Source organism: Lactobacillus sp. B4005, from assembly GCF_026536045.1.
GTDB classification, from domain to species: Bacteria; Bacillota; Bacilli; order Lactobacillales; family Lactobacillaceae; genus Lactobacillus; species Lactobacillus panisapium.
This window is the reverse complement of the sequence record NZ_JAFNOZ010000002.1, coordinates 265356-323026: the sequence shown is the minus strand read 5'-3', so window position 1 is coordinate 323026 and position 57671 is coordinate 265356. Positions and strand designations below refer to the sequence as shown.

Annotated in this window: 55 protein-coding genes, 1 tRNA gene and 1 riboswitch (2 of these 57 cut by a window edge); of the genes, 45 read left to right on the top strand and 11 right to left on the bottom strand. The window is 38.0% G+C overall.

The window, feature by feature from the left end:
- Together J3U73_RS05980 and J3U73_RS05975 are read left to right on the top strand one after the other, a co-directional pair.
- Nucleotides 1-907: the 3' portion of an ABC transporter permease gene (locus J3U73_RS05980; RefSeq protein WP_103752254.1), read on the top strand. 50 nt of this gene lie to the left of the window's left edge; 907 of the gene's 957 nt are visible here — the last part of the coding sequence; the start codon falls outside the window, past its left edge; it ends in the stop codon at nt 905-907.
- A gap of 13 nt (nt 908-920) precedes the next feature.
- The gene (locus J3U73_RS05975) at nt 921-1859 is read left to right on the top strand and encodes a nucleoside hydrolase (RefSeq protein WP_267392435.1); all 939 of its coding nucleotides are present in this window, start codon (nt 921-923) and stop codon (nt 1857-1859) included.
- Between the two features lie 69 nt (nt 1860-1928).
- Here the strand turns inward: J3U73_RS05975 and J3U73_RS05970 are convergent, their stop codons facing one another.
- Both J3U73_RS05970 and J3U73_RS05965 read right to left on the bottom strand, forming a co-directional pair.
- Nucleotides 1929-3245, bottom strand: a complete 1317-nt coding sequence (locus tag J3U73_RS05970) for a C1 family peptidase (protein WP_220268512.1) — start codon at nt 3243-3245, stop codon at nt 1929-1931.
- 144 nt (nt 3246-3389) lie between these two features.
- On the bottom strand, nt 3390-3818 hold the full coding sequence (locus J3U73_RS05965; protein ID WP_103752257.1) for an Hsp20/alpha crystallin family protein: 429 nt from the start codon (nt 3816-3818) through the stop codon (nt 3390-3392).
- Nucleotides 3819-4030: 212 nt separating this feature from the next.
- On the opposite strand from J3U73_RS05965, the gene greA reads away from it, so the two are divergent.
- From greA to J3U73_RS05950, 3 genes are all read left to right on the top strand, one after another.
- Nucleotides 4031-4492 carry a transcription elongation factor GreA gene (gene greA, locus J3U73_RS05960; RefSeq protein ID WP_103752258.1) on the top strand — a complete coding sequence of 154 codons (462 nt, stop codon included), beginning with the start codon at nt 4031-4033 and terminating at the stop codon, nt 4490-4492.
- A gap of 80 nt (nt 4493-4572) precedes the next feature.
- Nucleotides 4573-5886 (top strand): nucleotidyltransferase, encoded by a 1314-nt coding sequence (locus J3U73_RS05955; RefSeq protein ID WP_220234811.1) that lies wholly within the window; start codon nt 4573-4575, stop codon nt 5884-5886.
- Nucleotides 5887-6116: 230 nt separating this feature from the next.
- Nucleotides 6117-6779 carry a CPBP family intramembrane glutamic endopeptidase gene (locus tag J3U73_RS05950; protein ID WP_103752260.1) on the top strand — a complete coding sequence of 221 codons (663 nt, stop codon included), beginning with the start codon at nt 6117-6119 and terminating at the stop codon, nt 6777-6779.
- Nucleotides 6780-6831: 52 nt separating this feature from the next.
- On the opposite strand, the gene J3U73_RS05945 is transcribed toward J3U73_RS05950, so the two are convergent.
- Together J3U73_RS05945 and J3U73_RS05940 are read right to left on the bottom strand one after the other, a co-directional pair.
- Nucleotides 6832-6902, bottom strand: a tRNA-Gly gene (locus J3U73_RS05945).
- 98 nt (nt 6903-7000) lie between these two features.
- Entirely contained in the window at nt 7001-7606 is a 606-nt protein-coding gene (locus tag J3U73_RS05940; protein ID WP_220220175.1) for an SOS response-associated peptidase family protein, read from the bottom strand.
- Nucleotides 7607-7702: 96 nt separating this feature from the next.
- Here J3U73_RS05940 and trpS point away from each other — a divergent pair, with 96 nt between their 5' ends.
- The 14 genes from trpS to J3U73_RS05870 all read left to right on the top strand — a co-directional run bounded on the left by trpS (nt 7703) and on the right by J3U73_RS05870 (nt 23682).
- Nucleotides 7703-8722, top strand: coding sequence for a tryptophan--tRNA ligase (gene trpS, locus J3U73_RS05935; RefSeq protein ID WP_103752262.1), 1020 nt, complete (start codon nt 7703-7705; stop codon nt 8720-8722).
- Nucleotides 8723-8726: 4 nt separating this feature from the next.
- The gene (locus J3U73_RS05930) at nt 8727-9206 is read left to right on the top strand and encodes a deoxycytidylate deaminase (RefSeq protein ID WP_103752263.1); all 480 of its coding nucleotides are present in this window, start codon (nt 8727-8729) and stop codon (nt 9204-9206) included.
- Nucleotides 9136-9792, top strand: a complete 657-nt coding sequence (locus tag J3U73_RS05925) for a TPM domain-containing protein (protein ID WP_244986816.1) — start codon at nt 9136-9138, stop codon at nt 9790-9792. Before J3U73_RS05930 ends, J3U73_RS05925 begins: the two co-directional genes overlap by 71 nt.
- A gap of 63 nt (nt 9793-9855) precedes the next feature.
- Nucleotides 9856-10020, top strand: a riboswitch (M-box (ykoK) riboswitch).
- Nucleotides 10021-10107: 87 nt separating this feature from the next.
- Nucleotides 10108-12801, top strand: a complete 2694-nt coding sequence (gene mgtA / locus J3U73_RS05920; protein ID WP_416381479.1) for a magnesium-translocating P-type ATPase — start codon at nt 10108-10110, stop codon at nt 12799-12801.
- Nucleotides 12802-13120: 319 nt separating this feature from the next.
- Nucleotides 13121-15097 carry a methionine--tRNA ligase gene (gene metG / locus J3U73_RS05915; RefSeq protein WP_267409839.1) on the top strand — a complete coding sequence of 659 codons (1977 nt, stop codon included), beginning with the start codon at nt 13121-13123 and terminating at the stop codon, nt 15095-15097.
- On the top strand, nt 15097-15864 hold the full coding sequence (locus tag J3U73_RS05910) for a TatD family hydrolase (protein WP_103752265.1): 768 nt from the start codon (nt 15097-15099) through the stop codon (nt 15862-15864). Before metG ends, J3U73_RS05910 begins: the two co-directional genes overlap by 1 nt.
- A complete protein-coding gene (gene rnmV / locus J3U73_RS05905; protein WP_267409838.1) occupies nt 15851-16423 on the top strand; it encodes a ribonuclease M5 in 573 nt (190 codons plus the stop codon). Before J3U73_RS05910 ends, rnmV begins: the two co-directional genes overlap by 14 nt.
- Nucleotides 16416-17303, top strand: a complete 888-nt coding sequence (rsmA, locus tag J3U73_RS05900) for a 16S rRNA (adenine(1518)-N(6)/adenine(1519)-N(6))-dimethyltransferase RsmA (RefSeq protein WP_220232326.1) — start codon at nt 16416-16418, stop codon at nt 17301-17303. The genes rnmV and rsmA overlap by 8 nt, the downstream gene beginning before the upstream one ends.
- A gap of 85 nt (nt 17304-17388) precedes the next feature.
- Complete coding sequence (locus J3U73_RS05895) at nt 17389-17634, top strand: Veg family protein (RefSeq protein ID WP_103752268.1); 246 nt, start codon at nt 17389-17391, stop codon at nt 17632-17634.
- A gap of 119 nt (nt 17635-17753) precedes the next feature.
- Complete coding sequence (gene purR / locus J3U73_RS05890) at nt 17754-18584, top strand: pur operon repressor (RefSeq protein ID WP_103752269.1); 831 nt, start codon at nt 17754-17756, stop codon at nt 18582-18584.
- A 58-nt stretch (nt 18585-18642) separates the two neighbouring features.
- Nucleotides 18643-20028, top strand: a complete 1386-nt coding sequence (gene glmU, locus J3U73_RS05885; RefSeq protein ID WP_103752270.1) for a bifunctional UDP-N-acetylglucosamine diphosphorylase/glucosamine-1-phosphate N-acetyltransferase GlmU — start codon at nt 18643-18645, stop codon at nt 20026-20028.
- Between the two features lie 96 nt (nt 20029-20124).
- Entirely contained in the window at nt 20125-21468 is a 1344-nt protein-coding gene (locus tag J3U73_RS05880) for an MFS transporter (RefSeq protein WP_220220170.1), read from the top strand.
- A 181-nt stretch (nt 21469-21649) separates the two neighbouring features.
- A complete protein-coding gene (locus J3U73_RS05875) occupies nt 21650-23200 on the top strand; it encodes an SLAP domain-containing protein (RefSeq protein ID WP_220268503.1) in 1551 nt (516 codons plus the stop codon).
- Between the two features lie 89 nt (nt 23201-23289).
- Nucleotides 23290-23682: a nuclear transport factor 2 family protein gene (locus tag J3U73_RS05870; protein WP_220268502.1), complete on the top strand. Its 393-nt coding sequence runs from the start codon at nt 23290-23292 to the stop codon at nt 23680-23682.
- Nucleotides 23683-23828: 146 nt separating this feature from the next.
- Here the strand turns inward: J3U73_RS05870 and J3U73_RS05865 are convergent, their stop codons facing one another.
- From J3U73_RS05865 to J3U73_RS05850, 4 genes are read right to left on the bottom strand one after another with little or no spacing between them, the layout of a single operon-like run.
- Nucleotides 23829-24800 carry an aldo/keto reductase gene (locus tag J3U73_RS05865; protein ID WP_220268501.1) on the bottom strand — a complete coding sequence of 324 codons (972 nt, stop codon included), beginning with the start codon at nt 24798-24800 and terminating at the stop codon, nt 23829-23831.
- Nucleotides 24801-24813: 13 nt separating this feature from the next.
- Nucleotides 24814-25764, bottom strand: a complete 951-nt coding sequence (locus J3U73_RS05860) for a carbohydrate kinase family protein (RefSeq protein ID WP_267392425.1) — start codon at nt 25762-25764, stop codon at nt 24814-24816.
- Between the two features lie 9 nt (nt 25765-25773).
- Nucleotides 25774-26826 carry an NAD(P)-dependent alcohol dehydrogenase gene (locus tag J3U73_RS05855; RefSeq protein WP_220268499.1) on the bottom strand — a complete coding sequence of 351 codons (1053 nt, stop codon included), beginning with the start codon at nt 26824-26826 and terminating at the stop codon, nt 25774-25776.
- Nucleotides 26819-28327, bottom strand: a complete 1509-nt coding sequence (locus tag J3U73_RS05850; RefSeq protein ID WP_220268498.1) for an MFS transporter — start codon at nt 28325-28327, stop codon at nt 26819-26821. The genes J3U73_RS05855 and J3U73_RS05850 overlap by 8 nt, the downstream gene beginning before the upstream one ends.
- 165 nt (nt 28328-28492) lie before the next feature.
- Between J3U73_RS05850 and J3U73_RS05845 the strand changes: the two genes are divergently transcribed.
- The 20 genes from J3U73_RS05845 to J3U73_RS05750 all read left to right on the top strand — a co-directional run bounded on the left by J3U73_RS05845 (nt 28493) and on the right by J3U73_RS05750 (nt 51703).
- Nucleotides 28493-29854: an MFS transporter gene (locus tag J3U73_RS05845; RefSeq protein ID WP_267392424.1), complete on the top strand. Its 1362-nt coding sequence runs from the start codon at nt 28493-28495 to the stop codon at nt 29852-29854.
- Nucleotides 29832-30950, top strand: coding sequence for a zinc-binding dehydrogenase (locus J3U73_RS05840; protein WP_267409837.1), 1119 nt, complete (start codon nt 29832-29834; stop codon nt 30948-30950). The genes J3U73_RS05845 and J3U73_RS05840 overlap by 23 nt, the downstream gene beginning before the upstream one ends.
- A 20-nt stretch (nt 30951-30970) precedes the next feature.
- Complete coding sequence (locus J3U73_RS05835; RefSeq protein ID WP_220268495.1) at nt 30971-31825, top strand: class II fructose-bisphosphate aldolase; 855 nt, start codon at nt 30971-30973, stop codon at nt 31823-31825.
- Nucleotides 31826-31994: 169 nt separating this feature from the next.
- Nucleotides 31995-32741, top strand: a complete 747-nt coding sequence (locus J3U73_RS05830; protein WP_220268494.1) for a DeoR/GlpR family DNA-binding transcription regulator — start codon at nt 31995-31997, stop codon at nt 32739-32741.
- A 651-nt stretch (nt 32742-33392) separates the two neighbouring features.
- Nucleotides 33393-34757 carry a PTS sugar transporter subunit IIC gene (locus J3U73_RS05825; RefSeq protein WP_220232318.1) on the top strand — a complete coding sequence of 455 codons (1365 nt, stop codon included), beginning with the start codon at nt 33393-33395 and terminating at the stop codon, nt 34755-34757.
- 10 nt (nt 34758-34767) lie between these two features.
- Nucleotides 34768-35865, top strand: coding sequence for a DUF871 domain-containing protein (locus tag J3U73_RS05820; RefSeq protein ID WP_220268493.1), 1098 nt, complete (start codon nt 34768-34770; stop codon nt 35863-35865).
- Between the two features lie 142 nt (nt 35866-36007).
- On the top strand, nt 36008-37057 hold the full coding sequence (locus tag J3U73_RS05815; RefSeq protein WP_267409836.1) for a DUF871 domain-containing protein: 1050 nt from the start codon (nt 36008-36010) through the stop codon (nt 37055-37057).
- A gap of 243 nt (nt 37058-37300) precedes the next feature.
- Nucleotides 37301-37783, top strand: coding sequence for an isochorismatase family cysteine hydrolase (locus J3U73_RS05810; protein WP_220220165.1), 483 nt, complete (start codon nt 37301-37303; stop codon nt 37781-37783).
- Between the two features lie 204 nt (nt 37784-37987).
- Nucleotides 37988-39958, top strand: coding sequence for a glucose PTS transporter subunit IIA (locus J3U73_RS05805; RefSeq protein ID WP_267409835.1), 1971 nt, complete (start codon nt 37988-37990; stop codon nt 39956-39958).
- 15 nt (nt 39959-39973) lie between these two features.
- Complete coding sequence (gene murQ / locus J3U73_RS05800; RefSeq protein WP_267409834.1) at nt 39974-40873, top strand: N-acetylmuramic acid 6-phosphate etherase; 900 nt, start codon at nt 39974-39976, stop codon at nt 40871-40873.
- A gap of 296 nt (nt 40874-41169) precedes the next feature.
- Complete coding sequence (locus J3U73_RS05795; protein ID WP_220268490.1) at nt 41170-42147, top strand: ribose-phosphate diphosphokinase; 978 nt, start codon at nt 41170-41172, stop codon at nt 42145-42147.
- Nucleotides 42148-42311: 164 nt separating this feature from the next.
- Nucleotides 42312-43913, top strand: a complete 1602-nt coding sequence (locus J3U73_RS05790; protein ID WP_267409832.1) for an ATP-binding cassette domain-containing protein — start codon at nt 42312-42314, stop codon at nt 43911-43913.
- Nucleotides 43903-45498: an ATP-binding cassette domain-containing protein gene (locus tag J3U73_RS05785; RefSeq protein WP_267409831.1), complete on the top strand. Its 1596-nt coding sequence runs from the start codon at nt 43903-43905 to the stop codon at nt 45496-45498. Before J3U73_RS05790 ends, J3U73_RS05785 begins: the two co-directional genes overlap by 11 nt.
- A 214-nt stretch (nt 45499-45712) precedes the next feature.
- Nucleotides 45713-46741, top strand: coding sequence for an SIS domain-containing protein (locus J3U73_RS05780; RefSeq protein WP_267409830.1), 1029 nt, complete (start codon nt 45713-45715; stop codon nt 46739-46741).
- A 76-nt stretch (nt 46742-46817) separates the two neighbouring features.
- Nucleotides 46818-47882, top strand: coding sequence for an SIS domain-containing protein (locus tag J3U73_RS05775; RefSeq protein ID WP_220268487.1), 1065 nt, complete (start codon nt 46818-46820; stop codon nt 47880-47882).
- Between the two features lie 3 nt (nt 47883-47885).
- The gene (locus J3U73_RS05770) at nt 47886-48305 is read left to right on the top strand and encodes a PTS sugar transporter subunit IIA (protein WP_220220158.1); all 420 of its coding nucleotides are present in this window, start codon (nt 47886-47888) and stop codon (nt 48303-48305) included.
- A 24-nt stretch (nt 48306-48329) separates the two neighbouring features.
- Nucleotides 48330-48797, top strand: a complete 468-nt coding sequence (locus J3U73_RS05765; protein WP_220268485.1) for a PTS sugar transporter subunit IIB — start codon at nt 48330-48332, stop codon at nt 48795-48797.
- A 22-nt stretch (nt 48798-48819) separates the two neighbouring features.
- Nucleotides 48820-49623 (top strand): PTS mannose/fructose/sorbose/N-acetylgalactosamine transporter subunit IIC, encoded by an 804-nt coding sequence (locus J3U73_RS05760; protein WP_267409829.1) that lies wholly within the window; start codon nt 48820-48822, stop codon nt 49621-49623.
- The gene (locus J3U73_RS05755; protein ID WP_267409828.1) at nt 49613-50446 is read left to right on the top strand and encodes a PTS system mannose/fructose/sorbose family transporter subunit IID; all 834 of its coding nucleotides are present in this window, start codon (nt 49613-49615) and stop codon (nt 50444-50446) included. The genes J3U73_RS05760 and J3U73_RS05755 overlap by 11 nt, the downstream gene beginning before the upstream one ends.
- 90 nt (nt 50447-50536) lie before the next feature.
- A complete protein-coding gene (locus J3U73_RS05750; RefSeq protein ID WP_220268484.1) occupies nt 50537-51703 on the top strand; it encodes an MDR family MFS transporter in 1167 nt (388 codons plus the stop codon).
- A gap of 21 nt (nt 51704-51724) precedes the next feature.
- Here J3U73_RS05750 and J3U73_RS05745 read toward each other — a convergent pair whose 3' ends face one another.
- From J3U73_RS05745 to J3U73_RS05735, 3 genes are all read right to left on the bottom strand, one after another.
- Nucleotides 51725-52459 carry a GntR family transcriptional regulator gene (locus tag J3U73_RS05745; protein ID WP_220268483.1) on the bottom strand — a complete coding sequence of 245 codons (735 nt, stop codon included), beginning with the start codon at nt 52457-52459 and terminating at the stop codon, nt 51725-51727.
- A complete protein-coding gene (locus J3U73_RS05740) occupies nt 52452-53186 on the bottom strand; it encodes a GntR family transcriptional regulator (RefSeq protein WP_267392410.1) in 735 nt (244 codons plus the stop codon). The genes J3U73_RS05745 and J3U73_RS05740 overlap by 8 nt, the downstream gene beginning before the upstream one ends.
- Nucleotides 53187-53420: 234 nt before the next feature.
- Complete coding sequence (locus J3U73_RS05735; protein ID WP_267392409.1) at nt 53421-54131, bottom strand: GntR family transcriptional regulator; 711 nt, start codon at nt 54129-54131, stop codon at nt 53421-53423.
- A 309-nt stretch (nt 54132-54440) separates the two neighbouring features.
- On the opposite strand from J3U73_RS05735, the gene J3U73_RS05730 reads away from it, so the two are divergent.
- The 6 genes in view from J3U73_RS05730 to J3U73_RS05705 are tightly spaced (at most 20 nt apart) and all read left to right on the top strand, a layout consistent with a single transcriptional unit that may run on beyond the window.
- Complete coding sequence (locus tag J3U73_RS05730; protein WP_220268480.1) at nt 54441-54845, top strand: PTS sugar transporter subunit IIA; 405 nt, start codon at nt 54441-54443, stop codon at nt 54843-54845.
- Nucleotides 54842-55330, top strand: a complete 489-nt coding sequence (locus J3U73_RS05725) for a PTS sugar transporter subunit IIB (RefSeq protein ID WP_267392407.1) — start codon at nt 54842-54844, stop codon at nt 55328-55330. Before J3U73_RS05730 ends, J3U73_RS05725 begins: the two co-directional genes overlap by 4 nt.
- A 20-nt stretch (nt 55331-55350) precedes the next feature.
- Nucleotides 55351-56097, top strand: coding sequence for a PTS mannose/fructose/sorbose/N-acetylgalactosamine transporter subunit IIC (locus tag J3U73_RS05720; protein WP_220220148.1), 747 nt, complete (start codon nt 55351-55353; stop codon nt 56095-56097).
- Entirely contained in the window at nt 56097-56927 is an 831-nt protein-coding gene (locus J3U73_RS05715) for a PTS system mannose/fructose/sorbose family transporter subunit IID (RefSeq protein WP_220220147.1), read from the top strand. The genes J3U73_RS05720 and J3U73_RS05715 overlap by 1 nt, the downstream gene beginning before the upstream one ends.
- A gap of 14 nt (nt 56928-56941) precedes the next feature.
- Nucleotides 56942-57574: a hypothetical protein gene (locus J3U73_RS05710; RefSeq protein ID WP_267409827.1), complete on the top strand. Its 633-nt coding sequence runs from the start codon at nt 56942-56944 to the stop codon at nt 57572-57574.
- Between the two features lie 2 nt (nt 57575-57576).
- On the top strand, nt 57577-57671 hold the 5' end (the start) of the coding sequence (locus tag J3U73_RS05705) for an SIS domain-containing protein (RefSeq protein WP_267392403.1). The gene runs 1003 nt beyond the window's last position; only the first 95 of its 1098 coding nucleotides appear in the window; its start codon is at nt 57577-57579; the stop codon falls past the right edge of the window.

The following is a 57671-nucleotide window of genomic DNA, read 5'->3' as shown; positions in this document are numbered from 1 at the left end:
CTCAACGCCGCTAATCTTTACTTCACTAGGTGGCGTTTACAGTGAAAATTCTGGGATTACAAACGTTGGCCTTGAAGGAATTATGACCATGGGCGCTTTTGCCTCAGTAGTCTTTAACCTGACTTTTGCATCCACCTTTGGCAAAGCCACCCCTTGGCTAGGGTTAATTGTTGGTGGAATAGTCGGTTTAGTATTTTCACTGCTTCATGCGGTAGCAACAATTAACTTCCATGCGGATCATGTCATTAGTGGGACGGTTTTGAACTTGATGGCTCCACCACTCGGCGTCTTTCTCGTTAAAGCGATTTATGATAAAGGTCAAACCGAAAACATTACGCAAAGTTTTGGCTATTTCAGCTTTCCTGGCTTGGCCAATATTCCAGTAATTGGACCAATTTTCTTTAAAAACACTTCTGCACCTGCTTGGCTGGCAATTATTGTTTCTATTTTGTTATGGTGGATTTTATATAAAACCCGTTTTGGCTTGCGTTTACGTTCTTGTGGTGAGAATCCCCAAGCAGCTGATACAATGGGAATTAACGTTTACGCCATGAGATATGCGGGCGTTCTTATTTCTGGTTTCTTAGGAGGAATTGGTGGGGCAGTTTTTGCACAGGCCATTTCTGGTAATTTTTCCATCTCAACTATTGTGGGACAAGGTTTTATGGCGTTAGCCGCAATGATTTTTGGTAAATGGAATCCGCTTGGAGCAATGCTGGCATCATTATTCTTTGGCTTTGCGCAAAGTATTAGTATTATTGGTAACCAGCTGCCATTTTTCAATCATATCCCATCAGTTTATATGCAAATTGCACCGTATGTAATTACGATTGTCATTTTGGTATTATTCTTTGGTAAATCAGTTGCACCCGCAGCAGACGGACAAAATTATATTAAGTCAAAATAAGGAGAACAAATGAATGAAAGAAATTTATTTTAATCATGATGGTAATATCGACGATCTAGTGTCGTATTTGCTTTTCTTACTCGCACCCGATATTAAATTGCTTGGCGTCAGTGCAATTGATGCCGACGGTTATATTGACCCGTCTGTGGAAGTTTGCCGCAAAATGACGGATCGGTTTAATTTAAGAGGAGACCAATTAGCAATAGCAAAGTCCAATTCTCGGGCGGTCAATCAATTCCCGGCCGATTGGCGAACAGCGTCCTATTCTTTTAACTCCTTGCCGCTATTAAATGAGGCTGGCAAGATGACGACTAAAGAAGCTGATCAACCAGCTCATCTTGATATCGTAACTAAACTGGAGAATGCCCAAAAGCCAGTGACGCTGGTAATGACGGGCCCGCTGACCGACTTGGCACGTGCACTTGATGCCGCCCCAGCAATTGAAGATAAAATTGCCAAGCTTTACTGGATGGGTGGCTCGCTTGATGGTCATGGCAATGTGGTTCAAGTTAACGCTGATGGTACCCAAGAATGGAATGCCTTTTGGGATCCGTTTGCGGTTGAACGCGTTCTTAAGTCAAATATTGCAATGGAAGTTATCGGCCTTGAAAGTAGTGAGGAGTTGCCTTTAACGGACGAATTGAAGATGCACTGGGCAAGTTTACGCAAGTATCCTGCAATTGATTTAGTGGGGCAGGCTTATAGTCTCCTCGTTAATCCGCCAATTCAAACGATGCAACTCTACTTCTGGGATGTTCTAACGGCAATTAGTGCTCTTTATCCTGAAGTAGTTTTAGCTTCAGAAAAAAGGCGGGTTAAGGTAATTACAACCGGAACTGCAGCCGGGCGAATGGAAGATGATCCTAACGGCCGCGAGATTACCTTGGTAACTAAAGCTGACAAGAAGCTGTTTTTCAAGAAATTTGACGAAATTCTGATGCGGGCAGAATAAGTTTGATAATGATAAAAAAAGACGAAATTCGTTTAACGAGTTTCGTCTTTTAAGTTATATAAATTTAGTTTAGGCGATTGAATCCCATGCTGGCAGGTCAGTTACTGGACCTTCGGCTAAGGCAACTTGTTCAGAAGTTAGGTACTTTTTGTGGACAACTACTTCATAAACATATTCTTTAAACCATTTGTCGTTCATAACGAAGAAGCCTTTGTCACCGTTCTTTTCGCCCCAGGAGTTTTCGACTTTCCACTGGCGAATTTGGCCTTTATCTTCATCGACACCAACTAATACCATTGCATGGCTGGCGTAACCTGAACCGGTCCGTAGACGGTCAGCTTTTGACATGCTGAGATCGACGCCGTATAAGTCACTGTACTTGTACAAATCGCTGTCAAGATATCCTTGCTTGCGGTCGCTTTGAACAAGGACATCATTACCAAACCAAACAGCTTCACCATCTTTTAACTGGTTAACAGCGTAAGTTTCTAAGTATTCCATCGGTACATTCAAGAACTTAATTCTGCAGACGCCGCCAACATTATCAGCAAATGGAATGCCGTACAACTTGTTATATTCACGATCAGGAGCGTTAGTTAAAACAACGTAATCATTAAAGTCAACCTCGCCCATGTACTTGTGCAAAAATTCAAGTGGTGTCAAGTCTTTGTCCAAGTGGTACTTCTTGTCATCATCGCGGTATTCAAGGTCAAATTTCTTTGGTGGCTCACCGACTGCAATTGCCGTCATCTGGTAGACTTCACTTAAAAATTGCTCGCGTGCTTGCTCGACTTCTTCGTCTTTGCCTGCTTGCTTCAATTCCCGCAATACTAATGCATCTTTTCTCAATTTATCGCCTAAAGTCTTGCCAAACGCATCAGTGTTATTGGCGTTGAAACTTTCAGGCATGGCGTATGACGGAACGACACCATATTTTTCGATTAAAGCAGCACCCATATGAAAATGTCCGCCATCTTCGCCGGCCCCGCCTAAGATGGCTTCAACCGTCCGTGAATTTAATTTTTCATCAGCGGTAGCCAAAATGTTGTCATAAAAAGTGTTGGCACGTTCAATTTTGTCCCAGAAAAAATTATAACTTTGTGAAAAAGTAAAATTCTTGCAGTGATATTTTTTACCAAATTGATGACGCAGTATGTTCAGAGTGGCAAATTCCCAACAGCGGCCTGAATGAAGCTGATTAGTAACATTTTCAGTATCTAATTCTGTTGAAAAAACACGTGTTAGTTCATTTTGAACCCGCTCGTTATAAGCTGCCATCGAAACGCCGCTTTTTTGAGCAGCACGGGCAACAACCTGATTTTTGGGGTTGTCATTAAAATTGTTCGCAAACTTTTCAAGCTCTTGAACAGTGATTTTGTGTCCCATTAATAATTCTCCTTTTTTAATCTAATTTTAAATTACTTTATATTTTAAGCCAAAAGAAAAACGGGTTCAATAGCTGAACTCGTTTTAGAGAATTATTTGTATTGGCAACTTATCTTGAACTTCTTGCAATCTTTATTAAATAAGTTAATCAATTTGAATTGAATTATCACTTTGACCAGAACTTTGTTTTGGTAAAGTAATAGTCAATACACCATTATCATACTTTGCATGGATCTCACTTGCAACCACATTTGGTAATCTGAAGCTGCGAGAAATGTGACCTTCGCTTCTTTCACGGTGAATAAGACTATTATTCTTATCATTAGATAGGTCTTTGAATGATTTTCTAGAGCCTGATACGCTCAAAATGCCGTTATTGTAGTTTAAGTTAATATCGTTTTTATCCATTCCAGGCATGTCTACTTTGATAATGTATTCTTTATCATTTTCAACAACGTCTGATTGCATTAATTTGGCCATATCGCCATCGTCAAAAAATTTTCTTGGAAGATCAAACCAATCGTTCATCGCATCAAATAAGTCATTGTGCCGATTCATCATATCATTTGCCATAGTAAAAAGCTTCCTTTCAAATTTAATTAAGTTTTGTAATGGGATGTTTGCTATTTCCTCATTACAGTTATTATTATAGTACCTAGAAAATTAAAATTAAAGTATTTAGCACTCTTTATTTTCGAGTGCTAAAAATAAAAGCTGAAAACTATTGTGGCAGTAATAATAGCTTGTGGAAAATTTTTTTCTAACAAACAAAAGGAGTAAAAATATTGGTTTATTATCAGAAAATGACGCCGGAAGGTTACCAAAAAATTAAGAACGAAATAGCTGAATTGAAAAAGGATCGTCCGCGCAGAATTAAGATTTTGCAAGAGGCCCGGGCACTGGGTGACTTGTCGGAAAATACTGAATACACTGAGGCTAAGCGTGATCTGGGTCACTTACAAAGCCGCGTGCGGTACTTAGAAAAACAACTAAAATATGCTGATGTTGTTGATAAAACCGCTGATGGGAAGGTTGACCTTGGTAAGACAGTCACACTTAAATTTGATGATGATGACGAAACAGAGAAGTATAAAGTAGTTGGCCGGATGGAAGCAGATATTGCCGACGGAAAGGTTGCGTTTGATTCACCTCTTGGGCAAGCAATAATGAAAAAAGAGGTGAATACGACAGTTAGTGTAATGGCGCCTGCGGGAGAATATCACGTTACTATTATGGCAATTGACTAAATTTTGCACTTGATTAATCGAACTAGCGTTTGTATAATTAACTTTAGACGAACAAAGGTTTGTAACAAGGAGTGGAAAAAATGTATGATTATCGTTATGAACCCCACCGCGTAGTGTTTATGATTGATAATAAGTCATTTTTTGCAAGCTGTGAGGCGCTAGAACTAGGACTTAATCCCATGAAGGCTGTGCTGGCAGTGGTGTCCCATCAGCCTGATAGCAAGTATGGTTCAGGGTTAATTATGGCGGCTTCTCCTTTAGCAAAAGCAAAGTATGGTTTAACTAACGTGATGCGTGTGCGTGATTTGCCCACTAAAAAAGATGCACCTGATTTATTGCTGGTTGATCCGCACATGAATTTATATATTAAGCGCAGCATGCAAGTGCTGGATATATTTCGTGAGTATGCGGCGGATGAAGATATTCATGCGTATTCAATTGATGAGAGCATGATTGATATGACTAAATCTTGGCATTTGTTTGGGGATGATCCCTATTTAGTCGCACGTAAAATTCAGTGTGAGATTAGGGATAAGTTGGGCTTATACACTACCTGCGGAATTGGCGAAAATCCGCTTCTTGCCAAACTAGCAATGGATATTTCTGCTAAGCACCGCCATTCAATGATTGACTATTGGCATTATATTGATGTTCCCGATACAATTTGGCGAATTACTGATATGGAAGAAGTCTGGGGAATTGGCAAAAGAACAGCGCATCATCTGCGGCGTTTGCATATCAATAATATGTATGAATTAGCACATACCGATCCCGCAATTTTGAAGAAAGAATTTGGCGTAATTGGCGAACAATTATTTGCAATGAGCTGGGGTGTTGATCGCAGTATTATTAGCGAAAAGTTTTTTCCAAAAATGAAAAATTATGGTAACTCGCAAATTTTAACCAAGGATTATACTAATCAGCGTGAACTCGAAATTGTTTTGCGTGAAATTGGTGAGCAAGTCGCTGCCAGAATTCGTGCGCATAAGCTTCAAACCCAATGTGTTAGCTTGTATGTTGGTTTTTCGCAGTATAAACCGACAGGCGATCGAACAGGCTTCAATGTTCAGCGGAAAATTTCACCGACTAATGACAATGATTTACTCGTACAAGAAATACTGGCTTTGTTTCGCAAAAATTGGCGTGGTGAAACAGTTCGGGCACTGGGAGTCAGCTGCAGCAGGCTCATTCCGGATACTTGTCAGCAATTAACCTTTTTTATGCAGCCTTCTACCCAAATAAAGAAACGTAAAATTGATGAAACGATTGACCAAATAAGGCGAAAATATGGCTTTAAAAGTTTGGTTAAAGCTTCCAGTCTAATGGAAGGCGCTACGGCAATAAGACGTAGCAGCCTAGTGGGTGGTCATAATGGCGGAAACGCGTACGAATAATTTTGATAAAGTAGCCATGTATCGCTTAGCTGACTGTTACCAAAAGCATTTGCGCTTATTCAGTATTGCCGAGAAAAATCCTTTTTAAAATAAGCACTTAGGCTTGGTTTGAGTGCAAGATGCTAACAATAAAAAGCAAACTGAAAAATCTAAGCTGGCGTTTCATAAAATTAGCTTTTTTTGCTATAATATGGAATTTGTAAGGTACATATAGGATAGAGGTAATTTTAGTGAATACACCAGCATCAAGAGAGGGCAACCTTATACGCTACATCGTTTATTTTATTGGTTATTTAATGGTTGCTGGCGTAATCAAGTTAGTTGCTAAAAATTCGCCAATCCATATCTGGGATCTGATTTTATTTGCAACAATTTCTTTGATGATATTACTATTTTTTATTTATCGGTTTAACCGTGAACAGCGCTTTTTTGACCGAAGTTTTTCTGGCTCCTGGCTTAGCAATTTTGGTCTGATTATCAGCTTAACGATAGTTGTGACCGCCTTGCGAATTTGTACTGCCTGGTTGCAGTCTTATGGCAAAATTAAATTCTATGGTTTTCAAATTGCTTATTTGCAGCATGAATCTGTCGCGACCTATTGGTTCCTAGTGGTAGCAGTCGGCCTGGTTTTGCCAATTTTGCAGGAATTTTTGACAACTGGCTTTTTATTTAATTATGCTTTCCGTAGTAATACGGTGGCAACAGCCATTTTAGGAATTATTACTTCTGGTATCTTATTTAGTCTGCTTAACTGGCAAAGCTCTGTCCCCTTGCTGGTGGTTAATGCACTATTTGGGGCAATTTTTGCTTGGTCGTACTTATATACGCAAACAATGTGGATGCCAGTCTATTTAGCGGCATTAAATGGCGTTATTTTACTAATTATGACCTAATTTATGAACAACAAAAAAGGCAATGGTGTTTAAATCATTGCCTTTTAATTTAAGCGGATAGCGTGAATCGAACCCGCATCTTCAGCTTGGGAAGCTAACGTTCTACCATTAAACTATACCCGCATTACTGAATAAGTTTACCATTTTTTAGCGGTAAAACCAAGCTTTGTTTTTGGTCTAATGCAAGAAGTTAGCTTTAAGTGTAGTTGGGTAAGAAAAATTTACTTTCGGTTGGGTACTTTGGCGGAAGTTAAGCTTATTTGCTTGCGATCGACTAAGCTAGAAAAGTCCTGAAAAAGCCACTGGCGCAGTTCACTAGGTGCAATAATTAGTGGCATGCGGTCATGTACCGGTGCCATAACAGAATTTGGCTTAGTAGTTGCCATTGAAAAATAATCATTTTGATAAATCCCAGCGATTAAAGTTAATGGTTCATCTGGATTATGAAAGGTAAACCGTTCGTGATACTGGTGTTTGTTGGTGGCAGTGTAAGTTTTACGCCCAGATTCGAAGAACTGATTAGCAATGATGATGCACCTTGACTTAGCAAAGGAAGAATCCCACATCGACCGCTTTTTTTCGAAGAAGCGCTCAATGCGAGCGTTAAAAACAACCTTTTTGTGGTCAAATGGACTGGGATATCCCCAGGTTTTAGGAACCAGCTCCAAGCGATTATCTTGATAAAGCAGCACTGGCGCAATCCCTTTAGGAAAAACGCTACAGTTTTCAGGAAAGTCAAATGATGGTTCTTCTAAAGGTAAATGAAGGTCACTAACTAAATACTTTTTGGTATCTGCCAAACTTGGCAGTTGAAATTGATTGCACATTTTATCCTCCATATTTAATCATTGCTTAATTTTTGGTAGAATTAACTGTAATTATCACATTAAAGCAGGTTTTATTTTTAGGAAAGGTTAAAGACAATGAATAAAAAAGTTATCCTTACAGGTGACCGCCCAACGGGAAAGTTGCACGTAGGTCATTATATTGGTTCGTTGAAAAACCGCGTGCTGCTACAAAATTCAGGTGAGTATCATCCGTATATTATGATTGCCGATACGCAGGCGTTAACTGATAACGCTCGTGATCCTGAAAAAATTCGGGCTAGTCTAATCCAAGTTGCCCTAGATTATCTGGCTGTGGGGATTAATCCTGAAATTTCAACTATTTTTGTTCAGTCTCAGATTTCCGCCTTATTCGAGCTTACTGCTTATTATATGGACTTAGTGACTGTTAGTCGCCTAGAACGCAACCCAACAGTTAAGGCCGAAATTAAGCAAAAAGGCTTTAACGATTCAATTCCAGTCGGATTTTTGAATTATCCAGTTTCACAAGCAGCCGATATAACTGCTTTTAAAGCAACACTTGTACCGGTAGGAGACGACCAAGAACCAATGCTTGAACAGGCACGAGAAATTGTTCGCACCTTTAATCGGGTATATCACTGCAATGTTTTGGTTGAACCGGAAGGTTACTTTCCAGAAAAAGGCCAGGGTCGGTTGCCAGGGCTGGACGGCAATGCAAAAATGTCGAAATCTTTGGGTAATGCAATTTATTTATCGGATGACGCTGCAACAGTTCAGAAAAAAGTGATGTCGATGTATACTGATCCTGATCATATTCATGTCGAAGATCCAGGTAAGGTAGAAGGCAATACTGTATTTACTTATCTTGATATTTTTGATCCTGACAAGAATAAAGTAGCAGAATTGAAGGAAGAATACCAAAAAGGCGGCTTGGGTGACGTTAAAATTAAGCGCTATTTAAATACCGTTTTAGAAAATGAGTTGGAGCCAATTCGTCAGCGTCGCGCACGCTACGAACAAAATCAGGATGAAGTTTACGAAATGCTGATTGAAGGCTCGAAAAAAGCTAATGAGGTTGCCAATCAGACTTTGGATGAAGTTCGTGATGCAATCGGTTTGAATTACTTTAAGAGGTAAAAAAATGCACAACCGGATTCCTTGGAAGCAGTATTTTATGATGCAGGCACTGGTAATTGCCCAGCGCTCAACTTGTGACCGTGCTCTTGTTGGCAGTGTTTTGGTCAAGGATAATCGGATTATCGGGACGGGTTATAACGGTTCGGTTACTGGTGAGCCCCATTGCGATGATGTCGGTCACCAGCTCGTTGATGGGCACTGCGTAAGAACGATTCATTCCGAGATGAATTCACTGATTCAATGTGCGCGCAATGGTGTTTCAACTGATAACACAGAAATTTATGTAACACACTTTCCTTGCTATAATTGTGCTAAGGCTCTTGTTCAAGCGGGTATTAAACGAATCAATTATTATTTTGATTACCATGATAGTCCGCTGGCAATTGCACTATTTAAAGATTGTGGGGTTCCTTATGAACAAATTAAAATTGACCGTAAATATGTGGAGCAATTGGCACATAAATTGGAGGAAGCTGAGAACTAAGCTGACTTTGCTAACAGCTTTACTGGGCATTTTTTTCACGATGACTGCTTTTTCTAACCCATATGTTCATGATAATGGGCATTTATTAGAAAAGAAAACGAGTAAGCTGATTAAGGAAAAAAATGATCGCTACCTGCAAACAAGCGAGCAACCAGTAATCATTGTAAAAACGGTCAATCGGGTTGACCATTTAACACCCAAAAAGTTAAACAAATATAAGCGGACAGTTTTTATTGTTGTAGGTAGTGCCAACAAGAAACGTAATGTGCAAATCTATTCAAGTAAAGATTTGCACGGTGCTTTTACGGCTGACGTTAGGGGAACGATTATCCGCTCGCAGTCTAACCAATTGCGAAGTAATAACAAAAAAGAATTTAACCGTGGATTGCGCTTTGTCTTTCGTGCCTGTGCGACCACGATTGATCAGCGCTACCAGTACGCGTTAGATAAATATGATCTTTCAAGTGAAGAGCGTGCTCAACTGTCACATCCGCGTCGACTTGCCTTACCAATTGCGCTTTGTCTAGTTATAGTAATTGGCGGCTTAATGTACTTCTTTAGAAATAACCTGCATTTGAAAAAATAAGTAAAAAGGTTGACTTAATGCGCAGTTTTGTATTACACTCACAATGCAAATTAAATAAGTAAACAAATAAACTGTTAGGTGAGACTCCTACGTGAACATATGCTATCGCCCGGAAACATCCAGAGATGCCAACGAGTTAAATAGTTTCCGTCGACATAAGGCGGTAACCAGATAGCTAGCTATAGGCTTACGTTGCGTAGTGTTAAAACTGAACGACGAGTATAATGATACCTTGTTTAAAAGGGGGTCACCAGCGGCAGCTTAGGTGGGTCCCTTTTTAGTTTGTTTGCGTTTTTGGAAAAAGGGAGAGTGAGAATGATGCTGAGAAAACCAAGTGAGACAACCAGCAACAAAGATCTAGCATTGGTCAAAGCAATTGCTAATGAAGGCAGATCAGAGACCTTAGCAAGACTGCATGCTAGCAGTAATGGTTTATCCACAAGGCAGGCAGAAAAAAATCGCGCGGAATATGGGGCAAATACGATTGCGTCCAATAAGCATAATTCTAAGTTACGTTTCTTAGCGGAAGCATTTATTACGCCGTTTACATTAGTACTGCTGGTCTTAGCGACCCTGTCGCTATTTACGGATTACATCTTTGTTCCTGCTGGTGAAAAAGATTTAACAACTGTTGCCATTATGCTAATAATGGTATTCATTTCTGGGATTACAAGTTTTATTCAAAATGTCAGGTCTTCAAATGCGGTTGATTCATTATTGAAGATGGTTTCCGTAACAACTGACATTATCAGAGACGGTAAAGACCAGGAAATTGATACCAGTGAAGTGGTAGTAGGAGACGTCATTCGTCTGGCTGCTGGTGATATGGTGCCAGCAGATATGCGCTTGTTGTCAAGCAAAGACCTCTTTTGCTCTTCAAGTTCTCTTAACGGTGAATCTAATCCGGTTGAGAAAATTGCGACTAAAAAGCCCAAGATTGGTGCTGACCGTGACTATCTGGATTACCCTAATATTCTTTATGAGGGGACGACAATCGTTTCGGGTTCAGGCTTAGGTGTCGTGTTTGCGACAGGCGAACGAACCATGTTTGGTAAGCTTGCTCATGATATTTCACACCACGATGTTAAAAATACTGCCTTTGATGTTGGCATTAAAAATGTCTCCAAGCTGTTAATTATTATGACGGCAATTATTGCTCCGCTTGTTTTTATTATTAACGGTTTGACTAAGGGCGATTGGGTTAACGCACTGATTTTCTCAATTGCAACCGCTGTTGGTTTAACGCCAGAGATGCTGCCCGTTATTGTGACGACTAACCTTGTTAAGGGTTCAATCGAAATGTCGAAAAAGGGCACAATCGTCAAAAAGATGAATTCAATCCAAAACTTCGGTTCAGCTGATATCCTATGTACGGATAAAACTGGAACTTTGACGCAGGACAAAGTTGTTTTGGAGCGGCATTATGACTTAAATTTACACGAAAATTCCACTATTTTGGAACTGGGTTACCTCAATTCTTACTACCAAACGGGGATGAAAAATCTAATTGATAAGGCCATCATTGAAGCTGCTGGTGATGAGCTTGATATCAATGAAATTCAGCGTGATTATAACAAAATTGATGAGATTCCATTTGACTTCTCTCGTAGAAGAATGAGCGTTGTTGTGGAAAATTCTGACCGTGAGCACGGCGAACACCTACTTGTGACTAAAGGTGCGTCCGAGGAAATGATTGCTGTTTCCACTAAGATCGAGGTTGACGGACAGATTTTGCCATTAACACCTGAACGCAAGCAGAAAGTAATGGCAAAAGTCAATGACATGAATGATGACGGCTTACGGGTAATTATGCTTGCTTACAAGCGTAATCCTGCTCCAGTAGGCGAATTCTCGGTCAAAGATGAAAGCGACTTAATCCTTTGTGGTTTCTTAGCATTCCTTGATCCACCTAAGGAAAGTGCTAAAGATGCTTTGGCTAGACTTAAAAAGGATGGGATCACCGTTAAGATTTTAACTGGTGATAATGAAGCCGTTACAAGAACTGTGGGCCTGCAAGTTGGGCTCAATGTCGACACGGTTTATTCCGGTGCTGATTTAGAAGGCAAAAAGCCGGAAGAATTAGCTAAAATGGTAGAAGAATGCAATATCTTTGTTAAGTTATCGCCAGAAGATAAAACCAATATTATTAACTTGCTCAAGCAAAATGGTCATACCGTCGGTTATATGGGAGACGGTATCAATGACGCGCCAGCAATGAAGGCCGCTGATGTATCGATTTCTGTGGATACTGCGGTGGATATCGCTAAGGAATCCGCTGATATTATTTTGCTGCATAAAGACTTAAATGTGCTGGAAACCGGAGTAAGAATCGGGCGCAAAGTATTTGGCAACACGATGAAATACATTAAGATAACTTTATCTTCCAATTTCGGTAATATTTTATCAATCATGGTGGCTTCGTCATTCTTGCCATTTTTGCCAATGTTGCCATTACAGTTACTAGTTTTAGATTTGCTTTACGGCACAAGCTGCTTGTCGTTACCATTTGATGACATGTCAAATGAATTTTTAAGTGAGCCGCGTAGTTGGTCGACGAAAAAATTGCCTAAATTTATGTTTTATTTTGGGCCAACATCATCAATATTTGATATTTTGACTTTTGGCTTACTCTTCTTTGTGATTTGTCCACACCTTGTTGGTGGCAGCTATCAATCGCTTAATCCGGCACAGCAAGCTGCCTTTATTGCATTGTTCCACACTGGTTGGTTCATTGAATCATTGTGGACGCAAGAAATGGTTATTCATGCATTGCGGGACCCACGCTTGCCGTTTATTGGTCAACATGCTGCACCTGGCGTAACGCTAGCAACTTTTGGTGCCGGCGTCATTGGGACACTAATTCCGTTTTCATTTCTTGCAAATAAATTGGGCTTTGGCAAAATGCCCGTCAGCTTTATTTGGGTAGTTTTGGCAATTCTTGTTCTTTATATCCTGTTAACAACGATTGTTAAGCACTTCTACCTTAAAAACGAAAAGTTTTTAATCTAAAGCTATACTTACCTAAAAAAGTCTGCTAAAAAGTAGAAAAAAGCCTTTAGTTACAGGGGATTTAATATTCAGTCCTGTGTCTTAGTGGTAAAGAAGCGCACTTTTTAATTAAAGAATTTTCAGGTTATTTCTTAAAGCTGCGTCTTCCAAGCGCAGAGAGCTTGTTAGGACCAAGTACTAAGCAAAAGGGAAAAAAGCAGGCTATTTTAAGCAAATTACGTTATGAAATAGTAAAAAAGAGAACTCCGTAAGGAATTCTCTTTTTTATTGATGTAGTATAATATAATGAAATTAAACGAATCTTAAGGAGAAAATGAACATGGCTGATAAAAAAACTTTTTATATTACAACCCCAATCTACTATCCGTCTGGTCGTCTAACAATTGGTAATGCATACACAACAATTGCGGCTGATGTAATGGCACGCTACAAGCGTAGTCAGGGTTACGATACTTTCTTTTTAACCGGTACCGATGAACACGGCTTAAAAATTGAACAAAAAGCTGAAAAACAAGGTATTAAACCCCAAGAGTTTGTCGACAAGATGGTTAAAACATACAAAAAGTTATGGAAAAGCCTAGATATCTCATATGACAAATTTATTCGAACTACTGACGAAGAGCACGTTAAGGGTGTTCAAAAGATTTTTGAACAGCTTTTAAAGCAAGGCGATATTTATCTTGGTGAATACACTGGCTGGTATTCAGTTGAAGATGAAGAATACTTTACAGAATCGCAATTGGCCGAAGTCTATAAAGATGACACAGGCAATGTAATTGGTGGTAAGGCACCATCTGGCCATGAAGTGCAATTAGTTAAAGAGCCATCATATTTCTTCAAGATGAGCAAGTACGCTGATAGACTTTACCAGTATTATCAAGATCATCCTGATTTCATTTTGCCTCATTCACGTGAAAAGGAAATGGTTAATAACTTTATTAAACCAGGCCTTGAAGATCTTTCCGTCACGCGGACAACTGTTTCTTGGGGAATTCCTGTGCCAAGTGATCCTAAGCACGTGGTTTATGTTTGGATTGACGCGTTGTCCAACTATATTACTGCATTAGGGTATGGCTCTGATGACGATTCTTTATTTAAGAAATACTGGCCCGCTGATGTTCATCTTGTAGGTAAAGAGATTGTTCGCTTCCATACAATCTACTGGCCAATTATGTTGATGGCATTAGGATTGCCACTACCAAAGCACATTATTGGTCATGGTTGGGTATTGATGAAAGACGGTAAAATGTCCAAGTCTAAGGGCAATGCCGTTTACCCAGAATCAATCATTAACCGTTATGGTGTTGACGCTTTGCGCTACTACTTAATGCGCGCATTGCCATTTGGTGCAGATGGTATTTTTACTCCAGAAGATTTCGTTGAGAGAGTTAACTATGATTTAGCTAATGATTTAGGCAACTTATTAAACAGAACGGTATCTATGATCAATCAGTATCAAGATGGCAAGGTTAGCCCAATTGCATCAGAGCAAGATGAATTAGGTCAAGATCTAATTAAAGTTGCTAACAACGTAATCACTGATTATCTGAAGAAAATGGATACACTTCACTTCACTCAAGCCATTGAAGATATCTGGCAACTAGTTAGTCGCGCTAATAAATATATTGATGAAACGATGCCTTGGGCCTTGAATAAAGAAGGTAAAAAGGACGATTTAGCGCGTGTAATGACCAACCTGGCTGAAAGCTTGCGGATTATTGCGTTATTGATTGCGCCAATTATGACTAGAACACCAGTAGAAATGTTTAAGCAACTTGGTCTTGACTGGAATAATGAGGACCAAAAGAAGCTTAGCTTTGGTGATTTTGACTGGAACGTGCAAGTTACAGAAAAGCCAGAACCAATTTATCCACGCTTAAAGCCTGAAGAAGAAATTAAGTATATTCAAGATGAAATGGCAAAGGCTAAGCCAAAAAAGCAAAGCCGGAGTGAAAAAGAACAAGGACCTGAAATCACGATTGATGATTTTGATAAAGTTAAGATCCAAGTTGGTAAAATTTTAGCAGTTGAGCCAGTTCAAGGTTCAAGCAAATTGCTGCAATTCCAATTGGATTTTGGTAATGGTGATGAGCGGCAAATTCTGAGCGGCATTCGGAAATATTACCCTAATGCAAGTGAATTATTAGGTAAAAAAGTTTTGGCTGTGACTAATTTAAAGCCACGCAAGATGTTAGGTCATCTGAGCCAAGGAATGCTGCTTTCAAGCGAAAAGAATGGTCAAGTCAAATTGGCACTAGTTGGCGATGAACATGAAATTGGGGCAGATTTAGCTTAATGGAATTAATTGATAACCATACGCATTTGCAGGATGAGCCCTTTCGGGGAAAAGAAGAATTTTACCTTGATCGTGCGCAAAAGTTAGGTGTAACTAAACTAATTTGCGTCGGGCAAGATCCGGATTTTAATAAGCGTGCGATTGACCTCAGTCAGCGCTTTAGCCAAGTGTATGCAATGGTGGGCTACTGCCCCGATGTAGCTAAGGATTACAATCAAGAAGCTGAAGACCAATTAATCGAGCAGCTGCAAATACCTGGTGTTGTTGCAATGGGAGAAATCGGCCTTGATTATTATTGGGATGAATCTCCGCGCCAAAAGCAGCGTGAAGTGTTTGCTCGTCAAATTGAGGTTGCCCACGAATTGAAGAAGCCCGTAGACATCCATACAAGGGATGCGTTTGCTGATTGTTATGATATTTTAAAAAATAGCAATCTGGAATACGGTGCAGTTCTCCATAGCTTTAACGGCGATTCATCGTGGCTAGCAAAGTTTTTGGACTTAAATGTTTGTTTCTCATATTCGGGTGTTGTTTCGTTTACCAAGGCAACCGAGGTTCATGAGGCGGCCAAAAATACGCCGCTCGACCGTTTGCTAGTAGAAACCGATGCACCATTTCTAACGCCTAAGCCTTACCGTGGCCGTCAAAACGAGCCGGGTAATGTCTACTATGTAGCAAAAGCAATTGCGCAGCTTAAAAATATTTCGTTAGAAGAAGTTGCAGAAGCCACGTACACAAATACAATGAGGGTTTATGGTCTTAAATAAAAAACAATTTAATGCTGTTGTGGTCGTTGAGGGCAAAGATGATACGATTCGCTTAAACCAATTTTTTCCTGGGATCGAAACAATTGAAACCAACGGTTCAGATGTTCCTGAGGCGGTTTTAACAGAACTGAAGGAATTGGCTAAAAAGCGTGAAATTATTGTGTTAACTGACCCGGATCTCAACGGTGAACGAATTCGGCGGTTAGTGACAGAAGCTGTCCCTAATGCCAAGCAGGCGTTTATCACGCGCAAAGAAGGAGAACCGACTAAGCATGGTCGCGGTAGTTCATTAGGGGTAGAGCATGCTTCAAAACAAGCACTCATGAAGGCCTTGCAGGACTTACATGAAAGCCAAGCTTTACCAAGTGACTTAACTAAAAGCGATTACCAAAGGCTGGGGCTGTCCAGCGGTGTAGATTCTCGCAAATTACGAGAGCAAGTCGGCATAAAATTGCGGGTTGGTTATGGCAATGCCAAGCAGTTCTATAAAAGGCTGCATACCTTTGGTGTGACACTTGCTGAACTTGAGCAGGCAGTTAAGGAGGCAAAAAATGAATAATGAAATTCCAATTGGCTCGTTTGTCAGGACTCAAGCAATTATTAACCGTTATTTCGTCCATGCAAAGAAAAATCTTGGTCAAAACTTTCTGGTTGATTTAGATGCTATTCAGGGCATTGTTCAAGCGGCTGAAATAAAACCTGATGACCAAGTAATTGAAATTGGACCAGGCATTGGTTCGTTGACGGAACAACTATTGTTAGCAGGCGCGAAAGTTTTTGCTTATGAAGTTGACGAGAGCTTGCCTGAAATTTTGCATAATGAGTTACCAGCCAAAGTTAATGGCGCATTGTTGCAGGACCGTTTCAAACTGTTATTAAAAGATATTCTGAAAGCAGATTTTGCTAAGGATCTAAGTGGCTTTTTTGATATGAATAAACCAATCAAAGTAGTCGCAAATTTACCGTACTATATAACAACTCCAATTATTTTCTTTTTAAATCAATCAGACTTAAACTTCACTAGTTTAACCTTAATGATGCAACAGGAAGTAGCCGAGCGTCTTGGCGCTCAGCCTAATAGCAAGGAGTACGGACCACTAACAATTGCTGTTCAAACGCAGATGAGTGTTCGGAATGCTTTAACTGTTAAAAGCAGTTCGTTTATTCCACGTCCGAAGGTTGATTCCTGCGTTGTAGTGCTTAAGCCTTTAGCAGATAAGCCAGATGTTGGCGATGTTAAACACTTTAATTGGGTAGTAAAAATGTGTTTTGCTCAAAGACGAAAAACTTTAAACAATAACTTGAAAAATTTGGTATCTGATAGTGACGAACGTGCCCGAATTATTGCCGCTATCGGAGTAGAACCGCGCATCAGGCCCGAACAATTACAAATTGCCCAATTTATTCAATTGGCAAAGGAAATTCCGGCTGCCGATTGATGAAAGCGACCTTGGGCTGCTCTTAAAAAGAATTGAAAAAATAATAATATTGTGGTAAAATAGGCTCCTAAAGGAGTTGTTATCAGTGCCAACATCTATTACTACCATAAAGCAGAAATTAGATTCACATTTAGGAGATTCTTTAACTGTTGTTGCAAGAGCAGGACGTAAGAAGGTTACCAAGAGACGCGGTGTATTAAAGGAAACATTTCCAGCAGTTTTTGTAGTCGATTTAGACCAAGATCAAAATAACTTTGAACATGTTTCTTACAGTTACACGGATTTGTTAACCAAAAATATTACATTAAAATTTGATGATTCAGCTGAATAAATCAAGTTAGGGTGAAAAAATAATTTTTTGGCATTAACATTGAAAAATGTTAGTGTCTTTTTTTGTGGTTCAGTGTATAGTAGAAACATGTAAAAAACAAACATTGGGGAGGAGATTTTATGAAACGTTCAGAGCGATTAGTTGACATGACTAAATATTTAATGGAGCGACCACACGACTTAATTCCATTACCGTTTTTTGCCAAACGTTATGGTGCCGCTAAATCATCCATTTCTGAAGACTTGGCAATTTTAAAGCATACTTTAGCTGATAACCAGGATGGAATCTTAGAAACTGTAGCAGGTGCTGCTGGTGGTGTTCGCTATGTTCCATTTTGGGGCAAAAAGCATGCGCAACATTACCTGCAGGATTTGGCAACGCGAATTGAGGATCCAGAACGTATTTTAGCTGGAGGCTTTGTTTATCTTTCTGATATTCTGGGCAATCCCCAAGACCTTGAAAAAATTGGCAAGCTGATTGCAACGCGTTACGCTTATGCCGATATAGATGTGGTGATGACAATTGAAACTAAAGGGATTTCACTTGCTCAGGCTGTCGCTCGTTATTTGAACGTTCCGTTTATTATCGCGCGTAAACGCTCGAAGGTGACAGAAGGAGCCACCGTTTCGGTTAATTATATTTCTTCTTCTCTTGATCGCGTGTCTAAAATGGAGTTGCCAACAAGGGTTTTGAAAGAGAACTCAAATGTTTTATTAGTCGATGACTTTATGATGGCTGGTGGTACGCTAACTGGAATGCAGCAACTAGTTAGAGAATTTAACAGTAATATTGCTGGTGTTTGTGTACTATGTGAAGCCGATTTTGAAGATGAAAAACTAATAGAGGGACATCTTTCTTTAGTTAAAATAAAGCGAGTTGACGGTAAAAAGAAAGTAATCCTGGCCGAACCGGGCACGCTTATAGCACATACGGACTTTAACCGCTTTTAGGATAAATGTTATACTAAAAAATAAAGAATTAATCTGAGAATAAAAGAGGCTAAAAGTAATGAAAAAGTTTGTAGTTGTTCTTGCAGCTGGTAAAGGTACAAGGATGAAGTCCCGCCTTTACAAAGTCTTGCACCAAGTATGTGGTAAATCAATGGTTGAACACGTTGTTCAAGCAGCCCAAGCGATTAAGCCTGATAAAATTGTGACGGTCGTTGGTAATGGTGCTCAGGAAGTTGAAAAAGTGCTTGCTGGCAAATCCGAATTCGCCTTACAGAAAAAGCAGTTGGGTACTGGTGACGCCGTTTTAACTGCCGAAAAAGAACTGGCTGATAAAGATGGTGCTACTCTGGTAATTACGGGAGATACCCCGCTTTTTACCAGTGAAACCTTCCAAAAATTATTTGATTACCATCAGAACAAGGGTAATGCAGCTACAGTTTTAACAGCTCAGGCTCCTGATCCTTATGGCTATGGACGAATTATCCGTGATGACCAAGATAACGTGCTGCGAATTGTTGAGCAAAAAGATGGTAGCCCCGAAGATTTAAAGATCAAGGAAATTAACACTGGCGTTTTTTGCTTTGACAATAAACTACTTTTTGATGCATTAAAGCACGTCAATAATCAGAATGCTCAGGGTGAATACTACCTGACTGATGTCTTGGAAATCTTGCGTAATGCCGGCCAAAGAATTGGTGCCTACAGGATGCGTGACTTTAGTGAAAGTATTGGTGTCAACGATCGGATTGCGCTGGCTCAAGCTACTAAAATTATGCAAAAGCGGATTAATCAAATGCACATGGAAAACGGTGTAACGTTTATTGACCCGGATACTGCTTATATTGATGCAGATGTTAAAATCGCTTGTGATACTGTCATTGAAGGTAATGTGGTTATCAAGGGCAATTCAGAAATTGGCAGTGACTGTCTAATTACTTCTGGTTCAAGAATCATTGATTCTAAGATTGGCGATCATGTTACTGTAACTTCATCAACGATTGAGAATTCGGAAATGGCTGCTCATACTGATATCGGACCAAATTCTCATTTACGACCAAATTCACTTATTTGCAAGGGAGCACACATTGGCAACTTTGTGGAAATTAAAAATGCTGAAATTGGTGAAAACTCGAAGGTTGGTCATTTAACATATGTTGGCGACGCAACTTTAGGTAAAGACATTAATGTTGGCTGCGGTACGATTTTTGCTAATTACGATGGTGTTAAAAAGGACCATATTAATGTTGGTGACCGAGCATTTATCGGTTCAGGCTCAACTTTGATTGCGCCAGTAAATATTGCTGATCACGCTTTTGTAGCTGCGGATTCAACGATTACAAAGGATGTTAACAAGTACGACATGGCGATTGCTCGCGGTCGTCAAGTTAACAAAGCAGATTATTGGCACAAATTACCGTTGGCCGATGATCCAAATTGGAAATAACTATAATAGTTAAAGCTTTAGCAAAATTGCTAAAGCTTTTTTAGTTTTTTAAAATTTCTAAGAAAGTGCTATCATGAATAAAAAGGGAGTGAAAAAATGTTTAAATGGATCTTAAAACAACCTGACTCACAGAAAATTGTGCCACCTGAAAAGGTTGCAAGTACGTATAAGTGGCGGCAATTTGGCGTGCTGCTCGCAACTTGTATTGGCTACATTGGTTATTACATTATTCGTTTAGTATTTACAACCGAGCAAAATGATATTATGAAGGCCTATCATTTTTCCACGGCTAACATTGGCTTGATTTTATCCTGCTTTGGCATTGGCTACGGTGTGGCTAAGTTATTCATGGGCGTTTTTGCTGATAAATGCGATTCCAACCGCTACCTGATGGCAGGCCTGTTCTTGTCGGCAGTATTAAATATTTTCTTGGGCTCAACCAAAAACTTATATTTAATGATGCTCTTAATGTTTTTAATGGCCGTAACCCAAGGAATGGGCGCAGCGGCTTGTCAAAAAATGATTCAGCTTTGGTGGGGGCCAAGAATGCGGGGCACAATGTATTCGATCTGGTCTTCTGCCCACAATGCCGGTTCGTTTATCTGCGTTGCCATAGTACAACTGGCGGTCTTTCTTTTTTCTGGCTCGATTCCTGCAGTTTTCTACACCGCCTCGGTTATTTCATTCATAATTTGCATCTTAATCCTGCTGTTAGGAGCTGATCGGCCAAAGGTAGTGGGCTTGCCAGATATTTCAACTTATACCGGTGACAAAGTCATCCTTGATAATGGCCAAGTTTCTACCTCCGATCAAACAGATTTAAGCATCACGCAAATTTTTATTAAATACATTCTGAAAAATAAGCTTGTTTGGGCGGTAACCTTAACATCAATGTCCTTATACCTTGTGCGCTACGGTATTCAAAGTTGGATTCCTTCTTATTTAGTTCAAAATAAGGGTTTTGATCCAGCAGCAGCCAAATGGGTAATTGGTATTTTTGAATTAGCTTCTGTGCCGGGCGTGATTATCATTGGTGCAATTTCTGACGCTTTAAAGGGTCGGCGGGCGACAGTTTCAATTGTCTGTGTAATTGGAATGCTGCTTTGTTTAACCTGCTACTTTTTCAGTAGCAATCACACTGTAATTATTATTGCCCTAATTATCATGGGTAACTTGATTTATGCCCCGCTGACGCTTGTTGGCTTAATGATCAATGAAGTTGTGCCAAAGTTTGCCGTTGGTGCTTCGACGGGATTCATGGGCTTTTTCCAGTACATTTTTGGCGAGACATTGGCGACAGCATTAATTGGTATTTTAGTTGATCATTTTGGCTGGATTGCCAGCAATACCGTGCTTTACGGTGCATCAATAGTAGCAGTGCTGTTTTTGCTTTATACTGCAATTAGTGAGCGGCAAATGCGTAAAAAAGCTGCTGAATAGTTTGTTCTTTTAGCAAAGTAAAGTATAATTATTACAAAAATTGGCGCAATAACTTTTGTTTTTAGTATTTAATTAAGAGTATTAAGAAAAGTTAAGTTATTACCAACTTGATTTATAAAATCTCTTTTTTAGTATACAATTACTGTATTGAGATTGTTTTTTAAAACGAGGTAGATAATAGATGAAACTAAGTCATAAGTTAATGATGGTATCGACTGCTGCACTGATTGGTGTTAGTCCAGTAATAAGTACTAGTCAAGCTGTAACTGTACAAGCTGCCAAAAAGGCAACGGCTAAGAAGAAAACTTCGAAAAAAGGCACAATTAAGTTAAGTCATAATGCATATGTTTATGACAAGGATGGAAAGCGCCTGAAGACTTACATGGGCAGTGCCAAGAATACTAAAATTGTTAAGGGCATTACCTTGAATTACCGTTCAAAGGTTACAATTTCTGGCAAGGACTACTATGACATTGGTAATGGTGCTTTTGTAAAAGCTGCTAACGTTGGCTATGTTGACGGCAAGAAAGTTGGTAAAACAACTCCAGCAGCAAATACAGCTGTAACAGGCAAGATTAAGCACAATGCTTATATCTATGATGCTAAGGGTAAGACCAATAAAAAGAAGATCAAGAAGGGTCAAACCGTAAGCTTTGACCAATCAATTCATATTGGCAAAAAGCTGTACTACAGAATTAGTGGTCAAGATAATCAATTTATCAAGGCAGCTAATGTTGGCAAGCTTTCTGGTAAGTTAAAGCCTGCTGATACTGATAACACACCAAGTGACAATCAAAATGACCCAACTGTTATTACATTGAGCCACAATGCCTACATCTATGATGGTGAAGGCCATTCAACTAAGAAATTGCTTAGAACTGGTCAACAAATTCAAGTTGATAAGTTACAATACATCGGAAGTAAATTATACTACCGGATTAGCGACAGCAATTATCCTGGTACTGATCAATGGGTTAAGAAGAATAATGTAGGTGTAATTACCGGTAAGCAATTAAAACCAGCAAATTCTAAGCCAGAACAAGATCCTAACTCTACTCTTGTAACTCTTGCTCGTGATGCTAATGTTTACAACGATAAAGGTGTTCTTCAAACTACCAAGACGTTTGCTAAGGGTCACACTGCTCGGGTAAGCGAACTGCGTTATATTTGGGTTGAAGCTGAAAATAAGGCTGTCTTGTTCTACAAGTTGCAAAGCGATAAGAATGGCTTTATTAAAGAAGACGATGTTAGCACAATCAGTGGTCAAAAACTGACGCCAGTGAATACACCGGAATCAGCTAAAAACGCCACTGTAAATGCTGCTGCCTCCGATAAAAAGGCTTTGCAAGATCTTTTAAACCAAGATGCAACGGTTAAGGCAAGTGACGCTTACAAGCTTTCAGCTAAGTCACTTCGCGATGCTTACGATGCTGCAATTACCACTGGTAACCAAATTAATTCTGCTGGTTCAACTATTGCGCAAGTTAATGATGCGGTAAGTAAAATTAATACTGCAAAAGCAGCTCTTAACGGTAAAAAAGTTGTAGTTGCTGATTTAAAGAACTTAACTAGTACTGAAGCTGACCAAATTGTGCAATTAATTGCAACTGTTAATGGGGTAGACAAGAGTGCTATTCAGTTTAGTAACAACAACACAGTTTTAACAATTACTAGTACAAATGGTTTCCAACAAGTTTTGAACATTTCTGATTATGCAACTACTAACAAGTAGTCACGTATAAAAATAGAAGGCGACGCCGAATAGGTGCCGCCTTTTTTTCTAAGGTAAATTGCAGTAATAAATAAAAAAGGATATGCGCTATGACTAAAGAGCAGATTGTGAATGCAAAGGAGCAAATTATCAGAGATTATTTTGATTCCTGGGTTAAGAAAGATTTTTCCAAGCTTGATCAATGGTTTGAACAAGACATGTTCTACCGTGAGTGTTACGGAGCTACTTACCAAGGTCTAGCTGAACTTAAAGCATATATTAAAGTGGCGGCCCAGAAACAGACGGTCTTAAAGTGGACAATTTTTAAGATCGAACAAACCACCTCGGGTCAATTTGTTGTTACGTGGTTTTTCCAAGCAAGAGAGGAAAAGGAATACTGTTTTGATGGTGTGTCCCTGATCGATTTTTCTGGACTAAAGATCAAAAGGGTAGTGGAATATTCAACTGAACACAAAACTTATCGACCTTATCAAACCGAATAACAAAGAAAAGCATCCCTAAAATAAATTCGATTATGGATTGGGATGCTTTTTACTATCTTTTTTTGTTTCCTGAACTAATAATAATTTTGATTCAGAGAGTTAATTTTTTAAGAATTGATTATACAGTAGTTAACTAAAGCAACTTTTTAATTATCCAAAGCCTCAGCCATCTTTCTCATTCGTGCGAGATCATTTGGCTCAATTTTAATATTCATTGCTTTACTGTTTTCATCTAATTGATCAAGGGATGTAGATCCACTCAACACATTAACGTTTTCGCTTTGGTTAAGAACCCAGGCAATGGCTAAGTTAGCTAACGTACAATTGTACTTCTGGCATAAAGGTTGCCAAGCGTCAAGCATGTCATCAACTTTTACTAAATTTTCGGGTTTAAACCACTTTTTGCCATTTCGTGCAGAACCTTTAGGCGGTACATAGTCACGTGGCACTGAGCCTGATAAGATACCCATTGACAGTGGTGAGTAAGCTTCTAAAACAATATTATTTTCTTTGCAAAGTGGTAGCAAGTCTTTTTCAACTTCCCGATCAAGGATACTATAACGGCATTGTATAATATCAAGTTGACCGTATTTAAGATATTCTCGCACATCATTAGCGTTAACATTTGCCGCACCAATTCCGCGAATTATTCCCTTCTCCTTTAATTCCATCAAATATCTCATGGTTTCTGAAATTGGTGTTTTATAAGGCTCAACTGATTGCCAGTGAGTCATATAGACATCAATATAATCAGTTTGCAGTCTCTTTAATGTATCGAATAATTCCAAAGAAATTGATTCAGGAGACAAGTTTTTATATAAGGATCGTTCCCCAACTTTATTAAAGAAAGCCCCTTGTCTTTCCCAAGTTATTCCACATTTAGTAATAATAGTGTATTTCTCCCTATTTTCTTTGATAGCTTCTCCAACTAACTTCTCACTTTCGCCGAAATTATAACCTGGTGCAGTATCAATCAAATTAATACCATATTTTAATGCTCCCCTTATTGTCTCTATGGCTGATTGATGGTTGTTATAGTCTGTAAACGCTGGCCCTCCACCTAGTGCCCAAGTGCCTAATCCAATACGTGAAACTTGCATATTGTCTCCTAATTTCATATTTTGTAACTCCTTATCTTTTACGTTTTGTTATTAACTGTTCAGCTTGGTCTTTATTTTTCAAACCATTTATTGCACCTAGCTCTCTTACTGAAATAGAGGCGACTGCGTTGCCAAATAGTGCGCAATTTTCAAAGCTTTCACCTTCAACTAGTTTAGATATAAAACCTGCTGCAAAATTGTCTCCGGCTCCAGTAGTATCAATGTCAAATTTGGATGGCACTTTAAATGAAGGAATAAACTTCATTAAATACTTGTTTTTGATAAAGCAACCTTGATCTCCTGTCTTGATAATGATATTTTTAACGCCTAATTTAAGCAGTAGGTTGGCTTGGTTTTCAAGGCCGGTTAAACCAGTTAGATGGGCAGCCTCTTTGTCGTTCGGAAAGAAGTAATCGATGTAAGGTAGAATATATTTAATATCATCGATTGTTTCGCCCAAACGGGGTGCATCAATGTCTGCACAGATAAGCATATTTTCTTTTTTTGCTTGTTTAAAAATCTTGAGGATGACTTGGTCATCAATTAACGGGTTATTGAAGATACTTGCCATAGACAGAATTTTACTGTTATTAATTGAACTAAAATCAATGTCTGTTTCGTCCATCTTCCACAAACTGCCATTCTTATTTGTAATAAAGGTTCTTTGGCCATCAGGCTTTACTAGTCCAACATTAATTGAAGTTGTTAGTCGAGAATCAATCTTTAAATTAGAAATGTCGACCTTATTTTTTTTAGCCATCTTGATAACATAGTGTCCAGCAACATCATCGCCCACAGCGCTAACCAATGAAACTTTTTTGCCCAATCTGGAGATAATGATCGCCTCATTGATAGCATCGCCACCAATTTTCATGGATATATCTTCGATTGGCGCTGAAACCTCATCCAGTATCTTGGGTGTAATTGGGAATAAAGGAATATCAACTAAAGCAGTTCCTACACAAATTACGTCTTGTGACATTTTTTCACCTTACCTGTATGACTTGTCGACTATCACTACGCTTTTAATAAAATCGCTCTTGTGTTGGGTTGCAAATTCGAATGCTTTTTGGATATCGTTATATACAAAGTACTTATCAACAATGGACATAACATTGAATTTTCCACTTGCAATCATTTTGATAGTCTTAGGATAGTCATTAACGTATCTAAAAAGGGTATGAATTGTTACTTCACGGTTTATTTTGAGAAATTCAACTGGTGTGGTTCCGGGAATCGTTCCCAGAATGAAAAATGTTCCAGTGTTTTTGACAACTTTTAGCCCAATTTGAGCCGTTGCATTACTTCCCGCACATTCGTAAACAAAGTCGGCACCAATTTTACCCACAACTGACTTAATTTCACTGACGATATTTTTGTCTTTACCGTTGAAAGTGGCATTTGCACCTAGTTCTTTAGCCTTCATCAGACGATTTTCCATAACATCGATAACTACAACTTTAGCTGCACCAGCAATTTTTACGGCCATGGTGGTTAACAATCCCTCAGCACCTGCACCTAAAATGATTACAGTTTTGCCAAGTAAATTACCAGCTGATTCTGCAGCATGAATAGCAACTGATGCAGGTTCAGTCATTGCGCCTTCAACTAAGCTCATATTGTCAGGTAGATGGTATGTCCATTCTGCTGGGTGATTTATATAGTTTGTAAGCGAACCTTTATAATTAGGTGCTGTTGCTAAGAAATCAACATTTGGACAAACATTATAGTGCCCAGATAGGCAAAAATCACATGTTCCATCAGGTACCCCAGGTTCAATAGCAACTCTATCACCAACCTTAAAATTTTTAACCTTTTTGCCAACTTTCGAAATTATTCCAGCTGTTTCGTGCCCCAAACCTATTTCTTGTTTTGGATCCTTAGGTGGTAAATACGGGCCATCGGTAAACCCGTGCATATCCGACCCACAAATGCTCACGTCGCAGACTTTAACTTGCACCTCATTATCCTTAGGGTCACCAATCTCTGAATCCTTGATTATCATTTGGCCTGGTTCTTTAAGAACAGCTTTTGTATTATGCATGATTAACCTCCTTGTTAGTTTTTAAATTAATAGAACTGTCAATTTCATTAATAGTTTTTTTTCTGGTTTCAATTCCAAATAAGAAAATAATTAATGCACAAAGACCTAATAAAACACCTAATGTGATAAAAACAGCCATAACGCCAAAATCAGTTAAAAGCCAGGCAATTAAATATGGAGAAGTAATAGCAACAAAGCGACCAATTGCGTTTGATATACCAAGTCCGCGCATTTTGACTTGCGTAGGCCAAAGTTCTGTAGCATATACAGCAGAAGAGAAACTGTTATAAATGTAAAGAATGAAAATCATTAGAAAACCAATGACTAAAATATTAGTTTCACTTCTTTGCTGCGCATAAATATACCCCAAAATAGCGATAGCAATAATAAAAATTCCGCCAAACCATTTTCTAGGTAAAAATTCCATAATTAATGTTGATGCAAAAGTTCCTACTGGAGCGGCGATGATCATAATAGTCGTCATTAATAAAGATTTAGTAACAGTTATGCCATTATTCACAAAAATTGTTGGAATCCAATTATTAATGGTGTATAAGGCTAAGTTCATTGCTATTAGTGTGACGGAGCAAACCAAAGTTCTTCTACCTAGAGCACCATAAAAGAAATATTTTAACGGAATGTTGACTTTCCTTTGGTTTTCAATTGGCGTAGTCAATTTTTCTTTTGGTATGTTTATTTTGTGTCCCTGTTCTTTTTCTACTTTGTTTACTATTTCCTTAATTAAATGTTCACCTTCTTTTTTATAACCATTTTGCAATAACCAGTGAGGCGATTCTCGAAAAAATCGATAAAAGAAGACGAAAGAAATAAAACCACAAACAGAACAAATTATAAAAACAGATCTCCATCCGGTTGTAGGGATTGCTAGCAAACAAACTATCGAAGCAATTAACGGTGAAAGATTACCGAAGCAGGATAGCATAGCCTGCCATTTGCCTCTAAATTTAGCTGGAATTAGTTCAGTAAAAGAGCCATAACCTAATTCGATTCCTGCTCCCATACCAATACCCATTAGTCCTCTGCAAATAATCAAAAAAACCATATTTGGTGAAAAAGCTGCTAATAATGAAAAGCTCGTAAAGATAATGATTGCTATTTCATTTGAAAGTTTTCTACCTAATTTATCACCGAGCCAACCGCCAAATAGTGATCCAATAAAGAATCCAGTCATCATGACTGACGAAAAAGCTGCATTCAAATAATTATTAGACCAACCTTTATGAACCAAATCAGCTAGAATTGAATTTCCAGAAGAATTGAGAACACCGTTGATTTGTAAACCAAATCCTAAAATAAAGAAATTCTCTAGATGCCACCGTGAGAAAGGTAAATTATCTAGAACTAGTTCGGAACTATATCCATTATTCATTTCTATCCTCTTTTCGTATTTTTTGAAATCGCTAACATTATGGTACAACAAAAAATGTTGTTTTGAAACATAAAATGTAAAAAAAGAATGCAAAATAAAATAATAAGGCAAACTGTTCTGCAATAAATGCTGATAAAACAACACTTTAATAAATAATTAATGTATTAAACGAAAACAAAAAATAAAAATAATATTGACTTTTGACATTTTTAGCCTAGTATAAAAGTTGAGTCATGACTCAAATAGTAATAAGGACTTTCTAATAAGGAGGTCAAAATGGAAAATGGAAAAATACCTCATGCGGGATCCAGACTGGATAGACTTCCAACAAGTAAATTTCATTGGAAAATATTTCTCATTGTAGGATTTGCGCTATTAACATGCTGGAGCAATGCAATTGGTGGACTAGTTTTGGCACAGTTAAAAACCATCGGCTGGACTAATAATAATTTAACTGCTTTGTTCACTTCTTTAAGTACTGCAGGAATGTTTTTTGGAGCTTTGCTAGGTGGTTATGTAGGAGATAGATCAGGTAGAAAGAAAACATTTTTGTTTTTTGAGGTGATGCATATATTAACAATGATAATTGCAGCTGCGTCTCCGAATATGAGTTTCTTGATGTTTGACCGCTTTTTTATGGGTATAGCTTTAGGTGCACTGTTAACAATTCTTTTTGCTAGCTTTACTGAATATATGCCTTCAAGAAGTAGAGGTACTTGGTCATCACGTGTTTCTTTTATTGGAAACTGGTCATATCCAGTATGTTCAGTAATTGCAATGTTTTTAACGGAAACAGTTGCCCCCGATATGAATTGGCGTTTGCAATTCATAATTCCGGCTGTTCTGTCCAGCCTCATTTCTTGTGTTGCATGGAAGGTCTTTCCCGAGAGTCCTAGATGGTTAGAATCTAAGGGACGCTATAATGAAGCGACAAAAGTGTTAACTAGCATTGAAAATGAAGTAATTAAAGAAACTCATAGTAATTTGCCCAGTGCCAAGAAAGAAAATGTGAATATTAAACAGAATATTTCTTATTCTGAACTATTTAAAGGTGACCTTTTGAAGAGAGTTGTTTTAGGTTCCTTTTCGTTAATTGCAATGAACGTTACGCAATATACTTTGATAAATTGGCTACCAACAATGTTTTTAACACAAGGAATTAATATTAAAAATTCTGTTTTTCTCAATACCATGAATATGTTTGGGGCACCTGTAGGCATATTTATAGCCACTTTAATAATGGATAAAATTCCACGAAAAGCAATGGGAATAGGCTTATTGAGCATTATGGCTATTTTAGGCTATATTTATTCATTACAAAAAGGAATGCTAATGATTTCAATTTTAGGCTTCTTTTTAATGATCTCAGTCTATATGTTTGTTTGTTATGCCTCAGCAGTGTATGTTCCTGAAATTTGGCCGACAAATGCAAAATTACGAGGGTCAGGTATATGTAATGCAATAGGTAGAATTAGTGGAATTATTGTTCCGTTCGTAGTTGCTAAATTATTAGATACAGTTGGTGTTACCGGTGTTTTTATACTACTTGGTGTTACTTGTTTAATTACTGCTCTTATGATTGGAATTTTTGGGATTGAAACCAGAGGAAAATCTGTTGAAGAAATTGGTTCAATATAAAGGAAAGAAGGTAAATGATATGAAAGCATTAGCTCGCTATGGTAAGCCATTTGGTGGCTATAAAATGATTGATGTACCGGTGCCTGAAGTGGGTCCGGAAGATGTTTTAATTGAGATTAAGGCTGCAACAATTTGCGGCGCGGATATGAAACATTATAAAGTTGATAATGGATCAAAAGATTTTAACTCTATTCGTGGACATGAATTTGCGGGTGATGTTGTTAAAGTTGGAAGCAAGGTTACTGACTGGAAAGTTGGCGATAGAGTAGTTTCTGACAATACTGGTCATGTTTGTGGATTGTGTCCCGCTTGTGATGAGGGTGATTTCTTACTTTGTCCACATAAAATCAACTTAGGTTTAGATAATAATCACTGGGGTGGCGGCTTTACAAAATACTGCTTAGTTCCTGGTGAAATTTTGCGTATTCACAAACATGCACTTTGGAGAATTCCAGATAATGTCAAATATGAAGAGGCAAGTTGTCTTGATCCTATTAGTAATGCTTATAAAGCAGTAGCTGAACAATCCGGATTAAAACCTGGCGATGATGTGGTAGTGTTTGGTACGGGCCCTTTAGGTCTTTTTTCAGTACAGATAGCTAAACTAATAGGTGCTTTGAAGATAGTCGTGGTTGGCCTTGATGCAGATACCAAATATCGTTTTGATATAGCTAAGAAATTGGGGGCTACGGACTGCGTTAACGGTTCCAAAGAAGATGTATTGAAGCGCTGCAAGGAAATAATTGGAGAAGAGAACCTGGGCACTGTTATTGAATGTTCTGGAGCAATGGTAGCCTTACATCAATCTATTGAAATGGTTTGCCCAAATGCAACAATTGTACGTGTGGGTATGGGATATAAATCATTTAATTACCCAATTAACCGTATTACTGAGTGGAACATTGATATTAAAGGGCATCAAGCCTATAGTTCATCAACTTGGCGTCGGACGACAAAATTGTTGGCTGCTCATAAGGTCGATGTTGAATCAATGATTACCCATAGATATGGTCTTTCAGAGTGGCAGAAGGGCTTTGATGCTATGGCTGACAAGTCAGCTATAAAAGTTGTATTTCATTATGATTTTGATGATTAAATTTTGGGAGATTGAATATAATGTTGGCAGATGTAAGATATTGGGAAAAAATTGCTCAAAAAAACCATTTTGCAATTCCTCATTTTAATGTTTGGAACGTCGAAATGCTTGAAGGAGTAATGGATGCCTGTGAGCAGGAAAATTCACCTGTGATTATTTCATTTGGTACAGGTTTTATCCATAATACTATTTTTGAGGAATACGCTGGCATGATGGTCTCAATGGCAAAGCATTCATCATTACCAGTAATAACACATTGGGATCATGGACGCAGTTTTGATATCGTTAAAAATGGATATGATTATGGTATGAATTCTGTAATGCGTGATGCCTCTCAGCTATCGTTTGAAGAAAATGTTGCCGAAACGAAAAAAGTAGTTGAATATTTTCACCCTTTGAATGTTGGTGTTGAGGCTGAGCTTGGTCATGTGGCGGATCCAAATAAATATGAAAAGGCAATGGAGAACTATAAATATACCGATCCATCGATTGCTAAAAAATTTGTGGATCAAACGCATTGTGACTCTTTAGCGGTTGCAATTGGTCAAGTTCATGGCGTATATACTTCAAAGCCAAGCCTTAATTTTGATGTATTAGAAAAAGTATCTAATGTGGTGTCGGTTCCACTAGTTCTGCATGGCGCATCGGGAATTCCGGATGATCAAGTTTCTAAGGCAGTTTCAATGGGAATTTGCAAGGTTAATATTCATACTGATCTTGGTATTGCGGCTATGAAAGCATTTAATAAACATCGTGATCAGCTTTACCTTGAGGTTCAAAAATATGTTCGTGAGGGGATAAAAGATGAGGCTGTTCATAAGATTCACGTACTTGGTTCACAGAGTAAGGCCGAGTTAAAACTAGATAATTATTAAAGTTTTTACCCTTTTAATTACTACTAAAGTTAAATTTGTTTTTAGCAAATAAGATCAAGTCTTTAAACTTGGTCTTATTTTATTTTTTAAAAGTTAGATATATTTTTGTATTATATTAATTAAACATTTGCTAGAATAGATTTAAAGACTGTCGGAAGTGGAAACTTATATGGAAAGAATAGAATTAATAAAAAAAGATTTGATAGATAATCATTCTGTTAATATTTCTGATTTAAGTAAAAAATTTGGTGTTACAAATCAGACTATTAGAAGGGATTTAAGTCAACTTGAATCAGAAGGGCTAATTACTCGTACATATGGTGGGGCAATTCTAAATGAATCTAAAATTGATTTTGCAGTACCGTTTTATAGACGCTTAGCTAGAAACAAAGAAAATAAAGATAAGATAGCTCTAAAAGTTACATCACTGTTGAAAAATTACAGTAGTGTTTTTGCTGATTCAAGTTCGACGGTTGTCAATGCCATCAAATTTCTAAGGGATACAAATTTGACAATTGTTTCTAATTCTGCTGAAGTTCCTAGGCAACTATACAACGGCAAAGCCAACTTTATTTCTTCAGGTGGAATATTAGATAGACAAAGCCTTTCATTTCATGGTGTGATTGCGGAGCGTACTTTAAGAAACTACAATGTGGATGTTGCCTTAATTAGCTGTAAGGGCTTAGATATAGCTCAAGGTGTCACAGACTCAACAGATTCTGAAGCCGTAATTAAGAAGATTATGATTGAGCAAGCAAATGAAGTCTATCTTCTTGTAGACTCCACTAAATTTTGGAAAAAAGGTTTTGTTCATCTAATAGATATTTCAAAATTGAGTGATGTAATTACGGATAAAAAACCTGATACTGAATGGGTAGAATATTTTAAACAAAAAAATGTAAATTTAATTTTTTAATAGCAAGCAAATAAAGTCTTAAATATTTTTATCTTGAAAAATTCAATATTTGAAAAACTCTTTTATAAGTTTTTATCTTAATAATTACTGGCTTTTTTATCTAAAAAGGCAGATAGTGTTACCAGCTTCTTTAAATAAAGTTTTTGAGTAAATAAGGAAAAAATAATATAAAATATTTTTAAAGTCTGACTATGACTAGTATATTAAGAATATTAGTTGTTCATGGTTCATACCAATTTTGCAATTTTAATCGCCACAATGAACACTCACATTAAATTCTAAAGCGTTCCCAACTTAAAGGAATAAAAATGGCAAAAACTAAATAAGTAAAAACCAAGTGGTAATTGCTGCTTGGTTTTTAGTTGCAATCAAAAAGATTATCTCAAAATTTCCTCAAAACTGCCTGTCTTTGCTATACAAATGCTGAAAAAGCTTTCTTTGTAATTATATTTATGGTTTTTTTAAAAAAACTTTGGTATATACCATTATTGATGATAATCAATAAATATACCGTGATTATGAGCTTACTTTGGTGTATACCAATGCCGTCAGCGCTACAGCCACGTGGATTTCTGCCCAAAAAATACTAAAGCGTTTCCAAATTATGTGTTATAATTCGGTTGGAGTAGAAATATAGTAAGGAGAATTATTATGAATGCTTTAATAAATTGGTTAAATAAGCATGTCGTCCCAGTCGCAGCCAAGATTGGGTCAATTCGCTGGCTTGTAGCTTTGCGTGACGCGTTTATTTCACTTATGCCACTGATTATGGCTGGTGCTGTTGCAAATGTGCTTAATGCCATCTTCAGAGATGTACCTACAAACTTAGGTTGGACTGGTATAGTCAACTCAATGCAATGGTTGATTAATATTAATGCAGTAGTTTGGACAGGAACAACTGCTATTTTAGGTGTATTGTTTGCATTTACATTTGGATATCAAATGTGCCGGCAATATGATGTAGAACCAATTGCCGGTGGGTTAGTCACCTTAGGTACCTTTATCATGGGATTGCCTCAAAGTTTTTCTTTAGACTTAAAGAATGCTTTGTCAAAAATTGATATCAAGAGTTTAACTGATGCTGGTGCAGCTGTTGCTGGTAAAAATGTTAGCGCTTGGGGTTATTTCAATTTTGGCAAGTACTTTGGTTCATATGGCTTCTTTACCGTTATGATTATGGGAGCTATTTCAGTTTCAATTTATATTTGGTTAGTAAAGAAACACATCACCATTAAGATGCCAGAAAGTGTCCCACCTGCAGTTTCAAATGCCTTCACAGGGATTATTCCTGCAACTGCAGGTTTATATGTTGTTGGTATTATTTACTATTTGTTTACTTTAAATAACACGACTGTTATTGACTTTATTGCCAAAACAATTCAAGAGCCGCTGATGAAAATGGGACAGGGATATGGATCAGTCATACTGATTACGTTCTTAGTTCAATTGTTCTGGTTCTTTGGTATTCATGGTACGAATGTAATGGCACCAATCACAGAAAGTATTTGGACGACTGCATTGCTTGCTAATCAAAGTGCATATAAAATGCAGAAACCATTGCCTTATATGTGGACTAGAACAGATTTTGATTTATATGTTTGGATCGGTGGTGCTGGTTCAACATTGCTTCTTATTTTAGCTGTTTTAGCTTTTTCTAAGCGTGAAGATGAGCGAGCTGTTGCTAAAGTTTCACTTGTTCCTGGCATTTTTAACATTAATGAACCTGTGATGTTTGGTATGCCAATTGTTTTAAATCCAATATATATTATTCCATTTGTCATTGCTCCATTAGTTATGGCTTCAATTGCTTATGGTGCTTTGAGCCTTGGCTTAGTAAATAGAGTATATACTCAGATAACTTGGGCAATGCCACCATTTTTGAACTCTATTCTTGGTACTATGGATTGGCGTGCAGCTATTCTACAATTGATTAATATGGTAGTTGGCTTCTTAATCTACGTCCCATTCGTCATTGCTTCAAACAATGTCGATCCAAATAAAGTTAATAAAGCCTAAGGAGTAAAATATGAAACAGTTAGGTATATCACTTTATCCTGAGCAGAGCTCATTTGAGCAGGATAAGAAATATATGGATTTAGCCTACAAATATGGCTATCGCAGAATTTTCACCTCACTTCTGCAGTTAAAGAGTGCTGATGGCGAAGACCTGCTTGCTAAATTAAAGCAAGATATTGCTTATGCTAATAAGTTAGGCTTTACGACCGTAGTTGATATCAACCCAGGATTATTTAAGGAATTAAAGATTGATTACAACAACTTGGTTTTCTTCCATGATTTAGGCGTCTGGGGTCTTCGGTTAGATGAGGGCTTCAGCGGAATGGAAGAAGCGGCAATGACGCATAATCCATATGGTCTGAAAATTGAACTAAATATGAGTCGTGGTACAAATTACCTTGACAGTATTATGTCCTATGACCCAGAGCTTGATAACCTAATTGGTTGTCACAACTTCTATCCTCAGGAATATACGGGACTGAGCGAAGATATTTTTATGGATTATTCGTTTAAGTACCGTGAATACGGGTTGCATACCGCTGCGTTCATTTCTTCTAAAAATGCTAAGTTTGGTCCATGGCCTGTTCATGAAGGCTTGCCAACAATGGAAAGTGACCGTTTGCGCAATATTGCTAGTCAAGTCACACATTTACGCTTAAGTAAAATGATTGACGATATTATTATCGGTAATGCTTTTGCTAGTGAAGAAGAATTGGCAGCAGCTTCCAAGGCTTTTAATAGTCCATTTCCAGTTTTAGGAATAGAATTTGAAAGCGATGTTTTGCCAATTGAACGCACAATTTGCTTGAAAGAACCGCACTTGTACCGCGGAGATGCATCGGAATTTTTATTGCGAGATACTAAACCACGTGTTGTTTATGCCAAGGAAGATATTCCTGCCCATAACAATCAAAAGACTACTTTTGAATGTGGGGACATCGTTGTTGTTAACGAGCAATACCCACGTTATAAAGGTGAATTACAAATTGTCTTAACCCCATTTGAAAATGATGGTAGACGAAACTTAGTCGGACACCTAAGAGCAGATGATTTAGACCTGCTCGATTTGGTAGAACCTTGGAGTACTTTTAACCTTCAAGAGAACTAATATACAAATTAAATATGAATAAATGAAGAGTCGTGAAAAAAATCACGACTTTTTGTTTTATAATCAATTAGTGAATTAAAATAGTATAATATTATTTGTAAGTGTTTTCACTTTAATAATAGAAATGGGAGAGCAAAAAGACATGTTGGGCTTTTCAATATATCTTAATCATGATTTAACGGCTGAAGACTATAATTATCTACTTGCAATGCGCAATGCTGGCTTAACCACAGTTTTTACATCCTTAAATATTCCGGAAGATGATCCCGCGCAAGTTTTAAAACGTCTGCATGAACTGACTAAATGGTGTCAGAACTTGGAAGCAGCAATTATTGCCGATGTTTCGCGAGAAGGCTTAGAACGATTAGGAGTAGCAATTAACGACGTGGCGCAGCTTAGTCAGCTGAATTTATCGGGATTGCGCATCGATTCCGGTGTGAATGTTAATACAATCGCAAGACTATCAAAAGAAATGCCGATTGCCTTGAATGCAAGTACAATTAGCGAAGATGAACTAGCTGCTTTGCGTGTTCACGGTGCTAATTTTGATCATTTGCAGGCATGGCACAATTTTTATCCACGACCTGAGACTGGGCTTGCTAGCTCATGGCTTAAAGAAAAGAATGAATGGTTGCACCAAGCAAATCTGAAGACCGTTGCTTTTGTTGCCGGGGATAGTTGTCGGCGCGGACCTATTCATGCAGGTTTGCCAACTTTAGAAAAGCACCGCAATGAAAATCCGTTGGCAGCAACGCTGGAATTGCAAAAGTTAGGCTGTGATCATGTGTTTATTGGGGATGCCGCTTTAAAGGCGACCACAATTGCTAGTTTCACTAATTATACAAAGAAAAAGGCCCTCACTTTACACTTGGATCGGGAAGTGCCTGAATTATTGACGAATGAATGGCATAATCGTCCTGATGCTGCCCGCGATGTTGTTCGCTTAGTGGAAGGTAGAAAAAGGCAGTTATTTGACGTGAACGCGCAAACAAGTCCAAAGCCACGTCCCAAGGGAAGTCTGACATGTGATAATGAACGTTACTTACGCTATCAAGGTGAATTGCAAATAACCAAGCGTGACTTGCCAGCTGATGAGCGCGTTAATGTGATTGCTAATGTCGTTTCGGCCGATTTGGCTTTACTTGATCAAGTTGAAGCGGGGCAAGAGCTAATTTTTACGACAGCAAAATAAAATTCTAAAAAAATAGAAATTACAATTCGTTCAAAAGACCGTCATAGAGCGATTATTACCAATTTATTACAATTTTTCTTAATTGTAATAATGATTATATTGAAAGTTGACATTATCGCGTTATAATGAAAACAGATTCAGAGAAAAGTTGCTGAATCGATGAACTTTAAGTTTATGTATGCATATATAGTATACATAAAAGTTTTAGATCTTATTTATTTTTCATCAAGCGAGAGGTTAACTATGTCAGCCGATAATTTATTGTTAGTTGTTGATGTTCAAGAGCAATCAAAGCCATTCTGGGGAGGAAAAGCCGGACAAACAAGAAGGATTAATCAAATTAATCGTATTATTAAAACCTTTGAAAAAAGTAATGAACCTATTTTTTACATTAAACAGGAAAATCATGGTAGCTTGTCTCCTCAATTGGAAGTAGCAGATTCAGCCCCTGTTTATACTAAAAAATTTGCGAGTGCCTTTACTCAATCAAACCTTGTTCAGCGAATTCACGAAATGAGACCAAAGAATATCTTTGTGGTTGGATTAATGAGTCAAACTTGTTTGAAGGCAACTGTTCAGAGTGCATTAGACGAAAAGTACTCGATCACGCTAATTTCATATAACCACGATTCAGTTGTAAAGCCAATCCGTGAGCATTATAACCACTTGTTAACTAAGCTTGGTGCACATCGGCTGACGACTGACGAATTTTTATTAGTTAAATAGTAAAGTTAATAAAACTGCAGGAACGTTTAAGTGCGTTAGCTGCAGTTTTTTTACGTTATGGCAATAATATAAGTAATTTTGATATATTGGTATAGCCCTAAAAGAAAAAGAAAAAAAGTCAACATCAATTGATTGAGCGGTAACAATTGAAAATTGGTCTATTTAATAATATACTTAGCTTGTATTTTAAATAGGAGGGGAAAAATGAGCTCAGACAAATATGATGAAATGGGTAGGCAGATTTACGAGCAGATTGGTGGAATCGCTAACGTTAAATCGCTTTACCATTGTATGACTAGAATCAGAATAGCACTTAAAGATCCAGATCGAGTTGATCTTGAAAAGCTTAAGCAAGTTCCTGGAGTTATCGGTGTTGTTGCTGGGGAGACACTAGAGGTAGTTGTTGGTCCAGGCGTTAATACCAAGGTAGCACAGTCGATGGTTAAGGCTGCTGGTGTTCAAGAAAATGATCCTTTTCCGGAGAATCTTGAGCAAAACTCGACTAGTTCATATGACGAAAATAAAACAGCGGTCATGAAAAAGGCAGCTAGCGTTCACACTGCCCAAAAGGCTAGTTTGAAAAATACTTGGTGGCGCAGTGCATTGGGGCATATTTCAGCTATTTTCGTTCCGCTAATTCCAGCATTCGTTGGTGCGGGACTGATTTCTGGTGTAGCTGGAATCTTACGTAATATGATGACAGCCAAGATGCTTCCGCTTAGTTGGAACCTAGGGGTTACTGTTCTTGGCGTTATTGCCAACGGGCTTTTTATTTACCTAAATATTTACGTCGGTATTAATGCGGCCAAAGAATTTGGCGCCACTCCTGGACTAGGTGGAATTATTGGCGGGATTGTTTATTTGCCCGGAGTAGTTGCACCAATGACCATTCCCAATATTTTTGACAAGTTGCCTCTTGCAGCGGGTCAAGGCGGGATCATTGGCGTCTTACTTAGCGTCTGGCTCATGTCCTATGTTGAAAAATTTTTCCATGATCACATGGGAGAATCACTAGATTTAATTTTTACACCATTTTTAACTTTATTAATTATGGGATTAGTCACCATTTTTCTAATTATGCCGTTTGCCGGTTGGGTATCAAATTCACTAGTCGGTGGCATAAATTGGGTCCTGCATGTTGGTGGGCCAGTTGCTGGTTTTATCCTAGGCACCGCCTTTTTACCAATGGTTCTGTTTGGTTTACACCAGATTCTGACGCCAATTCACCTGCAAATGATTCAAAAAATGGGCTATACACCGCTTTTGCCAATTTTAGCAATGGCTGGAGCTGGCCAAGTTGGTACGGCGATTGCATTATGGGTCAAATGTCGTAAGAATAAAGAACTCACTAAACTAATTAAGGGTGCCTTGCCAGTCGGCATTTTGGGTGTTGGCGAACCGCTTATTTACGGTGTTTCGCTACCACTTGGTCGTCCCTTTGTTACTGCTTGCCTTGGCGGCGGAATTGGTGGTGCCGTTCTGGGAGCCTTTGGTAATATCGGATCAATTGCTATCGGTACCTCAGGCATTGCGTTAATTCCGTTGATTGCTAATAACAAGGCGTTGATTTACTGTTTTGGCTTATTAGCAGCTTATCTTGGTGGTTTTGTTCTTACTTACCTTTGGGGTGTTCCCAAGAGTGCAATGGTAGCTAAAAATGAAGATGGCTCATTAGTAGCTGGTACCGCAGAGCCAGCAGAGTCTGCATCTGAAACAGAAGTTACATTGGCCAGTCCCGTAAGCGGTCAGATTGAGAGCCTAACGGCAGTTCCAGATGATGTTTTTTCTAAGAAAATGCTTGGAGAAGGCTTCGCTGTTATTCCTAATGAAGGCACCATTATTGCGCCTGTTGATGGTCGGATATTAACAATTATGGATACCAAGCATGCAGTTACGATGGAGTCAGCAACCGGCCCATTAGAATTAGTGCTACATTTTGGCATAGACACGGTTGAATTAAAGGGTGCACCATTTTCAATTGAGGTTGCCAGCGGTCAACACGTTAAACGCGGAGACATTATTGCAAAAGTTGATCTTGCTGCTCTTAAAGATGCAGGTAAGCCAACAGATGTAATGACAATCATTACTAATATGGAAGATGTTGCTCAGATTACGCCGCTTGCTGCTGGTCAAGTAGAAATTAACCAGGATGCTGTAACAGTTAAAACCAAATAAAAATGAGAAGAATTAATGAACATTAAAGATTTAATTACGGAAGAACGCAATCCCGACACGATGAACATTGATTCGATGTCAACGCTTGAGATGGTTCGTACAATCAATCATGAAGATCAAAAAGTTGCTACAGCTGTTGGCCAGCAGGATCAACAAATTGCGCGAGCAATTGACGCCGCAGCTAAAAGGTATAAGCAAGGCGGCCGCCTAATTTATATTGGTGCAGGCACCAGTGGCCGGCTGGGAGTACTTGATGCAGCTGAGCTAGTCCCGACCTATGGCATTAAGCCAGAGCGGGCAGTTGGCTTAATTGCAGGAGGTAAACAGGCAATGCTACAGGCGGTTGAGGGAGCAGAAGATGATCTTGAGCTCGGTCAGCAAGATTTGCGCCGACTTCATTTATCTGCAAAAGACACGGTGATAGGCTTAGCGGCGAGTGGCCGAACGCCTTATGTAGTTGGCAGCCTTGATTTTGCTAACGAGGTTGGTGCGTTAACGATTGCAATTGCTTGTGTTCCGAATGCCGTAATCAGCTCACATGCAGAAATTGGTATTGAAGCCGTTGTTGGTCCAGAAGTTATCACGGGCTCGACACGAATGAAGGCTGGTACCGCACAAAAAATGATTTTAAATATGATTTCCACCGGTGTGATGATTAAGCAGGGGAAGGTTTACCAAAACGTCATGATTGGCGTTCAGCCGACTAATGCCAAGCTAATTGACCGTGCATGCCGCATTATTAGCACAACAACCGGTGTTTCCACTAGTGAAGCAATGACGGCTTTACACAATAGTGCAAATGATGTTTCTGTAGCAATTATTATGATTGAAACTGGTAGGTCAAAGGCAGATGCTAGGGATTTGCTGGCAAAAGCACACGGTAATGTTGCCGCGGTTTTGCAGGCGAATAAATAATGAATTAAACCTTGGCCGCATTAATAATGCTTTTTCTAGTTTAATTAGTGCAATTTATGTCATGCTTTCATGAAGTGTTCGAGCTAGGTGATAAAGCTATAAAGCAGCTAAGTTGTAAAGCTTTTAGTTTAAAAAGCTATGCTAAACTAGAAAAAAATGCCATTTTTCCTGAATAATTAGCCCTAAGGGCTTGAATGTCACTGGTTAAAGTTGAATAATAAATATGGTTATTAACTTTTTTTCGGCAACTTTTGGTAAAATAATAAGTTGTAGACAAATATTATACGGAGGAAATTATGTCTTATAAAGACAATATGATGTTGTTTGCCCTTAATTCGAATGTGCCGTTAGCGCAAAAGATTGCTGAACGCGTTGGTATTCCACTAAGTGAATCCAGTGTGCAGCGCTTTAGCGATGGCGAGATTCAAATTAATATTGACGAGTCAGTCAGAGGCAAAGACGTGTATTTGATTCAGTCAACCAGTGTTCCAGTCAATGACAATTTGATGGAATTGTTAATCATGATTGATGCCGTCCGCCGTGCAAGTGCACAGACGATTAATATTGTGATTCCCTATTACGGCTATGCTCGCCAAGACCGTAAAACACGTCCCCGTGAACCAATTACCGCTAAGCTAGTAGCAGATATGTTACAAGAAGCTGGCGCAACTAGAGTATTGTCACTTGACTTGCATGCACCACAAATTCAAGGTTTCTTCGATATTCCTGTGGATAATTTGATGGGTGCACCACTACTGGCAGATTATTTCTTAAGTAATCACTTGGAAAAAGATGCTGTAGTTGTATCGCCCGATCATGGCGGCGTTACCCGTGCTAGAAAGTTAGCAGAATTTTTGGGTACATCAATTGCGATTGTTGATAAACGTCGCCCACGTGCTAATGTCGCTGAAGTTATGAATATTATTGGCGATGTTAAAGGCAAAAGAGCAATTATTATCGATGATATGATTGATACTGCCGGAACAATTACTTTAGCAGCACAAGCATTAATTGATGCGGGTGCGACTGAAGTTTATGCCAGTGCCACTCACGCTGTATTGTCTGGCCCGGCAATTAAGAGACTGAATGATTCTCCGATTAAAAATTTGGTGTTAACAGACTCAATTAACCAACCTGCCGAGAAAAAGTTGGATAAGACTTTACTTGTTTCTGTCGGTCCACTTATTGGGGATGCGATTAAGTGTATTCAAAAAAATGAACCGCTTAGTCCATTGTTCAATACCAGATACCAGGAAAATAAGCCAAATATATAAATTAATATATAACACGCAGAAAAAGACTTACTTGCAAAAGTTGGTCTTTTTTTGTGTGAAAAATTTGGCCACTTAATAGGCTTATTTGACCGCTTACCCGTTCTTTATTTACATGATAAAAAGCTTAAGTTTAAATAAGTGCATGGAAAATAAAGGAGAAAGCCATGTCAATAAAAGAATTGTTTAAGTCGAATATTCCCCGTGGGATGCTTATCTTGCTTGCTTATGTTTTGTATGCCATTGCAGAAACCCTCAATAATTATTTAATCAAATTTGCAACCGATAATTTAACCAAAAAAGCTTGGACTAATGCGGTCATGTGGCTCGTAATTATTGCTATTATGGGACTATTTACCTTTTTTCTATTGCCTCTAGGAACATATCTTTTTAATCAGCAAATTCAAAATTATCTTCATCAAATTCGAACGCACATGATGAAGCATTATTACGACCAAAAATCGGTCAATGTAGCTGAAATGGCGAACCAACTAGGCAATAATTTAAAGATTTTAACCGATAACTATGCTAAACCATGGATTGACATTTGGAGCACGATTCTAAGAGTTATATTAGCCATTACCGCCATCTTGACAATGCACTGGTCAATTGTAATTGCCACGATTTTAATTACGATCATTGTTCTGCTATTACCTAAGATTCTGGAGAAAAGATTGGCCGGAGCTTCCGCGATTGTAGCTAAAACGAATTCAACATTTTTGAATACGATTAGCAATTGGTTTTCTGGTTTGGGTGAACTTCGCCGCTACCAGTCCAAAAAGACCTTGAAGCAAGCAGTTAAGCAAAAAAGTCAGGCTTTGGCCGATGCGAATATCACCCAGGGAAAAATTAGTGGTGAAGCTCAAATTATTAATGGTATTGGCAATTCAATTGGTCAAGTTGGTATTTGTTTCTGGTGTTCTATTTTATATTTCTCGCAGCAGATTACAATCGGAGATTGGCTAACAAGTCTTGGCTTTGTTTCAATAATTTTTAATGGACTTTGGCAAGTTATAACTGCGATTACTAAAATAAAATCAACTACAGAATTGCGTAAACAAGTTGCCACTCTAGTTCAACCAGTCAAAATAACTAATAAGCGAGTTATTGTTGATGCTGTCCAAAGCCATAATTTGGTTGTTACGTACGCAAATGGTGAAAAACTAACTTATCCGGATTTTGAAATTAAACCAGGAGAAAAAGTTTTGTTAACGGGTGACTCGGGAACGGGCAAGTCTACTTTATTTAAAGTTTTATTGAACCAAATTAAGCCAAGTGCAGGCTCAGTTATGTTTAAAGCGACTAATCAGCAGTTAATTAAACCGCAAAATGCCCAAGTTGGGTATATTGCGCAGGATGCTAGTCTTTTTCCCACAACCATTGCGAATAATATTACGATGTTTAATCAGCAACTTAACGGTAAACTAAAACAAGTTTTACAAAAAGTGCAGCTGGCCCCAGATTTAGCTAAGTTTCCGGCTCGAGCAAACACCGTTATTGACTTAGATCAACCTAATTTGTCTGGCGGGCAAAGACAGAAAGTGGTGTTAGCACGCGCAGAAATTCACGAGACCAAATTCTTGCTGCTAGATGAGGCTACTAGCGCAATAGATCGTCAGGGTACAAAACAAATTATTAGTGAATTACTCAAGACAAACGCAACGATTTTAATGATTGCACATAACTTTAGCCCCGAATTAATTGCACAGTTTGACAGACAAATTCATTTAACTACCAACAGTAAGGGGGCTAATAACAATGACGATTAGAGCATTTTTTAGAATAAATCCGGTAAGATTTATTGGGATAATGATTAACGTTGTCTTCATATTTGCCTCCATGATTTTTGATACTCAACTATTAATTATTGAAACGACAGCATTAAAAAATAATGATCCCCGAACCTGCTTTAGCATTATTGCAATCGAATTTGGTTTAGCTTTGTTTAACTACCTAGTTCAGGGCCTAAATTCCTATTTAATTGTCAAGCAAGAGCAACAGTACAATGTTGCTTTACGTGAACAAATTACTGACCATTATTACTTAGATGGACAAGATCATCCGGTAGCGCAAGTACAAAACCGCTTGACTAATGATTTAGTGCAAAATAACGAAAATTATCTGGAAGCTTTTATTGGCTTTGTTTCTGGTCTAGTCACACTAGTGCTTGTTTTTATCTTATTAATTACAATTCATTGGAGCTTACTAATAACAATTATTGCAATGACGCTTGTTTCGCTGTTGGTACCGAAACTAATTGCTAAACCGTTACAAAAAGCAACAATGCAGATTTCGACTAGCAACCAGCAATATCTTGATTGTTTGAATAAGTGGCTTAACGGATTAGACGAAATTAGACGTTATTTAGCAGGTGAAAAATTATTTCAGGTGACGGCTAAAGCGGCCAAAAAATTAGAAGATGCCAATGTGAAGCAAACTGGTTTCACGCAATGCCTATCAAGTATCAATAGTCTAATTGAAGTGATCTTTTCTTTGATGTTGTTTCTTCTTGCCGGTTTCTTATTTTTAAATGGGAAAGTAGCTTTTGGTGTAATTGTGGCAGCGTCTAACTGTGAGTACTACATGAACTTTGCGATTAGCAAGATGGTTGATGCGTATGGGCAAATAAAGGGCGCACAGAAATTGAATACTGAGATTGCGGCAACTTGTCGCCTTCTGCCACAACCGGAGCTAGGAAATGCTACACCAGCTGCATTTAGTACCCACAATCTCAGCTTACAGTTTCCTAACGGTGAAAATCTGTTCTTTCCAGATATTGCTATTCAGCCGGGTGAGAAAATCTTATTTACCGGTGATTCCGGTTCCGGTAAGACGACATTATTCAAGTTGATTTTAAAGCAGATTAAGCCAAATACGGGTGAAATAGTGTTTAAAGATCAAAATGGCAAAATAATTAACCCTGATATGAGTCAAATCGGTTACATTCCACAAGATCCCGTGCTTTTTCCCGTCAGCATTGCTGATAACATGACAATGTTTAATAAAAAGCTACAAGTCCGGCTACCAAGTTTAGTGGCAAAAGTACACTTGGACAGCGATATTGCCAAATTTGATCAGGGATTGAATGAACGAATTGATTTGAATAAGCTAAATATTTCCGGTGGACAAAGACAGAAAATTGTACTGGTTCGTGCTTTAGTCCATCAGAGTAAAATTATCCTGATTGATGAGGGCACAAGTGCAATTGACCAAAAAGCGACAATGGCAATTTTGCGTGAAGTGACCAATACATCGGCAACGGTGTTGTTTATTGCCCACAATTTCAATTCCCAGATGAAACAGTTATTCGACCGTGAGATCCACCTTACAAAGTCGAGTAAACAAGTAAACTAAATCAAAATAGTGACCACCTTTTATCTTTATGCAAAAGGTGGTCTTTTTATTAGTTAAAGTCTATTTACACCAAGTAAATCTCACAGAATCTAAAAAAGTGTAAGCGATTTAAAAAAAGCTGTTGAATTAATCAGAACAACTGGTATACTTAAAATTGAAATAGGGATTCAAAAGAGTCCAATTTTGAAATTTAATTTAATTTTGGGAGGTCAAAATGGAAACTGAAAAAGTAGAATTAATCGATTTTAATCAAGATGGATACCTTGCCGATGGCGATTTTGTCTATTCAAAGCGGCCTGAAATTGAGGCGCTGGCGGACAAGTTATCGACTGAAGGTTATAAAAATATTTACTTAATGGGCATTGGTGGAACTGAGTTCGAATTGTACCAGTTTGCTTATGCAGCTAACAGAATGTCTGCTTTACCGGTTAAGTGCATTAACGCTGCCGACTTGAATAGTGTGCATCCACGCGACTTAACCCAAGACTCAATTGTAATAACGGCAAGCGATAGCGGAAACACGCCCGAAATTATTGAAGCTGCTAAATGGTTGATTAAAGCTAATATTCGCTTAATTGCATTTACGAAAAAAAGCGGTGAGCTTGGTGGGCTAGCACCAAATGTTATTGAAGTTAATGGCTCTACCGGGTCAGGGCAAAATTATTACATGGCAGAAGCAATGTTAATTTATCGCTTACTATACAAGCACGGTGATTTCGCAGGATACCCTAAATTTGCTAATCAACTAAAAGGCGTATTCAAGGATTTATTGGCAATTCGTAAAAAGTTTGAACCTAAAGCCGATAAGATTGCTCAAAAATGTTACCAGGCACCGTACACGATTTTTACAGGTTCTGGCGCACTTTGGGGAGAAACCGAATTATTTGCTGAATGTCTTCTTGAAGAAATGCAATGGATTAGGACTCGTCCAATTACTAGTGCCAAGTTTTTCCACGGAACACTTGAACTGGTCGAAAAAGGTGTACCGGTCTTTATCGTTGAAGGTGAAGATGAATTTAGAAAGCAAGATGTTCGGGTGCAACGTTTTTGTGAAAAGATTGGCGCAGAACATTATGTGATTGACACGAAGGAATACAGTCTGAGTGTTGATGACGAATTTCGTCCATTAGTAATTCCATGGATTGTAAATTCACTATTAACTGATCGGTTAACCAATCATTATCAGGTTTACACAAAGCACAATAAAAACTACAGAAGATATTATCGTCAATTCGAGTACTAATTTTACTGGTGATTGGCAGAGGGCGGGATACAGTGTATCCCGTTTACTTTATTAAGCTAGATTAGGAGTATTAGTCATGGAAATGCTTGATTATGTGAAAGTAACACCAGCTAAATTAAAAGAGAATATAGCTGATAAGAACAGTTTAGTTTCCCCATTAGTCAATCTTTTTTTTAAGCAGAAAAATGGAAGCGTTACCATAGTTGCATCGGGGTCATCTTTTAACGCGGTAATGATGTCTAAACCTTACTTAAAAATGCGGTTAGCTCGTTCAGTTGAGGTCGTTACGCCAGAACTGTTTGAATTAACCAGAACTAGTAAAAACATGAATAATTTTACCTTCTTTGTTTCTCAAAGTGGGGCTTCAACTAATATTTTGCATGCAATGAAGTTCGTTAATGAGCGAAATGGTCGAACCATTGCTTTAACAGGAAATACACACAGTGAGGTGGCACAAAAGGCTGACATCGCGATTGATTATGGTGTTGGTAAGGAAACTGTGGGGTACGTCACAGTGGGGCTTTCTACCTTGGTGATGTATCTGGTCTTATTTGCAAATGAAGTTGCGCAAAGAGAACAAAGGCCGATTGACAGCGATGATGACCTGTTACAGCTGCCCGAAATTATGACTGAAACAATCAATACTGCTCTTGAATTTGTTAACGATCATTTTATGGAATTAGCACAAATGGGCCCAACTTTTATTTGTGGTAATAATATGAATCTTGGTGTTGCTCGCGAAGCAGCTTTAAAGTTTCAAGAAACACTAAAAATACCGACATTACATTACGAGATTGAAGAGTTTATGCATGGACCCGATATTCAATTAAGTCCGCAATATAGCATTTTTCTAATTGATAATCCGCAGGCAAGTCCTAGAATTGCTGCCATTAATACCAGTTTGGCTGCTGTCACTGCACGGCATTACCTTATTACATATAATTCGGACAAAGTTCAGCCTAATGTAATTAACATCAAGCTACCTGCAATTAATAGTTTGTGCTCATTGGCAACAATTCCATTTTTCCAAATAATAGTGGCCAGCATGATGCCTGCTTTAAAGCGAGAAGATGCGCATCCACTGGCGACTAAATTTATGAATATGATTCCAACCAAAAACTATGACAATCAGGGGAGGTAGAGAATGGTTCAGGTAATAATTTGCACACATGAACAAATGGCAATTGGCGTCAAAAAGACGGCCGAGTTCATTATGGGACCACAAGAAAACCTGCATGCGATTGCAGCTTATACTAAAGAGCAAGTTGATTATGAACATGAAATTGCCACCTTTTTACAAAAACATCCTACTGAGCCAGTCGTAGTACTGACTGATATTGTCGGAGGTAGTGTCAATACGGCTTTGGCAAAGATGATCCCAACCCATAAAAATTTACAGTTAATTGCTGGTGTCAATTTACCAATGGTAGTCCAACTTTTACTTTCAAATGAACAAGACTTAGAAGCAACGATTGCAAAGACAATTCGGGAAGCAAAAAACGGTATTCAGGATATTAATCAAACAATTAAGACTGAGACAGAAACAATTAGCGATGACTTTTAGTTAACAGTTAAGGAGATGTTTTGAATGATTAAAATGATACGGGTTGATTACCGGCTTTTACATGGACAAGTAGCAGTTTCATGGACCGGTACGCTTGGTGCAGACGCTCTTTTATTGGTCAGCGATACTCTAAAGCACGACAAATTACGGCTGCAGATGCTTGCTTTGGCAAAACCGAGCGGCGTTAAGGTTGTAGTCAAGGATACGCAGGGAGCAATAGATGTCATTAAAAGTGGCAAGACTGATAATTACACTTTGTTTGTTATCTGTGAGACGGTTGAGATTGCGGCAAAATTAGCACGCACCTTTAACATTAAGCAGGTTAACTTAGGCAATATTTCATTTGCAAAGGGAAAAGAAAAAATAAGTAATAGTATTTACATCAATAACGATGAAAGACAAACAATTGAGGAACTAATTGATGCAGGGGTTGATGTCTTTATTCAGATGGTACCGACTGAAAATAGGATTGAAGCAAAGAATGTAATTTAGAGCGACAAAGGAGATGTTCTAGATGATTTTAAAAACATTTTTGATTTTTCTTGTAGCCTTAATTGGCTACAGTGATGCTTTTACTGGTACTAGCTTGATTCAGCGCCCATTGGTCATGGGGATGCTGACCGGACTAGTCTTAGGAGATTTGAAAAATGGAATTATTATGGGTGGTGCCATGGAATTAGCAATGGTTGGCTCAGTTTCAATTGGAGCTTACATTCCACCTGATATGGTTTCCGGAACAATTCTAGGCACGGCATTAGCTATCCAAGCCCACGCAAATTCTGCGGCCGCTTTAACGTTAGGAATTCCAATCGCCACAATCGTTTTAGCTTTAGAAACAGCTATTGGTCAACCGTTAAAACTAATCTTTGTTCACCGGATTGATAAAAATGCTCAAGATGCAAATACACGAGCAATCGCACGCAACATGATTATCGGGGGTTATGTTGGCAAGTTACCTGGTTTAATTATTGTTCCGACAGCTTTTTATTTTGGTCAAAGTGCGGTAACAACCCTATTAAGCAACATGCCAAAATTTATTACAACTGGGATGACAATTGCTTCGGGCCTATTACCAGCTTTGGGATTTGCCATGCTAGCCCAGATGATTATGAATAAAAAAGTTGCTGTGTTCTTTTTCATCGGTTTCTTTATGGTTGCTTACGGTAATCTTTCAACTACGGGAGTGGCTTTGTTTGCAGCATTAATCATTATTGTTATGTATATCTTTATTGAAAAAAGAAATGGCAATTCTACGAAGGTAGCAACTAGTTCAACAACTTCAAGTGAAGAACAAGGAGATGGGTTCGATGAGTTTTAAAATTCAGCCTCAATATAAAGGCAAAATAACTAAAAAGGATTTACAAAAGGTTTTTTGGCGCAGCATTCCTACCGAACATTTATGGAATTATGAACGAATGATGAATGTTGGTTACACTTATGCGATGATCCCAATTTTAAAAAAGCTTTATCCGAAAAAAGAAGATTTATCCGCAGCTTTGACTCGTAATTTGGAAGTTTATAATGTTACTCCTTATATCATTACTTTACCCGAAGGAATTGCAACGGCAATGGAAGAATTGAATGCAAGTGACCCAAATTTTGACACGGAATCAATTTCGGCGGTCAAACTGGCCATGATGGGACCACTATCTGGTGTCGGGGATGCCTTTTTCTGGGGCACTTTACGTATACTTGCCACAGGTGTAGGTACTTCCTTAGCGCTGCAAGGCAATATTTTAGGCCCAATTCTATTTTTGTTAATTTTTGATGTCCCGCACTTTATTATTCGTTATATTATGACCTTTTTGGGCTACGGCTTGGGTTCTAACGTGATTGATAAGCTAAAGCAATCAGGCATTATGGATAAGGTAATGGAATATGCTTCAATCATGGGGATCATGGTTGTTGGTGGCATGACGATGAGTATGTCTAAAGTTAATTTTGTGACAAAAATTGGTTCAGGTAAGGGCGCACAAACAATTCAAAATTTACTTGACGGAATAGCCCCAGGACTAGCAACCCTTGCGCTTTTTTACATCATGTATTGGATGTTAAAGAAGAAAATGAATCCGTTGTTAATTATGCTGATTGTCCTCATTGTCAGCATTGCTGGCGCCTACTTTAATGTTCTAGGAGTATAGCTAAGTCAATTTATTAAATTAACGAAAAGAAATGAGTGCCGTAACTACTCATTTCTTTTTCTTTCGGTTAGCGAATTAAAGAGGTGAAAAATGACTAATCAAAAACAAACTGTCTCACTTAAATGGCTTTTGGTAGGTGTTTTGATTACAAACACAGCAATGAGCTTTATTTGGCCGTTAAATACGATTTATCTTCACGAAACTTTACACAAAAGCTTAGTTATTGCTTCGCTGGTTCTCTTTTTTAACCAATTTGCCACAATGCTCGGAAGTTTAATCGGGGGAAAATTATTTGATCAGTGGCAGCCGTATTACGCTATTTTACTCGGTATTGGCTTAAATATTTTTGCACTTGGTGGACTGATTTTCCTGCATACTTGGCCGTTTTATGCCATCTTGCTCATCCTTTCTGGCTTTGCCAATGGCATTTCTGTAACTTGTGAGAATTCATTGGCAACACGGGTAAAAAATAGGCGATCAAGCTATGTTTTTAACTTGCTGTATTTTGCAGCTAATTTTGGCCTTGTATTTGGTACCCTAACGGTTGGTTACATTTTACCGTTAGGAATTGGTTATGTTTTTGCGCTTGCAACTTGCATTCAAATATTATTTTTACTTGTAGCTTATAAAAAATATAATGTTGCCCGCTCTGTTACTGAGAATAAGCGTAATTTTACAGCGCACAAGGGGGAAATGACATCGCAAATTTTGGGAGTCTTGTTTTTGACACTAGTTTGTTGGCTAGTGTATGAACAATGGCAGAGCAACTTATCAGCTTATATGGTTGAACTTGGCTTTCCAGTGAAAAAATATAGTTTATTATGGACACTCAATGCGGTCTTGATTGTTGTTTTTCAGCCCTTAGTCACTTTTTTTGATGATTGGTTGCTCAAACATCTTCGTGGCAGGCTTAATTTAGGGGCGTTACTGCTAGTAAACTCCTTTGTCATTTTATTATTACCGTTTAAACATAATTACTGGCTTTATTTATTATCTATGTGCTTGCTAACACTTGGAGAAATCCTTCTATTTCCTGGCGTAGCCAGCTTCGTTGACCTTGCTGCACCGACTAATCTAACTGGGTATTATCAGGGCAAAGTGCAGATCTTTAGCGCACTTGGAAAAGCAATCGGGCCCGTTTTTGGTGCATTAATCATTGATAATTCTAACTATGAAGTACTTTTTTTAGTTTGTGGACTTATGGTGCTTGGAGCAGAACTAGTATTTTCATTGCCATTACTAAAAAAGACGACTTGATTAAGACGTCTTTTTCATAATTTATTTAAAATTTAAATGGTATTGAATAATGCCCTTATTGGCTTTTACATAACTTTCGGTATACTCGATTATTTGCTGGTTCTGATCGGCACTAGAGTAGCAAGACTTGATAACATATGAATCTTCTGCAACATTTAATAGTTTGGCTTCTTCAGGCATCAAAGTTTCAATTTGCTGGTAAACTTGGTAATTCTCCAAGTTATGACCTTTACTTTCCATGTAGTCATACAAGCCGATATTATTAAAATCAATTTGATAAAAATCGGTAAATAAAGCTCCAGGAACAAACGAGTTTTCAAGGGCAAAGGGCTTGCCACAGTGCAACTTAAGCCGCTGTACGCCGAATACAGCCTCATCATTTGCTAGGCACAGCTTTTGCCGTAAAAAAGCAGAGTCGATATTAGTGAAAAATTTGATTTGCTTATTTGCAATACTGATTCCGCTTGAAGAAAGTGAATTTGTTAATGAACGTGAATTTTGAAAGGAAATGTTAAAGCGTTGGTCGATACCAGAAACTACAAAAGTGCCTTTGCCCAATTTACGTGTTAATAAACCTTGCTCAACGAGAGAATTGATGGCGTGTTTAGTGGTAGTTCGACTAATCTTATAATGCTCGGCCAGTTCTCGTTCGCTCGGAATTTTTTGTCCAGGAAGATATTCTTGTGTTTGAATTTTTTCGTAAAGAATGTGTTCAATTTGCTCATATAGCGGTGTCTTATAAGCTAACTTATTCATTAAATGTACCAAGCTTTCTGCTAATAATTTCTGACGGCATGATGCTAACGGCGTGATTGGCATCACTGAACTGTTCTAAAAATAAACATGTTTGATTATTTTTGTCCTTAAAAATTGTGCTTGTAGTTAATAGCGCACTGTGATTAGGCACATGCAGGAAGCTTGCTGTGTTATCATCAGCAAAGCTAAGGTTCATAGTTACTTCGGCATCAATTGCTAATTGCAGCTGCTTTTTAATTAAAGCCATAATCTGTTCTTCATTAATAGTAGAAGAAATTTTCGCCGGAATAAAAACGCGACAAAGTGTGTAATTGTTGGAATCTGTTTCTAATATCTGCAGCGACACTAATAAGAAGACTGTCCCTAAAATTACTTTTAACTTTTCGGATAATTCTTTGTCTGTATCAATTAATTTGGTGGAAAGAATATTAATGGTTTGAGCCTCATTGAGCATCGAAAGAGCGGCAAACTTATCAGAAAAATAATTAATAAAGTTTAATAATGGTTCTTTTTTGGGTTGATTGATGAAGTAGCCAACAGCTTGTTTAGATTTAATCAATCCTTCTTTTTCTAATCTTTGCAACGCTGTTCTCGCTGTTCCGCGAGAAATGGCATATTCTTTGGCAATACTGCGTTCTGACAGCTTTTGTCCACTGCTGATTAGTCCCTGGTCGATTTTATATTGAATATCTTTTGCTACTAACTCTTCTTTTCTGATAGCTGACAAAATGGCAACTCCTTAAGATAAATCTGATTTTATCTTGATGAAAAACATGAAATGTTCAAATTTTACTAAACACAAGTTTACCAAATATCCTCTAGAAGCTCTAGCGTAAACCTTGATAAATAAGTAACTGTCAATATAAATAGTAAAAATATTTTTATCCATTTTTTTCAATTATAGTAAAAATACTCAGTTTTCCTTTTAAGGTAAGGCTGAGTATTTTAGTAATTAATTTTATTATTGTGCTTCATTGAAACGATAAGTATAAAAATCTGGATTGTAATAAGAAACAAACACACCTAGGGGGACACGTTGATTACTGGCAGTGATTGTATCTGCATTAGCAAGCGTCATTAATAAAAAATCGACGTCTAAATTTAAGGCCTTCTGTTGCTCTTTAGTTGCTCTTACTGCCTTAATTTCAACAAAGTTCTGAATAACTGGTAACTTTAGCTTCTTTAAATAGGAATAAAGTGAGGTTGTTAGAAGGTTGAAGTCAATATTAGTGATTAAATCCGCATTCAAGTAGTCTTCCGTAATTGCAATCGGCTTATCATCACCAGTGCGCAGTCTTACTGTATGGTGAAATTTATTAATTGGCGTTTCAAATTCAGTTGCCGAAGGAACTTTGCTACTGGGTAATAAATTGTATGAAATAAGCGTGGATCCTGGAGTCATTCGTTGCTGTTTAATGATGTCGCTAAAACTGATGTTATCAGTTAATAGGCGTAAAACACTTTTTTCTTTGACAAAAGTGCCGCGACCAGCAATACGCGTAACATAGCCTTGTTTCTCTAAGTCCTTCATGGCCTTATTAACGGTCATTCGACTATAGCCATATTTTGCACTGATTGTAATTTCTGGCGGCAACTTATCTCCGGCTTTAAGTAAGCCCTTATTGATTTTTTCAATAAAAAAATCTTCTACTTTTTGATATTTAGCTTTCACTTGTTTGTCCTTAATTAATGGTTTGGAATTTAGTTTTTGCAATAAACGTTACTTTAATTATAAATAATGGAATGACATTTAAGCAAAAAAGTTTTATTGCTATTTGATAAAATGTATATACCAATAAACATAAAAATTATTACATTAATAATTAATACTGGCTAAAATGCATGATAAAAGGAACTTATGTCAATAAATGCAAAAAATACCCTTGCATAAATGTATATACAGTAGTATATTTAAGCTAGTTTTAATGTTGGCGCTAACATTTTACTTAAAAAATCGAACTTACTGAAAGGAAGGTAATCAATGAGCCAATTTATCATAGCTACCCATAGTTATTTAGCAAACGGGTATCAGAGTTCACTCAAGTTCTTTGATAGCTCAGTTAATAATGTGCAATTTATTAATGCTTACGTTGATGAGCAAACTAATTTTACTGATGAATTAAGTCAAATGTTAGATCAGATGCCAAATGAGCAAGTAGTAATTTTAACTGATATGCCTGGAGGAAGCGTAAATCGCGAAGCAGTTAATTTAATTAAGAAATATCACTGCCAAGTAATTAGCGGAATTAATTTGGCCTTAGTACTAGAACTTGTGTTAAATGCTGACCAAACATTGTCAGATGAAACGATTCGTTTAGCTGTTAGTCAGGCTCAAAAGCAACTCGTATACGTAAATGATTTGTTGAAGGAGGATGATTTGGAATGATTACACTATTACGTGCAGATGATCGATTAGTTCATGGCTTAGTTGCCGTATCTTGGACTAATCAATTGCAGCCAGATATTCTACTAGTCGCTAATGATCATGCAGCTAGTGACACAATGACTAAAATGACGATGAAATTAGCTAAGCCAGCTGGAGTAACGTTAGGAATTAAAGACCTAAAATCAGCCGCTCAAATTCTAAATAATCCTAAGTATGCCAATAAAAAGATTTTCGTAGTCACGATTAATGTTGAAGATGCTCTGAAATTGAAAAAAGAAGTCCCTGGGATTGCAAAAGTAAATGTTGGCACTGCTGGTATTCACGAAAAAAACGGAGTAGCTGTCTTACCACAGGTAAAAATGACCCAAGAAGAATTTGCTTGTGCCAAGGAATTGCAAGAGCAAGGCGTTGAAGTGTTTGCTCAGGTAACACCAACAGCAGAAAAGCTGAATTTTGCGGGAATCGAAAAGGCTTTTACTAAATAAAGTCTGAAAGGAGGTAAACAATGTTACAGGCATTTTTAGTTGCACTGATTGGTGCCGGCGTTTACATGGAAAGCCGTATTGGCGGCCAGCATATGCTTGATCGACCGATTATTATTGGACCACTTGTGGGCTTGGTGATGGGAGACTTTACCACTGGACTAATATTAGGTGGACAACTAGAGCTAGTCTGGATGGGGTTAGTTGGTATTGGTACCACTACGCCACCCGATGTTGTGGTTGGTTCGGCCCTAGCAACTGCTTTGGCAATTAAAACCGGCACTAATTGGCAAACGACATTAACTTTAGCCATACCAATTGCCCTGATTGCACAGATGATTGCAATCGCAATTGGCAGTTTTAACGCTATTTTTACTCACTATGCTGATCGGCAGGTGGCAAGAAAAAACTGGAAAGGAATTGCAATTGGTCAGTGGTCTGGCACGGCAATGCTGTTTTTGGCTAAATTTATTCCGATAATTGTGGGCTATTTAGTAGGCGCGCCAGTAATTAAATTGATCGTTAAAGCAATCCCTAAAGTTATTCAAGATGGATTGACCCAATCAGGTAATTTATTGCCGGCTTTAGGAATAGCAATGTTAATGCAGTTAACATATGACAAAAAGTATGCACCATTTTTGTTTTTAGGTTTTGGTCTTGTTGCTTTCTTGAAAGTTCCGATGATTGGAGTAGCAGTTTTTGGCCTAATTATTGCCTATGTTTATTATGAGTTTAAGCCTGCTGCAAATGATGAGGAGGACTTATTGTAATGACTGATTCTAAAGCGACACAAACAGAGAAAAAGTTAACTAAAAAGGATTTACGCCGTGTTATGTGGCGTCATTATCAACTCTTAGGATCCTTTAATTATGAACGTCAAATGTCATTGGGGTATGCGTGGGCCATGACTCCTGTCATTAAAAGGTTGTATGGGGATAACGACCAGGAAATGCAGAAGGGGTTTCAGCGACATTTAGAATTTTTCAATTGCTCAACTTCGACTTCACCCTTAATTTTAGGAATCAGTTGTGCAATGGAAGAGCAAAATGCTAATTCGGAAAAATTTGATGCCAATTCAATTAATTCGGTAAAGACTGCCTTGATGGGTCCACTCGCCGGAATTGGCGATTCTATGTTTTGGGGAACATTGCGTGTTATTGGAGTAGGAGTTGGTGCCCCTTTGGCTGTCAAAGGCAGCATTCTAGGACCTATTCTTTATTTCCTAATTAATGTAATTCCGAGTGAACTTTTGCGTTGGTTTGGTTTTAAATTGGCTTATCAGGGCGGCAATAAGTTTCTAGCTGAAGCAAGTGAAAATGGCACTCTACAAAAATTAACTGAGGCGGCTAAGATATTAGGCTTGGTTGTTGTAGGAGCAATGATTGCCTCGATGGTTATTATTAAAGTACCGTTAGTAATGAAATTAGGTGGGACCAAGGTTGGTTTGCAACAGACCCTTGATTCCTTGATGCCCGATTTGTTGCCATTGCTATTAACTTTTGGCTGCTATGGCTTGTTACAAAAGAAAGTCAACGGAACCGTCATTTTGATTGGGCTAATTATCCTAGGAATTGTAGCTGTTGCGCTAGGGTTGCTTTAAGACAGGTAAATTGAATGAAAACAGTATGGATTGTGCTTTTGCTAGTTGCGGCTTTACCGTTTAGCTGGGTGGCAGAATCAGGTTTAAGAAAAAGACTATTGTCTGAATTGCTACGTCTGCAAAAGGCAGGTAGACAAAAACAATATTTTCAGCTTTTAAATGGCCCAATTTCATTAATTTGCTTACCGGTCAAGACACGCAGACTATTAAGCCTAGATTATTATTTAGCATATGGTAATGAAGATAAGATTAAGCAAATGGTTAATCTGCTAATTGCTAAATATAAAAAGTTGGATTCGGAACAGGCCGTATTAATTCGCTTAATGCGTTGTTACATTTTCTTTTTGGATAAAAAAAGTAGTAAAGAGGCAGATAAACTGGCAAATTACTTGCTTAAAAATTGTCACCTAAAAGAAGTTCAAGATGAGGTAAATGAATTATATCAAGTATATTTGGCACCCAATAAAAAACTGTTAGATCAACTAAAACAACAATTATCCGTAGCAAGTGAGCCACAACAACAACTAATTATTTATCAAAGGTTGGCTAAAGCTACTGAAATACTCGGATTGAGAAAACAAGAACAGACATACGTAATGCAGATGCGTAAACTCGCGCATCAAACAATAAAAATGGAGGAGTTTTAAACATGACAAAATTATCAATGATGGGACATATTGAAGACACTGCACGAGTTTTGCAACGAGCAATTGCCGAAAGGGATGAATATGGTCAAGAGCTGAT

Coding starts and splice junctions, on each gene's coding strand:
- rsmA (WP_220232326.1), top strand. CDS start 16,416: ATGAATAATGAAATTCCAATTGGCTCGTTTGTCAGGACTCAAGCAATT.
- J3U73_RS05835 (WP_220268495.1), top strand. CDS start 30,971: ATGTTGGCAGATGTAAGATATTGGGAAAAAATTGCTCAAAAAAACCAT.
- J3U73_RS05760 (WP_267409829.1), top strand. CDS start 48,820: ATGATTTTAAAAACATTTTTGATTTTTCTTGTAGCCTTAATTGGCTAC.
- J3U73_RS05955 (WP_220234811.1), top strand. CDS start 4,573: ATGTATGATTATCGTTATGAACCCCACCGCGTAGTGTTTATGATTGAT.
- J3U73_RS05830 (WP_220268494.1), top strand. CDS start 31,995: ATGGAAAGAATAGAATTAATAAAAAAAGATTTGATAGATAATCATTCT.
- J3U73_RS05785 (WP_267409831.1), top strand. CDS start 43,903: ATGACGATTAGAGCATTTTTTAGAATAAATCCGGTAAGATTTATTGGG.
- J3U73_RS05755 (WP_267409828.1), top strand. CDS start 49,613: ATGAGTTTTAAAATTCAGCCTCAATATAAAGGCAAAATAACTAAAAAG.
- J3U73_RS05845 (WP_267392424.1), top strand. CDS start 28,493: ATGGAAAATGGAAAAATACCTCATGCGGGATCCAGACTGGATAGACTT.
- glmU (WP_103752270.1), top strand. CDS start 18,643: ATGAAAAAGTTTGTAGTTGTTCTTGCAGCTGGTAAAGGTACAAGGATG.
- J3U73_RS05790 (WP_267409832.1), top strand. CDS start 42,312: ATGTCAATAAAAGAATTGTTTAAGTCGAATATTCCCCGTGGGATGCTT.
- J3U73_RS05725 (WP_267392407.1), top strand. CDS start 54,842: ATGATTACACTATTACGTGCAGATGATCGATTAGTTCATGGCTTAGTT.
- J3U73_RS05855 (WP_220268499.1), bottom strand. CDS start 26,826: ATGCATAATACAAAAGCTGTTCTTAAAGAACCAGGCCAAATGATAATC.
- purR (WP_103752269.1), top strand. CDS start 17,754: ATGAAACGTTCAGAGCGATTAGTTGACATGACTAAATATTTAATGGAG.
- J3U73_RS05750 (WP_220268484.1), top strand. CDS start 50,537: ATGACTAATCAAAAACAAACTGTCTCACTTAAATGGCTTTTGGTAGGT.
- J3U73_RS05860 (WP_267392425.1), bottom strand. CDS start 25,764: ATGTCACAAGACGTAATTTGTGTAGGAACTGCTTTAGTTGATATTCCT.
- J3U73_RS05880 (WP_220220170.1), top strand. CDS start 20,125: ATGTTTAAATGGATCTTAAAACAACCTGACTCACAGAAAATTGTGCCA.
- J3U73_RS05720 (WP_220220148.1), top strand. CDS start 55,351: ATGTTACAGGCATTTTTAGTTGCACTGATTGGTGCCGGCGTTTACATG.
- J3U73_RS05975 (WP_267392435.1), top strand. CDS start 921: ATGAAAGAAATTTATTTTAATCATGATGGTAATATCGACGATCTAGTG.
- J3U73_RS05820 (WP_220268493.1), top strand. CDS start 34,768: ATGAAACAGTTAGGTATATCACTTTATCCTGAGCAGAGCTCATTTGAG.
- J3U73_RS05795 (WP_220268490.1), top strand. CDS start 41,170: ATGTCTTATAAAGACAATATGATGTTGTTTGCCCTTAATTCGAATGTG.
- J3U73_RS05770 (WP_220220158.1), top strand. CDS start 47,886: ATGGTTCAGGTAATAATTTGCACACATGAACAAATGGCAATTGGCGTC.
- trpS (WP_103752262.1), top strand. CDS start 7,703: ATGAATAAAAAAGTTATCCTTACAGGTGACCGCCCAACGGGAAAGTTG.
- J3U73_RS05815 (WP_267409836.1), top strand. CDS start 36,008: ATGTTGGGCTTTTCAATATATCTTAATCATGATTTAACGGCTGAAGAC.
- J3U73_RS05910 (WP_103752265.1), top strand. CDS start 15,097: ATGGAATTAATTGATAACCATACGCATTTGCAGGATGAGCCCTTTCGG.
- J3U73_RS05940 (WP_220220175.1), bottom strand. CDS start 7,606: ATGTGCAATCAATTTCAACTGCCAAGTTTGGCAGATACCAAAAAGTAT.
- J3U73_RS05745 (WP_220268483.1), bottom strand. CDS start 52,459: ATGAATAAGTTAGCTTATAAGACACCGCTATATGAGCAAATTGAACAC.
- J3U73_RS05775 (WP_220268487.1), top strand. CDS start 46,818: ATGGAAATGCTTGATTATGTGAAAGTAACACCAGCTAAATTAAAAGAG.
- murQ (WP_267409834.1), top strand. CDS start 39,974: ATGAACATTAAAGATTTAATTACGGAAGAACGCAATCCCGACACGATG.
- J3U73_RS05870 (WP_220268502.1), top strand. CDS start 23,290: ATGACTAAAGAGCAGATTGTGAATGCAAAGGAGCAAATTATCAGAGAT.
- J3U73_RS05925 (WP_244986816.1), top strand. CDS start 9,136: ATGAACAAATTAAAATTGACCGTAAATATGTGGAGCAATTGGCACATA.
- J3U73_RS05730 (WP_220268480.1), top strand. CDS start 54,441: ATGAGCCAATTTATCATAGCTACCCATAGTTATTTAGCAAACGGGTAT.
- mgtA (WP_416381479.1), top strand. CDS start 10,108: ATGATGCTGAGAAAACCAAGTGAGACAACCAGCAACAAAGATCTAGCA.
- J3U73_RS05825 (WP_220232318.1), top strand. CDS start 33,393: ATGAATGCTTTAATAAATTGGTTAAATAAGCATGTCGTCCCAGTCGCA.
- J3U73_RS05970 (WP_220268512.1), bottom strand. CDS start 3,245: ATGGGACACAAAATCACTGTTCAAGAGCTTGAAAAGTTTGCGAACAAT.
- J3U73_RS05715 (WP_220220147.1), top strand. CDS start 56,097: ATGACTGATTCTAAAGCGACACAAACAGAGAAAAAGTTAACTAAAAAG.
- J3U73_RS05765 (WP_220268485.1), top strand. CDS start 48,330: ATGATTAAAATGATACGGGTTGATTACCGGCTTTTACATGGACAAGTA.
- metG (WP_267409839.1), top strand. CDS start 13,121: ATGGCTGATAAAAAAACTTTTTATATTACAACCCCAATCTACTATCCG.
- J3U73_RS05875 (WP_220268503.1), top strand. CDS start 21,650: ATGAAACTAAGTCATAAGTTAATGATGGTATCGACTGCTGCACTGATT.
- rnmV (WP_267409838.1), top strand. CDS start 15,851: ATGGTCTTAAATAAAAAACAATTTAATGCTGTTGTGGTCGTTGAGGGC.
- J3U73_RS05930 (WP_103752263.1), top strand. CDS start 8,727: ATGCACAACCGGATTCCTTGGAAGCAGTATTTTATGATGCAGGCACTG.
- J3U73_RS05780 (WP_267409830.1), top strand. CDS start 45,713: ATGGAAACTGAAAAAGTAGAATTAATCGATTTTAATCAAGATGGATAC.
- J3U73_RS05810 (WP_220220165.1), top strand. CDS start 37,301: ATGTCAGCCGATAATTTATTGTTAGTTGTTGATGTTCAAGAGCAATCA.
- J3U73_RS05805 (WP_267409835.1), top strand. CDS start 37,988: ATGAGCTCAGACAAATATGATGAAATGGGTAGGCAGATTTACGAGCAG.
- J3U73_RS05965 (WP_103752257.1), bottom strand. CDS start 3,818: ATGGCAAATGATATGATGAATCGGCACAATGACTTATTTGATGCGATG.
- J3U73_RS05865 (WP_220268501.1), bottom strand. CDS start 24,800: ATGAAATTAGGAGACAATATGCAAGTTTCACGTATTGGATTAGGCACT.
- J3U73_RS05710 (WP_267409827.1), top strand. CDS start 56,942: ATGAAAACAGTATGGATTGTGCTTTTGCTAGTTGCGGCTTTACCGTTT.